The following is a 46,245-nucleotide window of genomic DNA, read 5'->3' as shown; positions in this document are numbered from 1 at the left end:
GTCCTCAGTTGCTCGCGTCCACTGCGTGGTTCCCGGGTTGCGAACAGTCGCACCGGTTGAGCCGCACTTAACTGAACAGTGTGCTTGTTCGCTGCCCTGTCCAATCCCCGCATTCGCGGGATGGGCAATAGGGTTTCGGTGGTCATTGCGTTAGGGAAACGCCCGGTTACATTCCGAACCCGGAAGCTAAGCCTTTCAGCGCCGATGGTACTGCAGGGGGGACCCTGTGGGAGAGTAGGACGCCGCCGAACAATCTTTGAGGACCCCTGGTCCCAGCGTTCATGCTGGGACCAGGGGTCCTTTTGTTTTTGCTGTAACGCGTTGGCACGTCCGATGCGCGAGAATGGCCGCAGTACCTCAAGACAGGAGTCACGTCGATGTCCACCAACTCCCCCGACGATCGTCCGGATCGGGAGCCGCGGCGCCGGGACGGCGGTGACCGGCGCGACTTCCGCGAGTCCGGGCCGCGACGTGATGGCGATCGTGGCGGGTTCCGTCGCGGACGCGACGAGCGCCCCTACCGCCCCCGGCGGGATGACGACCGCGGTGGCTTCCGCCGCGACGACAACCGCGACCGGGACCGGGACCGGGACCGTGGGGACCGTGGCGGCTTCCGCCGCGATGAGGACCGCGGTGGCTTCCGGCGTGACGACCGTCGCGACGACCGTCGCGACGACCGGCCGCGTGGTCCTCGCCGTGACGACGACCGCGGCGGACGGCCCGGCGGGTACGGACGCCGTGACGACCGGGGCGGCCGTCCAGGTGGCGGGTTCGACCGTCGTGACGACCGGCGGGACGAGCGCCGCGACGACCGGCCCTCGTACCGCCGTGACGACGACCGTGGCGGCTTCCGCCGCGACGACCGGCGCGACGAGCGCCGTGATGAGCGGCCGCGCGGGCCGCGCCGCGACGACCGCGAGGGAGGGTTCCGCCAGGGCGGATTCCGTCGGGACCGTGACGACCGGCCGGGGTTCCGCCGTGACGATGACCGTGGCGGCTTCCGGCGCGACGACGATCGCGGTGGCTTCCGGCGTGACGACCGCCGCGAGGACCGTCGTGATTACCGCAGGGATGACCAGCGCGGCGACCGGCGGGACGAGCGCCGCGACGACCGGCCCTCGTACCGCCGTGACGACGACCGTGGCGGCTTCCGCCGCGACGACCGGCGCGACGAGCGCCGTGATGAGCGGCCGCGCGGGCCGCGCCGCGACGACCGCGACCGTGGTGGGCGCGCCGGCGGCGGGTACGAGCGCCGTGACGATCGGCCCTCCTTCCGCCGTGACGACGACCGTGGCGGCTTCCGCCGCGACGACCGGCGTGATGAGCGCCGTGACGACCGCCGTGACGACCGGCCGCGCGCGCCGCGCCGGGACGACCGCGAAGGCGGTTTCCGCGGGCGGGACGACCGTGGACCGCGTCGGCCGTACGGGGGCCAGGGCCGGGGCCGCGACGAGGGTTCCGGTGGCGGTTACAAGCGCCGGGACGACCGGTCCGGCGGCTATGGGCGCCGGGACGACCGGTCCGGCGGCTACGGGCGCCGGGACGACCGCGGCCGCGACCGGGACCGTGACCGTGAGCCGGTCAAGCGGCTGCCGATCCCCGAGGACGTGACCGGGGACGAGATCGACAAGAGCGTGCGGCAGGAGCTCATGAGCCTGCCCAAGACGCTCGCCGACGACGTGGCGAAGAACCTCGTGATGGTCGCCAAGCTGCTGGACGACGAGCCCGAGCGGGCGTACGAGTACTCGCGCGTGGCGCTGCGGCTCGCCTCCCGCGTGGCGGCCGTGCGCGAGGCCGCGGGCTTCGCCTCGTACGCCGTCGCGAAGTACGCGGAGGCGCTGGCGGAGTTCCGCGCGGCGCGGCGGATGACCGGCACCGCCGACCTGTGGCCCGTGATGGCCGACTGCGAGCGCGGCATGGGTCGCCCGGAGCGGGCTCTGGCGATGGCCGGCGAGCCCGAGGTGCAGAAGCTGGACCGGGCCGGGCAGGTCGAGATGCGGCTGGTCGCGGCGGGCGCCCGGCGCGACATGGGACAGGCCGACGCCGCCGTGGTGACGCTGCAGAGCCCTGAGCTGGCCTCCCAGTCCGTACAGCCGTGGACCGCGCGGCTGCGCTACGCGTACGCCGACGCGCTGCTGGCCGTCGGCCGTGAGGACGAGGCCCGGGAGTGGTTCGCCAAGGCGCTGGAGGCGGACCAGGGCGGGACCACGGACGCGTCCGACCGGCTCGCGGAGCTGGACGGCGTGGAGTTCGTGGACGCGCTCGCCCCGGAGGAGCCGGAGGAACTCGCTGAGCCCGAGGAACTCGCGGCGTCGGAGAAGGCCACGGAGCCCGAGGAGGCACCGGTCGAGGACAAGGCCGAGGACGAGGCCGGTGACAAGGTCGGGGACGAGCCCGAGGACGACGCCGAGCCTGCCGCCGAGACTGCGGAGGGCACCGAGGCCACCGAGCCCGACCGTCCGGAGCGCGAGGCCGACGGCGGCTGACCCCGGCCGAAGAAGAGCCGAGGGCCGAGAGAGCTGAGTGAGGGCGGAACCCAAGGGTTCCGCCCTCACCGCGTTCCGCCCCCCCGCGTTTTATGTCGTCAGCCGAGCGCGAGGCTCCGCAGGACCAGGCCCGAGGCGGGCTTCGGCCCGAAGGAGGTGGACTTGTGCGGCATGGGGATCCCCTGGCGGGCCAGGTCGTGGACGACCCCTTCCCGCACCGGGTGCATCAGCACCGCCGTGCCGCCGTGCCGCTCCGCCTGCTCCACGGCCGCCGCCGCGTCATGGAGGTAGCCGATGTGGCCGGGGGTGTCCGGGACCTGCCAGATGTGCCGGAGCAGCAGGGCGTGCAGGACCGTCGCGTCGAGGGTGCGCCAGGCCTCCGGCCGGTCGGTGGGGACCGTACGCGCCAGGAGCGCGGGGTCGGGGCGGTCCAGGAGGTGGAAGCCGCCGTCCCCGGCGAGCAGGAAGGCGTTGCCGGCCCCCGGCTCGTCGGCGGCCTTCGCGAGGGTGGCCAGGGCCTGGGGGAGCGGGCCGTCGACCGCCCGTACGCGGAAGGCGGAGCCCTCCGGGGCGCCCAGGGCGGCCAGCGCGTCGGCGGGCGACAACTGGTGGAGCAGCCGGTGGATGGCCCTGACCCGCAGCGGATAGCGGGCGGTGTCGACGAGCAGGACCAGCCCGAAGTCCCAGGGGCCGGGCTCCGTCCGCTCCTCGCGCAGCCGCAGGTAGGTGGCCCAGCGGTGGTGGCCGTCGGCGATGAGGGCCTGCCGGTGGCGCAGGTCGGCGGCGATCTCGGCGAGGTCGGCCGGGTCGGTCACCCGCCACAGGTGGTGGCTGAAGCCGTCCTCGGTGGTCGTGGACAGCAACGGGCGGAGCCGGGCGGTGCGTTCGACGACGGAGGCGGCGCCGGTGACCGAGCCGTCGCTGCGGTAGGCGAGCAGCAGCGGCTCCAGGTTGGCGTCGGTGGCGCGCATCAGGGCGGCGCGGTCGTCCACGACGTGCGGCATGACCTCCTCGTGCGGGAGGACCACGCCCTCCTCGCGCGGGCTCAGCCGCAGGGCGCCGATGATCCCCCGTTGCAGCAGGTGGCCGTCGCGCTGCTCGTAGACGTAGAGCGCGGGCTCGGGGTCGGGGGCGAGTATCCCGTCGGCCTGCCAGCGGCGCAGGGTCTCGGCGGCCTGCCGGTGGCGGTCGGCGGGGGTGCCGGCCTGGGGGAGGATGAGGCGGACGATGTTGTACGGGTCCGCCGTCTCGAGCGCGCGCAGCCCGTCGGGCCGCACCACGACGTCGTAGGGCGGGGAGGTGACGGCGGCCAGGCTGCCGACCCGCTCCGCGACGTAGCGCAATCCCCGGAACGGGGCGAGCTGAAGACCTTGCCCGACAGGCCCTGGAATGCTCATCAGTGAATGCTATGCCGTCCGGCGTGATAGGCGATGATCGGGGGGCAGACGCACATACATGCGAGGAGCGTGTCCCCCATGAATCCCCCCGTCACCCAGAACGCCCGGACCCGGCCCGCGGCCAGTGAGCGGCCGCTGAGCGAGGCGTACGACACCGCCCTGCTGGACCTCGACGGGGTGGTCTACGCGGGGGGCGAGGCGATCGAGCACGCCGTGGAGTCGCTGGGCGCCGCGCGGGACGGCGGGATGCGGCTGGCGTACGTGACGAACAACGCGCTGCGGACGCCGGAGGCGGTGGCGGAGCATCTGACCCGGCTCGGGGTGCCGGCCGGGCCCGAGGACGTGATCACCTCGGCGCAGGCGGTGGCCCGGCTGATCGCCGAGCAGCTCCCGGCCGGGGCCCGGGTGCTGGTGATCGGCGGCGAGGGGCTGCGGGTGGCGCTGCGCGAGCGGGGTCTGGTGCCGGTGGAGTCGGCGGACGACGACCCGGCGGCGGTGGTCCAGGGGTACGGCGGGCCGGAGCTGCCCTGGGAGCGGCTGGCGGAGGCCGGGTACGCGGTGGCGCGCGGCCTGCCGTGGTTCGCCTCCAACGCGGACCTCACGATTCCGAGCGGCCGGGGCATCGCGCCGGGCAATGGCGCGGCGGTGGAGGTCGTACGGATCGTCACGGGCCGCTCCCCGCAGGTCGCGGGGAAGCCGCTGCCCCCGATGCACCGGGAGACGATCCTGCGGACCGGCGCGCGCCGGCCGCTGGTGGTGGGGGACCGGCTGGACACCGACATCGAGGGCGCGTACGCGGGCGGCGTCGACTCGCTGCTGGTCCTGACCGGGGTGACCTCCCCGGCGGGGCTGCTGGCCGCCGAGCCCCGGCACCGGCCGAGCTATGTGGACCGCGACCTGAGGGGCCTGCTGGCGCCCCAGCCCGAGGTGGAGCCCGCGGGGTCGGGGGCGGACGGCGGCTTCCGCTGTGGCGGCTGGCTGGCCCGGGTGCGCCAGGGCGCGCTGGTGCTGGAGGGGGAGGGCGACGACCCGATCGACGGGCTGCGGGCGCTGTGCGCGGCGGCGTGGGACGAGGCCGGGTCCGGGGCGTGTGCGGCGGACGCGGAGAAGGCGCTGGCGCGGCTGGGGCTGTGAAGCCCTGCCCCGTCCCTCGCACCCCTCTCGCAGGCCCGCCTCTCCTCTATGCCCCGGGCGGAGCCGCCGCTGATCATGTCGTGCGGATCGGTCCTGCACGGTGGGTTCCGGTCAGCAGAGCTTCGGCATGCTTACGGAAAGCGGTGACCAGACGGCTGCGGTCGTCGGTGCGCGTGGCGAGTACGACCTGGCTCGGTTCGACCCCGTGCAACGGGACGGTGGTGAGGCTGGGATGCAGGCCGGTCGCGTGGTCGAGGGGCGGCCCGATGGCCACGGCCTGCCCGGCGGCGATGAGTTCGTGTTTGTCCTCAAGGGCTTCGACCAGGGGGCCATCGGGCGCGGGCCGCCCGTCGGGCCGGGGATCGAGCCGCCAGTAGGCGTTCAGCAACGGGTCGGACTGGCGTACGTGGGGGATCGGCTCGTCGGCGATGTCGTCGAGGGTGACCGACTCCTTGCCGGCCAGACGGTGGTCCCGGGGCACGACCAGCACGCGCGGTTCGTCGTAGAGGACGGTGACGCGCAGCCGGTCGGTGGGGAACGGCAGGCGCGTCACCACCGCGTCGACGCGGTGCTCCAGCAGCGCGCCGCGCGAGTCGTTCCAGGCGAGCAGGCGGGTGTGGACCTCGGCGTCGGGGGTGCGGTCCCGCAGGGCCCGCACGGCCGCGGTGATGACCAGTCCCTTGGTGTAGCCGATGGTGATGCTGCCGGGTCGGGCCGCGGCCCGGGTGCGGGCCATCGCCTCGACCGCGGCGCGCAGCAGCCCCTGGGCCTGGGGCAGGAAAACCTCGCCGGCCTCGCTGAGCCGGGTGCCGCGCGTGGTGCGGTCGAGCAGGCGGACGCCCACCTGCTGTTCGAGGCGGCGGATCTGCCGGCTCAGCGACGGCTGGGTGGTGTGCAGCGCCTCGGCGGCACGGCCGAAGTGCTGGTGCTCGGCGACCACCGTGAAGCACTGCACCAGCCGGAGGTCGAGGTCCACGGGTGCGGGGAAGCGTTCGGACACCACCCCACCCTAGCTGGTCTTATACGCAGACTGTATTACGTGTATCGGAACAATCATTGGACTGCGCGCTCGTCGCGGCCGCACCGTGGTGACCATGACACCGGACAGCGTGACACCGTTTCGTATCGACATTCCGGACACCGCCCTGGAGGATCTGAAGGACCGGCTCCACCGGGTACGCCTGGCCGGCCGGGAGACAGCGCCGGACAGCAGCCAGGGGGTGCAGCGGGAGCGCCTTGAGGAGCTGCTGGAGTACTGGGCCACCGGGTACGACTGGCGCGATCTGGAGCGGCGGCTCACTGAGCTGGGCCAGTTCCGCACGACCATCGACGGTCTCGGCCTCCACTTCATGCACGTCCGCTCACCCCGCCCCGATGCCACCCCCCTGTTGCTGCTGCACGGATGGCCGGGCTCGTTCCTGGAGTTCCTCAAGACCGTCGGCCCGCTCACCGAGCACGGCTTCCACCTCGTCGTCCCCTCGATGCCCGGCTACGGCTTCTCCGACCAACCCGCCTCGACCGGCTGGGACCCGGACCGGATCGCCCGCACCTACGGCGTGCTCATGCGGCGCCTCGGCTATGACTCCTACCTGGCCCAGGGAGGCGACTGGGGCGGTGTCGTCGCGACCCGCATGGGGGCGCAGCGCCTGACGGGCCTGCGTGCGATCCACGTCAACTTCCCCGAGTTCCTCGCCGCACCACCGGTCGGCGACGACCCGACCCCTGAGGAGAAGGCCGCACTCGAACAGGGCAGCCTCTTCTTCGCCGTCCATTCCGGATACCACGTCGTGCAGCGCACCCGGCCGCAGACCATCGGCTACGCCCTGACCGACTCCCCGGCCGGGCAGGCCGCCTGGATCTACGAGAAGTTCCTCGACTGGGCCCGGCCCGACGCCCTCACCCCCGACGAGATCCTCGACCACATCTCCCTGTACTGGTTCACCGGCACCGCTGCCTCCTCCGCCCGCCTGTACTGGGAGTACGCCCGGCAGCCGCTCGCTCCGACCGAGCTGGACCTTCCCGTCGGGGTCAGCGTCTTCCCGGACGAACTGACGCGTACCCCGCGCATCTGGGCCGAGCGCGCTTATCACGACCTGCGCTACTTCAACGACGACATCCCCGCGGGCGGCCACTTCGCCGCCCTGGAGCAGCCTGAGCTGTTCGTCGAGGAGATCGTCAAGTTCGCGCGGACGGTGGCCGCATGAAGACGGTCGGCTTCGCGCTGACGTACCTCAGCCGTTTCCCCCGGGAGGTGCTTGCCCGATGAAGTGGGTCAGCTACCGCTCCGCCGACGGCTCCACGCGCTGCGGCGTGGTGCACGACAACAAGATCCACGCCGTGGGCACGGGCCTGTTGGAGCTGCTGCGCGCCGAAGGCGGGCTGGAGGCCGCCGCAACCAGGGAACCGACTGAGATCGTCGAGCTGGCCACGGCCGACCTGCTGGCGCCGATACCGGTGCCCCCGGCGGTCCGGGACTTCGCCGCGTTCGAACGTCACATCAGCAACGCGGGTAAGGCAGCCGTTGGCGACGGCACGGTCAGCCCGGTCTGGTACGAGTATCCGCTCTTCTTCTTCTCCAACCCGGCGGCGATCAAGGGACCGCACGACGAGGTCCCCATCGCCCCGGGCGCCCAGTTGTGGGACTACGAGGTCGAGGTCGCCGCGGTGATCGCCGGGGACTGCTCGAACCTCGACGCCGCCACGGCGGAGAATCACATCGCCGGCTACCTGGTCTACTGCGACTGGAGCGCACGCGATATCTCCGCGAGCGAGATGGGGTTCGTGTACGGCCCCTCCAAGAGCAAAGACGCCTCGACCAGCCTCGGCCCGTTCCTCGTCACCCCCGACGAACTGGAGCCCTACCGCTCGGGCAAGGGCTATGCGTTGCGGATGGACGGGTACGTCAACGACGAGCATTACGGCGGCGGCAGCTGGGACGAGATCCACTGGTCGTTCGGCGAGATGCTGGCGCACGCGTCGCGCGGCACCACGCTGCGAGCCGGTGACATCATCGCCAGCGGCCCCGTGGGCACCGGCTGCATCCAGGAGTTGTCCGGCCACCGCCCCTACCTGGCACCGGGAGACACGGTCCGGATCGAAGTGCGGGTACTCGGCGCGATCTCCGCACGGATCACCGCGCCAGAGCCGTCCTGACCTACCGGACGCACCTAAGACGATCTTGATCCTTCCACTTGCCTGGAGACCACCGCGATGCATCTCGCCGGCACCTTCGCTCGCGCTGACATGGACCTGAATGCCGTCCGCGAGGTCAGCCTCACCATCAACGCGACCCACCTGTTCGTCTACTTCATCCCCGAGGCACCGGAAGAGGCCGCCAAGCTGGGCGTGACCGAGTACGCACCGGCGTACTTCGCGTTCCGGTCAGCCCCGATGGGCGCGGTCCCGTGGCAGGTCACACTCGCGGCCTTCTACAACTTCAGCCCGCGGTCGGTGCAGGCCATGGCAGGCGTGTGGGACACAGCGACGCCAGAGGAGTGGCAGGCCGCTCGCTTCGCGGCCGTCGACCGTGCGTTGCAGCGCGTCGGCGTGAGCCTCACCGCCGATCAGATCGCCGAGGCACGATCGCTGATCGACCCGGTCGTCGCGAGCGCCGACTACGCCGGGAAGACGATGGCTGCCGCCAACGCCTCCATCCCCCTCCCAGCCGATCCGCTCGTCGCGCTATGGCAGCAGATCACGGTGGTGCGCGAGTGGCGCGGCGACGCGCATGTCACCGTGCTCGCCGCCAACGACCTCGGGCCGTGTGACTGCAACGTTCTGCAAACCGCGACAGGTCACTTCCCGGAAGCGATCGCGCGTGCCACCCGACTGTGGGACGACGAGGAGGTGGCCGCGGCAACGACACGCCTCGTCGCACGCGGCTGGCTCAACGCCGACGGCACCGCTACCGATGCCGGCATCGCGGCGCGCGAGCAGATCGAGGTCGAGACCGACGAGCACTGCGCTGCGCTGTGGAGGCCGATCGGCGACGCCGACGTCCGTCGCCTCACCTCGCTCATCATGCCGATCCACGACGCGTTCACCGCGGCCAGGACATACCCCTTCCGCGTGGAGATGTAGGAGACCCGGAGCCGCGACGGCCCCTCCCCAGGCGCGGCAAAGTAGGTTAGGTTAACCTAACCTGAGTTGTGATCGGCCCTGCTGCGAGGTGGAGTTCCGCGTGACCCTGGTCAGCCCGGTGAGAGCCGGGACCGAGACAGCGACCGCACCACCGCCCGGGCGGCGCGCCGCGCGCCGCGCTGCCGGGCTCGCGGCCTCCCTGGGGGTCCTGCTGGTGGTCGCGGCCGCCAGCGTGGCGATCGGCGCCAAGCCGATCACGCTGGGCGAGGTGTGGCACGGGCTGGCCCACTACAGCGGCAGCGACACCGATGTGGTGGTCCGGGACGTGCGGGTGCCGCGTACCGTGCTCGGGCTGCTGGTGGGTGCCGCGCTCGGGCTCGCGGGAGCGGTGATCCAGGCGCTCACCCGCAATCCGCTCGCCGACCCGGGGCTGCTCGGCCTGAACGCGGGCGCGTCCGCCGCCGTCGTCTCCGCCATCAGCTTTCTCGGCGTCACCTCCCTGACCGGCTATGTGTGGTTCGCCTTCCTGGGCACCGCCGTCGCGTCCGTGCTCGTCTACGCGCTCGGCGGCAGCCGGGGGGCCACGCCGGTGCGGCTGGCGCTCGCCGGAACGGCCGTGTACGCCGCGCTCTACGGCTATGTCAACGCCGTTGAGCTGCTGGACACGGCCGCCCTGGACAAGATGCGCTTCTGGACGGTCGGTTCGCTCGCCTCCGCGAACATGACGGTCGTCAAGCAGGTCGCCCCGTTCCTCGTCGTGGGCGCGGTGCTCGCCCTGGCGCTCGGCCGGTCGCTGAACGCCGTGGCGCTCGGGGACGACACGGCGCGCGCCCTGGGCACCCGGCTGGGCCGCACCCGGCTGCTCGCCATGGCCGCCGTCACCCTGCTGTGCGGGGCCGCGACCGCCGCCTGCGGGCCGATCGCCTTCGTCGGCCTGATGGTGCCGCATGTCGTACGGGCGCTCACCGGGCCCGATCTGCGCTGGACCCTGCCGTACGCCGCGGTGCTCTCGCCGGTGCTGCTGCTGGCGGCCGATGTGATCGGCCGGGTGGTGTCCCGGCCCTCGGAGCTTCAGGCCGGCGTGGTCACCACGCTCATCGGCGGACCCGTCTTCATCTACCTCGTCCGGCGCCGGAGGATGGCCCAGCTGTGAACGCGAGCGTGCACGAGAGCAAGAGCGGTACGGCGCCCCTGGCCCCGGTGCGGGGGGCCACCCTGCGGACCCGCGGCGGGCTGTCGCTCCGGGTGGACGTCCGGGCGGCGCTGGTGGGGCTGGCGCTGGCCGTCGTGGCGCTGGGCATGAGCGTGGTGCTGATCGGCACCGGCGACTTCTCGATGGCGCCCGGCGACGTCGTACGCACCCTCTTCGGGGGCGGCACCACGATCCAGGACTACATCGTCAACGAGCTGCGGCTGCCGCGCGTCCTGGTCGGGCTGCTCGTGGGTGCCTCCCTCGGCCTGGCGGGAGCGCTCTTCCAGAGCGTGTCCCGCAACCCGCTGGGCAGCCCGGACGTGGTCGGCTTCGGGCAGGGGTCGGCGGCCGGGGCGCTCACGGTCATCGTGCTGTTCCAGGGCGGCCCGAACGAGGTCGCGGCCGGGGCCGTGGCGGGCGGGCTGCTGACCGGGCTCGGCGTCTACGCGCTGGCCTGGCGGAAGGGCGTGCACGGCTACCGGCTGGTGCTCGTGGGCATCGGCGCGTCCGCGATGCTGAGCGCCGTCAACGGCTATCTGCTGACCAAGGCCGACCTGGTGGACGCCTCGCGCGCCATGGTGTGGCTGACCGGTTCGCTGGGCGGGCGGGACTGGGGGCAGGTGGTGCCCCTGGCCTGCGTGTGCGCGGTGGTGCTGCCGCTGGTGCTCGGCCACGCCAGGGAGCTGCGGATGCTGGAGATGGGCGACGACAGCGCGTACGCCCTGGGGGTGCGGGTCGAGCGGACCCGGCTGGTGATGGTCCTGGGCGCCGTCGTGCTGACCGCGGCCGCCACGTCCGCCGCCGGGCCCGTCGCCTTCGTCGCGCTGGTCGCGCCGCAGCTGGCCCGCAGGCTCACCCGCGCCACCGGGCCGAACCTGCTGCCCGCCGCCCTGATGGGCGCGGCCCTGCTGATCACCGCCGACTGGGCCGCGCAGCGGCTCTTCGGGGCGGACCAGCTCCCGGTGGGCGTGGTGACCGGCGTGCTGGGCGGCTGCTACCTGCTGGGCCTGCTGCTCACCGAGCGCCGGGCGGGGCGCATATGACGAGGCACCCAAGGGACGGCAGAAACGGCAGGAACGGCGGGGACGGCGAGGACGGCAAGAACGGCATGGGCGACACAGAGGGCACAGGGGGCACCGTGGGCACGGAAGGTACGGACGGTACGGACGGTACGGACGGCATGCGCAAGGACACCCGACAGCGGCTCACCGCCGAAGGACTCACCCTCGCCTACGACCGGCGCACCGTGGCCGAAGACCTGTCCGTGGCCATCCCCGACCACTCCTTCACCGTGATCGTCGGGCCCAACGCCTGCGGCAAGTCCACGCTGCTGCGCGCCCTGTCCCGGATGCTCAGGCCGGCCACCGGCTCGGTGCTGCTCGACGGGCAGGCGATCGGCTCGCTGCCCGCCAAGAAGGTCGCCCGCACCCTCGGGCTGCTGCCGCAGTCCTCGATCGCGCCGGACGGGATCACCGTCGCGGACCTGGTGGCACGCGGCCGCTATCCGCACCAGGGGCTGCTGCGGCAGTGGTCGGAGACGGACGAGCGGATCGTCGGCGAGTCGATGGCGGCGACCGGCGTCGCCGAGCTGGCGGACCGCTATGTCGACGAACTGTCCGGCGGCCAGCGGCAGCGGGTGTGGATCGCCATGGCCATCGCCCAGCAGACCCCGCTGCTGCTCCTCGACGAGCCGACGACCTACCTGGACATCCAGCACCAGATCGACGTCCTCGACCTGTGCGCCCAGCTCCACGAGGAGCAGGGCCGCACCCTCGTCGCCGTCCTCCACGACCTCAACCACGCCGCCCGCTACGCCACCCACCTGATCGCGATGCGCGGCGGGGAGGTGGTCGCCGAGGGCCCGCCCGGCGAGGTGGTGACCGCCGAGCTGGTGGAGCGGGTCTTCGGGCTGCGCTGCCAGGTCATCGACGACCCCGAGACCGGCACCCCGCTGGTGGTGCCCGCCGCCCGGAGGTCCCGTACGGCGGGGGCCGGGACCGGCACCGGGACCGGCACCGGGACTGGGGCCGTGGCCGGGGGAGCGGCCGCGAGGGCGATGGCCGGGGCTACAGCAGCTTCCGCAGCCGCAGCAGATCGCGGAACCCGGCCTCCAGCTTGACCCGGCCGCTGCCCCAGGCGCGCGCGAAGTGCAGCTCGCCGCCGACCAGGGCCACCAGGTCGTCGCCGGACATCGTCAGCCGGATCTCGGCGCGCTCGGAGGGCAGGCCCGGCACGGCCGTCACGTCCTCTATGCGGCCGTCGGTGAGACGTCCGAGGAAGGTGACGTCGAGGTCGGTGATACGGCAGCTCACCGAGCGGTCGAGCGCGGCGGCGCTGCGGAGGTCCCCGTCCGCGCCCGCCAGGTTCTCCGCCAGCTTCTCGAGTGCGCTGCGGCACTCCTCCATGGTCGCCATCGCGACAGACGGTACCCCAGGTCCCGTACGTCGGAGGATGAGCGATTCACGGTAGCGTCGGGACCATGAGTGAGCCGATGGAGGGCGCGCGGCCCGAGCCGGCGCCGGAGCCCGTGCCGGGGCCGTCCGCCGACGCCGAGGCGGCGCGCCCGGCGGATCCCGCGCCGCTCGGGGTCACCCGCACACCCACCGGGGTCGCCGACATCGACGCCTGGCTGGACCGGCTGGCCGACGCCGACCACCTCGCCGCGAGCGGCCATCTGGAGGTGTACGAGGATGTCCACCGGGGTCTGCGCGACGCGCTGACCGCCCTGGACCGCCGGCCCGGCCCGCCGGCCCCCGCACCGCCCGCCGCCCCCTGAGCGGCCGCCCCACCGGCCGCCGCACCAGATGACCCGCAGCAGACGACAGGAGCTGAACCACCCGTGGCAGTGACCCGCCCACGACGCGTACGACTCGACGCGGAGCTGGTGCGCCGCAAGCTGGCCCGCTCGCGCGAGCACGCGAGCCAGCTGATCGCCGCGGGCCGGGTGACCGTCGCCGGGCGGACCGCGACCAAACCCGCCACCCAGGTGGAGACCAGCGTGGCGCTCGTGGTCAGCAAGGACGACAGCGACCCGGACTACGTGTCGCGCGGCGGCCACAAGCTCGCGGGCGCGCTGCTCGCCTTCAGCGAGGAGTACCGCGAAAGGACCGGCGCGCCCGCCCCCGGGGACGGCTCGGGAGGCGGCGGCCTGAAGGTCGCCGGCCGGCGCGCCCTGGACGCCGGGGCGTCCACCGGGGGCTTCACCGATGTGCTGCTGCGCGCCGGCGCCGCCCATGTCGTCGCCGTCGACGTCGGATACGGACAACTCGCGTGGTCCCTGCAGAGCGATGAACGGGTCACCGTCAAGGACCGTACGAACGTACGTGAATTGACGCTCGAGCAGATCGGCGGTGACCCCGTGGACCTGGTCGTCGGTGACCTGTCCTTCATCCCGCTGGGGCTGGTGCTGCCCGCCCTGGTGCGCTGCGCCGCGCCCGGCGCCGACCTGGTGCTGATGGTCAAGCCCCAGTTCGAGGTCGGCAAGGAGCGGCTGGGCAGCGGCGGGGTGGTGCGCAGCGCCCGGCTGCGCGCCGAGACCGTCCGTACGGTCGCTGAGCAGGCGGCGGGGCTGGGGCTGGGCGTCCTGGGGGTCACCGCGAGCCCGTTGCCCGGCCCGTCGGGCAACGTCGAGTACTTTCTGTGGATGCGCGCCGGGGCGCCGGCACTCGACCCGGCCGATGTCGACCGTGCAGTGGCGGAGGGGCCCAGTTGACCACTTCAGGAGCTTCACAAGCAGCTTCGGCAGCAGCCGAGCGCACCGTGTTCCTGCTCGCGCACACCGGCCGCCCCGCGGCCATCCGCAGCGCCGAGCTCGTCGTCCAGGGCCTGCTGCGCTGCGGCATCGGGGTGCGGGTGCTGGCCGAGGAGGCCGCGGACCTGCCGCTGCCGGCCGAGGTCGAGCTGGTCGAGGCCGGTCCGGACGTGCTGGACGGCTGCGAGCTGCTGGTGGTCCTCGGCGGCGACGGCACGCTGCTGCGCGGAGCGGAGTTCTCACGTATCTCCGGGGTGCCGATGCTCGGGGTCAACCTGGGCCGGGTCGGCTTCCTCGCCGAGGCCGAGCGGGACGACCTCGACAAGGTCGTGGACCGGGTCGTGACCCGGTCCTACGAGGTCGAGGAGCGGATGACCCTCGATGTGCTGGTCCGCACCGACGGGCAGATCGTGCACACCGACTGGGCGCTGAACGAGGCGTCGGTCGAGAAGGCCGCGCGCGAGCGCCTGCTGGAGGTCGTCACCGAGGTCGACGGCCGCCCCGTCTCCCGCTTCGGCGGCGACGGCGTGGTCTGCGCGACCCCCACCGGCTCGACCGCCTACGCCTTCTCGGCCGGCGGCCCGGTGGTGTGGCCCGAGGTCGAGGCGCTGCTGATGGTCCCCATCAGCGCGCACGCCCTCTTCGCCAAGCCCTTGGTCACCTCGCCGCGCTCGGTGCTCGCCGTCGAAGTGCAGCCGCAGACCCCGCACGGGGTGCTGTGGTGCGACGGGCGGCGCACCGTCGAACTGCCCGCGGGCGCGCGGGTCGAGGTGCGGCGGGGCGCGGTGCCGGTGCGGCTGGCCCGGCTGCACCACGCGTCCTTCACCGACCGGCTGGTGGCGAAGTTCGCCCTCCCGGTCGCCGGCTGGCGCGGCGCGCCGCACTAGACGGCACGGGGGCACGGCGTCACGTACGGGCACGGCGTCACGTACGGGCAACGGCGTCACCTACGGGCAACGGCGTCACGTACCGGGCACAAGGCGTCCCGAAGGAGGGAGCCCCGTCGCATCGGGCCCGCGAAACCTCGTATGGTCGTGGGCGTGCTGGAGGAGATGCGGATACGTGCCCTGGGCGTCATCGATGACGCCGTCGTCGAACTGTCACCCGGTTTCACCGCGGTGACCGGTGAGACCGGCGCGGGCAAGACCATGGTCGTCACCAGCCTCGGCCTGCTGCTGGGCGGGCGGGCCGACGCCGCCCTGGTGCGGATCGGGGCGAAGGCGGCGGTCGTCGAGGGCCGGATCACGGTGGACGGGCGGTCGTCGGCCGCCGTCCGGGCCGAGGAGGCGGGCGCCGAACTGGACGACGGCGCGCTGCTGATCAGCCGCACGATCTCCGCCGAGGGCCGCTCGCGCGCCCATGTGGGCGGCCGCTCGGTGCCCGTGGGACTGCTGGCCGAGCTGGCGGACGACCTGGTGGCCGTGCACGGCCAGACCGACCAGCAGGGCCTGCTGCGCCCGGCCCGGCAGCGCCAGGCGCTCGACCGGTACGCGGGGGACGCGGTCGCGGGGCCGCTGGAGAAGTACGCGGCCGCCTACCGGCGGCTGCGCGCGGTCAGCGCCGAGCTGGACGAGCTGACCACCCGGGCGCGGGAGCGGGCGCAGGAGGCGGATCTGCTGCGCTTCGGCCTCGAGGAGATCGCCGCGGCCGAGCCGCTGCCGGGAGAGGACGCCGAGCTGGCCGCGGAGGCGGAGCGCCTCGGCCACGCCGAGGCCCTGGCCTCCGCCGCCACCGCCGCGCACACCGCCCTGGCCGGGCACCCGGAGGACCCCGAGGGGGTGGACGCGGGGGCCCTGGTCGCGGGCGCGCACCGGGCGCTGGAGGGCGTCCGCTCCCACGACCCGGCGCTCGCCGCGCTCGCCGACCGGATCGCCGAGGTCGGCATCCTGCTGTCCGATGTGGCCGGGGAGCTGGCGGGCTACGCGGACGACCTGGACGCCGACCCGCTGCGGCTGGCGGCCGTCGAGGAGCGCCGGGCCGCGCTGTCCCACCTGACCCGGAAGTACGGCCAGGACATCGCCGACGTGCTGGCCTGGGCCGAGCGGAGCGCCGCCCGGCTGGCCGAGCTGGACGGCGACGACGACCGCATCGGCGAGCTGACCGCCGAGCGCGACGCGCTCCGCGCCGAACTGGGCGAACTCGCGCAGACGCTCACCGACGCCCGTACGGAGGCGGCGGCGCGCTTCGCCGACGCGGTGACCGCGGAGCTGGCGTCCCTCGCGATGCCGCACGCCCGGGTCAGCTTCGCGATCAGCCAGACCGAGGCCGCCGAGGAGTCGGCGGGCATCGAGGTGGGCGGCCGCGCGGTGCAGTTCGGGCCGCACGGGGCCGACGAGGTCGAGCTGCTCCTCGCCCCCCACCCGGGCGCCCCGCCCCGCCCGATCGCCAAGGGCGCCTCGGGCGGTGAGCTGTCCCGGGTGATGCTCGCGGTGGAGGTGGTCTTCGCGGGTGCCGACCCCGTGCCGACCTATCTGTTCGACGAGGTCGACCAGGGCGTCGGCGGCAAGGCGGCGGTCGAGGTCGGTCGGCGCCTGGCCAAGCTGGCCCGGACCGCGCAGGTCGTGGTCGTCACCCATCTGCCCCAGGTCGCGGCCTTCGCCGACCGGCACCTGGTGGTGGAGAAGACCAACGACGGGGCGGTCACGCGCAGCGGTGTGAAGGCGATGGAGGGCGAGGACCGCGTGCGGGAGCTGTCGCGCATGCTCGCGGGCCAGGAGGACTCGGAGCTGGCGCGGGCCCACGCGGAGGAGCTTCTGGCCACCGCCCGCGCGGGCCGCTGACCGCGCGCCCCGGGGCGCCGCCCCGGGGCCACCAGCGGCGCCCCGGGGCCACCAGCGGCGCCCCGGGGCCACCAGCGGCGCCCCGGGGCCGCCGGCGCCGCCCCCCCCGTACGGGTGAACTCCTGGACGTACGGGCGAGCCAACGGCGGGGGTGCGGCGGGGCCGTGGCGCCGGGGGCGGCCCGCGGGCTGGCATCCTGGGCGGAGCGCACCCGCACCGCCGCGCGCCCACGCCCCACGCCCGATCGCCGTCCCCTCAGGAGCCCGTCCCGCGTGAGCAGCACCGTGAGCAGCACCCCGGCCCCGCCGCACGGGAATCCGCACGGGCAGCCGCCCCTGCACCTCCTCCAGGTGCTCGGCGGCGGCAGCTCCGGCAGCGGCGTGCACGTCCGGTCGCTGACGGCCGGGTTGGTGGCGCGCGGGCTGCGGGTGACCGTGTGCGGTCCGCGGCGGGCGGAGCGGGAGTACGGGTTCACGGAGGCGGGCGCGCGGTTCGAGGGGCTGGACGCCCGTACGGACGCGGGGGCCGTCGCGGCGCTGCGGGCGGCCGGGGCGGACGCGGGGCTGGTGCACGCGCACGGCCTGCGGCCCGGGCTGCTGGCCGCGCTGGCGCTGCGCGGCCGGGGCGTGCCGCTGCTCGTCACCTGGCACACCAAGCCGTATGCCGAGGGCGCGCGGGCGCGTGCCGTGGGCCTCATGGAGCGCAGGGTGGCGCGCCGGGCCGCGATCGTGCTCGGCGCGTCGTCGGACCTGGTGGACCGGGCCCGGGCGCGGGGGGCGCGCGATGCCCGGCTCGCGCCGGTCGCGGTGCCCGCGCCGGGCCGTACGCCCCCCAGGGAGGACGGGTGGCGGCAGAAGGCGCGGGCCGAACTCGGCTCTGTGGAGCGGCCGTTGCTGCTGGCGGTGGGCCGACTGGTGACGGACCGGGGCTTTTGGCCGCTGCTGGACGCGGCCCGGGTGTGGCGGGCGCTGGACCCCCAGCCGCTGCTGGTGATCGCGGGGGAGGGGGCGGGCCGGGCGGCGCTGCAGCGCCGGATCGACGCCGAGGAACTGCCGGTGCGGCTGCTGGGCCGCCGGGAGGATGTGCCCGCGCTGCTGGCGGCCGCCGATGTCGCGGTGCTCTCCAGCCGGTGGGAGGCGCGGTCGCTGCTGGCCCAGGAGGCGCTGCACGCGGGCGTGCCGCTGGTGGCCACGGCGGTCGGCGGGGTGCCGGAGCTGGTGGGGGAGGCGGCGGAGCTGGTGCCGTACGGGGAGCCGGAGGCCCTGGCGGGCGCGGTGATCCGGCTGCTGGGGGACCCGGTGCGCCGGGCGGAGCTGGCGGCGGCGGGGCGGGCGCGGACGGCGGGCTGGCCCACGGAGGACGACACGGTCGCCCATGTCCTCAGCGTCTACGACGAGTTGGCACCCGAGTGACAGGTTCGCGATTGGTTCAGACCTGAGTCGGCGAAGTGCTTGACGCCCGGGGTGGGTGATGGGCAGGGTGCTGCGCAAGGAGCGAGAGAGCGCTCTCACGGCGATCTCTCCCGCTGCCCCCCACCCTGTCCCGGCACACCCCCACGACGCCGAGGAGCACATGTCATGAGCACGATGAGCAGTGGAACGTTCAGCCGCAGGAGGCTGCTCGGCGGGCTCGCCGCCGCCGCTGCCGCCGGTTCCGGCCTCACCCTCGCGGGCGGCCGCGCCGGCGCGGCCGACCTCGCCGCCGGCCGTCCCCACGCGCCGGAGCGCGCCGCCACGCTGCCGCTCACGGTCGTCAACCGCACGGGCCAGTTCGGCAACGCGTCGATATGGGTCTATATCGTCGGCAACGAGGGCGGCCGGCAGGTCCGGGTCACCCCGGACGGCAAGGTCGCCCCCATCGCGCTGTCCGACAACGGATCCGACGGCTGGACCGACTACGCCATCCCGCTCGCCGCGAGCGGGGACACCCGGCTGACCCTGCCCCCGATGTCCGGCCGGATCTATGTCGCGCTCGGCTCCAAGCTCAAGTTCAAGGCGGTCACCGACGGCGCGGGCAACCCGGCCCTGCAGTACCCGGCGGGCTGGGTGGCGAGCGACCCCAACTACCGCGTGCTGCACGACTGCGCGGAGTTCACCTTCAACTCCGCCGGGATGTTCTGCAACACCACCATGGTCGACATGTTCAGCGTCCCGATGTCCATCCGCCTCACCGGGGCGAAGGACCAGACCACCGGCACGCTCAGGAACGGCGCCCGCGCCAAGGTCTTCGCCGACCTCTCCGCCGTCGAGGCCTTCGCGCCCCTGGTGGTCGGCGACGGCCTGCGGGTCATCGCCCCCGGACACGGCCTGGACGCGGGGCTGTTCGCCAAGGACTACCTCGCCGGCTACATCGACCAGGTGTGGGCCGCCTACGCCGCGAAGGACCTCAGGGTCACCACCAACGCGGGCACCTTCACCGGCCGGGTGAGCGGCGGGAGGCTGTCCTTCACCGGCCCCGCCTCCGTGTCCTTCGCCAAGCCCTCCACCCGGGACGTGCTCTTCTGCGACGGCGCGCTGGCCGCCCCCAACGACGGCACCACGGGCCCGGTCGCGGCCGTCCTCGGCGCGGGTTTCAACCGCACCACCCTGCACAGCACGGCCGCCCAGCCGACCACCGACCCGGCCGCCTTCTACACCTCACCGGTCACCAACCACTACGCCAAGGCCATGCACGCGGCGGCCGCCGACGGCAAGGCGTACGGCTTCGCCTTCGACGACGTCGCCGACTTCGCCTCGTACATCCAGGACACCGCCCCGACGGCCGCCACGCTCACCCTGACCCCCTTCTGAGGCCTTCCGAGGCGGAAACCCCCCGGTCGGGTGAACGGGTCCGGTGAGCGCGCCGCTCAGCGCACATGGCGGCGGGCCTGGAGGGCCAGGCTCAGCGCGAGCACCGTCTGGGGGTCCTCCAGGTCGCTGCCCAGCAGCCGGCCGATCCGCGCCAGCCGGTCGTACAGCGTCTGGCGGTTGAGGTGCAGCGCGCGGGCCGTCTCCGCCTTGCGGCCCGCGTGCCGCAGATACGCCTCCAGCGTCGGGACCAGCGGCGGCCTGGCCGCGCGGTCGTGGGCGAGCAGCGGGCCGATCACCCGGTCGACAAAGGCCGCCAGGTCGCCGTGCTCGCGCAGTCGCCACAGCAACAGGTCGACATCCAGGCTCCGTACGTCGTGCCAGGGGCGGTCGGTCAGCCCGCGCGCCGCGCTCGCCGCCTGCGCGGCGTGGCGCAGCTCGGCGCCGACCGCGTCCCAGCCGCCCGGGAGCCCGGCGACCACCACCGGCGGGCGCGCCCCGGCCCGCTCCGGCCAGGCCCGCTCCACCCCGGCGCGCAGGGCCGCCGCGACCCGCTCGGCCACCGCGCCGCGCTCCGCCGCGTCCCGCAGCCCCACCAGCAGCGGGACCCGCCGCTCCGGGAGCCGTACGCCCAGCAGCACCGGCGCCCCCACCCCCGCAAGCTCGTCCCGCAGCGCGTGGGCCAGCGCCGCCCAGCCCTCCCGCGCGCCCGGGCCCTGCCCCGGCTCCAGGGGGCCGAGCCCCGGCGGGTCCGCCAGGTCCGTCAGCCGCATCACCACCGGAAGCAGCGGCCCGTCGCCCGGCCGGAAGCCCAGCACCCTGGCCTGGGCGGGGGCGTCGGCGGGCGCGATCCGGCCCTCGGCGAGATCGGCGAGGAAGTCCCCGCGCCCGCGCGCGGTCAGCTCCTCCTCCTGGCGGGCGCGCAGCAACACCACCGCCAGCAGGTCGGCGGTCCGCTCCGCGGCCAGCCGGTGCACCGGGGCCAGCGGCCCGGCGACCGGCAGCACGGTCAGCTGCGCCCGTACGGTGCCCGGCCCCGGCCCGCCGCCCGGGACGTCCGCCACCACGCTGCCCGCCGGCGGCTCGGGGCGCCGGTCGGCGCGCCGCGCCCGGAGCCCCTCCCACACCTGCAGCGGATCGGTGCCCGCCGGCCGGGGATCGCCCGGGCCCGGCCCCGCCGCGTACCACAGCTGCCCCTCGGGGGACTCCAGGAAGACCGGATTGCCCGCGAACCGGGCGAACAGCCGCAGGATCTCGGGCACCCCGCCGCCGCGCAGCAGCACCTCGGTGCACTCGCGGTGCACCACCTCGGCCCGGCGCAGCACCGCGTAGTGCTCATTGACGATCTCGGTGTGGATCTCCTCGGTGACCGCGACGAACGGCACTTCGCGGTGGAGCTGTACCAGCGGCAGCCCGTGAGAGCGCGCCGTGTCGACCACCGCGGCCGGCAGCGTGGTGAACCGGGACCCCAGCTCCACCACCAGCGCCGCGATCCCGCGCTCGGCGAGCCTGCGGACGAAGGCCCGCTGCTCGGCCGCGCGCGGGCCGACGCCCAGCCCCTGGGTGAGCAGCAGCTCGCCGCCCTTGAGCAGGGAGGCGATGTTGGGGGCCTCGCCCGCGTGGACCCAGCGCACCGGCCGGTCGAGGCCGTCCTCGGCGGCCACGACCTCGGGCAGCCCGCGGCGCAGGGCGGGGAGCTCCAGGGCCCGCGCCACGGTGATCGTCCCCTGCGGCCCGGACCCCGGCGGCTCGGCCCCCTGCGGTCCGGACCCCCGCGGCCCGGGCCCGTGCGGTGCCATGGGCGGGTACGTGACCTGGCCTACCCTCCGTACGCCCCGGACGCGGTCAGCCGCAGCGCCGTGTCGATCAGCGGCACATGGCTGAAGGCCTGCGGGAAGTTGCCCACCTGCCGCTGCAGCCGCGGGTCCCACTCCTCGGCCAGCAGCCCCAGGTCGTTGCGGAGCGAGAGCAGCTTCTCGAAGAGCTTGCGTGCCTCGTCGACCCGCCCGATCATCGCCAGGTCGTCGGCGAGCCAGAACGAGCAGGCCAGGAAGGCCCCCTCGTCGCCCTCCAGGCCGTCCACGCCCGCGTCCTCGCCGGCCGTCGGGTAGCGCAGGACGAAGCCGTCGGGGGTCGACAGCTCCCGCTGGATGGCCTCGATGGTCCCGATGACCCGCTTGTCGTCCGGCGGCAGGAAGCCCATCTGCGGGATCAGCAGCAGCGAGGCGTCCAGCTCCCGGGAGCCGTAGGACTGGGTGAAGGTGTTGCGCTCGGCGTCGTAGCCCTTCTCGCACACATCGCGGTGGATCTCGTCGCGCAGTTCCCGCCAGCGGTCCAACGGCCCGTCCACGTCGCCCGATTCGATGAGCTTGACGGTGCGGTCCACCGCGACCCAGGCCATCACCTTGGAGTGCACGAAGTGCCGGCGCGGCCCGCGCACCTCCCAGATGCCCTCGTCCGGCTCGTCCCAGTGCTCCTCGAGGTAGCGGATCAGCTTCAGCTGCAGCACGCTCGCGTAGTCGTTGCGGGCCAGGCCGGTCATGTGCGCCAGGTGCAGCGCCTCGGTGACCTCGCCGTACACGTCCAGCTGGAGCTGTCCGGCCGCGCCGTTGCCCACCCGGACGGGCTGGGAGCCCTCGTAGCCGGGCAGCCAGGGCAGCTCGGCCTCGCCCAGCTCGCGCTCGCCCGCGATGCCGTACATGATCTGGAGGTTCTCCGGGTCGCCCGCGACCGCGCGCAGCAGCCACTCGCGCCAGGCGCGCGCCTCCTCGCGGTAGCCGGTGCGCAGCAGGGACGACAGGGTGATCGCCGCGTCCCGCAGCCAGGTGTAGCGGTAGTCCCAGTTGCGGACGCCGCCGATCTCCTCGGGCAGCGAGGTGGTGGGCGCGGCGACGATGCCGCCGGTGGGGGCGTAGGTGAGCGCCTTGAGGGTGATCAGCGAGCGGACCACCGCGTCCCGGTAGGGGCCGTGGTACGTACAGTGCTCGACCCACTCGCGCCAGAAGACCTCGGTCGCCTCCAGGGCGCCCTCCGGGTCCGGCAGCGCGGGCGCCTCGCGGTGCGAGGGCTGCCAGCTGATGGTGAAGGCGATCCGGTCGCCGGGGGCGACCGTGAAGTCCGAGTAGGTGGTCAGGTCCTTGCCGTAGGTGTCGACCTCGGTGTCCAGCCACACCGAGTCGGGCCCGGCGACCGCGACCGTCCGCGCGTCGATCTTGTGCACCCACGGCACGACCCAGCCGTACGAGAAGCGCATCCGCAGCGCCGAGCGCATCGGCACCCGGCCGCTGACGCCCTCGACGATCCGCACCAGCTGCGGGGCCCCGTCGCGCGGCGGCATGAAGTCGATCACGCGGACCGTGCCGCGCGGGGTGTCCCACTCCGACTCGAGGACCAGCGAGTCCCCCCGGTAGCGGCGGCGGTCGGCGGCCGGGGGCGTGGCGCCCGCGGCCTGGGCGGGCCCCAGGCGCCAGAAGCCGTGCTCCTCGGTGCCCAGCAGCCCGGCGAAGACGGCATGCGAATCGAAGCGCGGCAGACAAAGCCAGTCGACCGTGCCGTCTCTGCAGACCAGGGCGGCGGTCTGCATATCACCGATCAGTGCGTAGTCCTCGATACGCCCGGCCACGTACTATCCCCATTCGAACGGCCGCGGTGCCCTGAAAGGCATTTTTCCACGGTCTCGGAAGTTCTCGACGAGCGCTTGGTTCCGGGGGCGTGCTGGTGGTGCCTAGCCGGCCGGCTCGCAGCATTGCGTCCGAGCAGGATACGACGGAGAACAGTGATCCGCTCGAGCCGTCCCACATCGTGGCTCGGATCCCGACGGCCGATCGGGTGGCCAGGTCACGCATGGTGTTCGCCCCGTCGCGCAGCCGCACCCCCAGCGGCCCCCAGGGCGCACTGATACCCTGGTAGCCCGTGGAGCGGTGGGCGCAAACCCCCCGAACCTCACCGACGGCGCCCCCGGAAAACCGGGGCGGCTGCCGCACCCCGCCCCTCACCTCGCGACCACGGGAGCCCCCTCTTGGCCATTGCCGCTAAGCCAACGACGACCAAGCACATCTTCGTCACCGGGGGTGTCGCTTCCTCACTCGGCAAGGGCCTGACCGCCTCCAGCCTGGGTGCCCTCCTCAAGGCGCGCGGTCTGCGCGTGACCATGCAGAAGCTCGACCCGTACCTGAACGTCGACCCGGGCACCATGAACCCGTTCCAGCACGGCGAGGTCTTCGTCACCAACGACGGCGCCGAGACCGACCTGGACATCGGCCACTACGAGCGGTTCCTGGACGTGGACCTCGACGGCTCGGCCAACGTGACCACCGGCCAGGTCTACTCCACCGTGATCGCCAAGGAGCGGCGCGGCGAGTACCTCGGCGACACCGTGCAGGTCATCCCGCACATCACCAACGAGATCAAGCACCGCATCCGGCGGATGGCGACGGACGACGTGGACGTCGTGATCACCGAGGTCGGCGGGACCGTCGGCGACATCGAGTCGCTGCCCTTCCTGGAGGCCGTGCGCCAGGTCCGGCACGAGGTCGGCCGGGACAACGTCTTCGTGGTGCACATCTCCCTGCTGCCCTACATCGGCCCCTCCGGCGAGCTCAAGACCAAGCCCACCCAGCACTCGGTCGCCGCCCTGCGCAACATCGGCATCCAGCCCGACGCGATCGTGCTGCGCGCCGACCGTGAGGTCCCGACCTCCATCAAGCGCAAGATCTCGCTGATGTGCGACGTCGACGAGGCCGCCGTGGTCGCCGCGATCGACGCCAAGTCGATCTACGACATCCCCAAGGTGCTCCACTCCGAGGGTCTGGACGCCTATGTGGTGCGCCGCCTCGACCTGCCCTTCCGCGATGTCGAGTGGACCCAGTGGGACGACCTGCTCAAGCGGGTCCACCAGCCCGACCACGAGGTCACCGTCGCGCTGGTCGGCAAGTACATCGACCTGCCCGACGCCTATCTGTCGGTGACCGAGGCGCTGCGCGCCGGCGGCTTCGCCAACAACGCCCGCGTCAAGATCAAGTGGGTGACCTCCGACGACTGCCGCACGCCCGCCGGCGCCCGGCAGCAGCTGGCCGACGTCGACGCGATCTGCGTCCCCGGCGGCTTCGGCGACCGCGGGGTGAACGGCAAGGTCGGCGCGATCACCTACGCCCGCGAGAACAAGATCCCGCTGCTGGGGCTGTGCCTGGGCCTGCAGTGCATCGTCATCGAGGCCGCGCGGAACCTGGCGGGCATCGAGGGCGCCAACTCCACCGAGTTCGAGCCCGCCACCAGCGACCCGGTGATCTCCACCATGGCCGAGCAGCTCGACATCGTCGCGGGCGAGGGCGACATGGGCGGCACCATGCGGCTGGGCATGTACCCGGCCAAGCTCGCCGAGGGCTCGATCGTCCGCGAGGTCTACGGCGACCAGCCGTACGTCGAGGAGCGCCACCGCCACCGCTACGAGGTCAACAACTCCTACCGCGGTGAGCTGGAGAAGAAGGCCGGCCTGCTGTTCTCCGGCACCTCGCCCGACAACAAGCTGGTCGAGTACGTGGAGTACCCGCGCGAGGTGCACCCGTACCTGGTCGGCACCCAGGCCCACCCGGAGCTGCGCTCCCGGCCGACCCGCCCGCACCCGCTCTTCGCGGGCCTGGTGAAGGCCGCCGTGGCCCGGCAGTCGGCCGAGGCCGGACAGCGCGCGGGGTCCTGAGGACTACGGTGGGCCCGGGCGGAAGCGGCCCCCGCCGCCCCCGCCCGGGCCCACCCGCCGGCTCGGTTCGCTTGCGAGCCGAGCCACAAGTGTTGCTGAGAGGAAACATGCGCATCACGGACACCCCCGAGGAGTGGCGGGTCACCGCCACCGAGACGCCGTTCACCGGCCACAAGACCGGTGTGCGCACCGACGAGGTGGTCATGCCGGACGGCTCCCGGTCGTCCCGCGACTACCAGACCCACCCCGGGTCGGTGGCCGTCCTCGCCCTCGACGGCGAGGGCCGTGTGGTCGTGGTGCGCCAGTACCGCCACCCGGTGCGGCAGCGGCTGTGGGAGATCCCGGCCGGCCTGCTCGACGTACCCGGCGAGAACCCGCTGCACGCCGCCCAGCGGGAGCTGTACGAGGAGGCCCACGTCAAGGCCGACGACTGGCGGGTGCTGACCGACGTCTACCCCTCGCCGGGCGGCAGTGACGAGGCCGTGCGGATCTTCCTGGCCCGGGGGATCTCCGAGGCCGAGGGCGAGCGGTACGAGGGGGACCACGAGGAGGCGGACATGGAGCTGGCCCGCGTCCCCCTCGACGATCTGGTCGCCGGCGTCCTGGCGGGCGAACTGCACAACACCTGCCTGGCGGTCGGCGCCCTGGCGGCCCTCGCCGCGCGGACGGGCGCCGGCTTCGAGGCCCTCCGCCCGGCGAACGCCCCCTGGCCGGCCCGTCCCTTCGAGGCGTAGCCCCACCCCCCGGCCCGGCCACGGCCGCGCTCCTGGGGGAAAGACGGGAAAGACCACCCCAATCCGAACATCGGCGCATCCGATCAGGTGATTTTCTCTCCGCCGCATCGGCCGGGAGTGCCGGAGTGCTGACGCGCGGTGAACTACGCTCGGAGGGATCCCGACCGCACCCGCGGCGGGTTCGTACGCGCAGGTGGACGGGAGTGGGGCCCGTGGCGGAGCAGGCGGTCGACACCGATGGGGCGCCGACCCCCCAAAGGCGGCAGCCGCCGCCTGCCGCCGGACCCCAGCCCCGCCCCGCGCCCCGCCGCGCCACCCCGTCGCCCCGGGCCGCCGACCGCCCCGCGACCGGGCGCGCCGAACCCCCCGCCGGGCAGGCTCCGGCCCCCGCCGGGCGCGCCGAGCCTCCCCTCGACCGGCAGGCGTCCGAACGCGACGCGGGCGGCCTGTGGAGCGGCGCGACGCGCGCCGTGCTGTTCGCGGCGGCGGCCTCCGTGGGCTCGGGCTTCGCGGGGCGGCGGCGCGAGCTGCTGGCGCTGCGCGCCGACATCGAGCGGGCCGGCCTGGACACCCTCGCCGGCCGCAAGGCGCCCCGCAGCCGGGTGCTGCTGATCGCGGGCCGTCCCGGCTCTGGCCGCACCGCGCTGGCCGAGGAGCTGGTGCGGCGGCTGGCCGACGACTACCCCGACGGGGTGCTGCGCGCGCGGCTGGCCACCTCGGCGGGCGATCCGGTGCCCCTGGAGCGGACCGCCCGCGACCTGCTGGCCGTGCTCGGGGTGAAGGTCGTGGCCGGGGCGGACGAGGACGAGCTGTGCGAGGCGCTGCGCGAGGCGCTGGCGGGCAGGCGCGCCCTGCTGCTGTTCGACGACGCGGTCGGCGCCGAGCAGGTGGACGCGCTGCTGCCGGACGCGCCGGACAGCCTGGTCGTCGCCGTCTCGCGGGGCCCGTTGACCGGGGTGCCCGATGTGCGGCCGTGCACGCTCGGCGGGCTCGATGTGAGCGCGGCCATCGGGCTGCTCGCGCAGTACGCCGGGACGACCCGCATCACCGTCGACCCGACGGCCGCGCAGTCGCTCGTCGAGGAGTGCGGCGGCCAGCCCGCCGCGCTGGTCCTGGTGGGCGGCTGGCTGGCCGCCCGCTCCCAGACGTCCGTCGCCGACGCGGTGAAGCGGCTGCGGGAGCTGCCGCCGACCGTCGGCGACCAGGACCGCGGCGCGCGCCCGCTGGCCCGCGCCTTCCGGCTGGCGTACGAGGCGCTGCCGCCCGCCGCCGCCCGGCTGCTGCGGCTGCTGGTGCTCGCGCCCGGCGGCTGGGCCGACCCGCACCTGGCGTCCGCGCTGGCCGGCTGCTCGGTGCCGGACGCCGAGGCCGCGCTGGAGGGCTTCGTCGCCCACGGTCTGCTGCGTCCGCTGGGGCAGCGCCAGTACCTGGTGCCCGGCTGTCTGGTGCCGATGCTGCGGGCGGCGCTGCGCGCCCAGGAGCGCCCGGCCGAGGTGGAGCTGGCGGGGGCCCGGATGCTGGAGCGGACCGTGCGGCAGCTCCACGCCTGCCGCCTGGCCGCCGAGCCGCCCGGCTCGGCCGCCCGCAGGAAGCTGGCGGGGATGCCGCGGCCGCTGCGGTTCCCCTCGTCGGCGGCCGCCGCCGAGTGGCTGGAGTCGCGGCTGCCGGTGCTGCTGGAGGCCGCCCGGCTGGCCGTCGAGGACGGCGGGCTCGACACGCTGGCGCGCCGCCTGGTGGGCGCGCTGACGCACGCGCTGGGCGCCCACCGGAGCGCCGAGGAGGCCGCCCCCGAGCTGTACGGGCTGCACCGGCTGGTGCTCGACGTGGCCCGCCGCCGCGACCTGCCGGTCGAGGAGGCCGCGGCGCTGCTCAACCTGGGCGACCTGGACGCGCGGGCGGGCCGGGTGGAGGAGTCGCTGGTCCGCTACAAGCACGCCCTGGAGGCGGCCCGGGAGGCGGGCGACCCGTACACCACCGGGCGCTCGCTGGAGTCCATCGGCGGCACCTACGAGGACCTGGGGGACTGGCACCGGGCGGCCGACTGGTACGGGCGCGCGCTCGAGCTGCGGCTCTCCCGCGGCGACCGGATCGGCGAGGCCAGGCTGTACGAGCGGCTGGGCGCGGTCCACTCCCGCACCGGCCAGTGGGGCGAGGCGCTGCGCTCCTGGCGGGCGGCCGGGGCCGCCTTCCGCCGGGCGGGCAATCCGCAGGGCGCGCTGCGGGCCGCGGACGCCCTGGACCGGCTCGGCGACCCGGGTGCGGCGGAGGCGCATCGGCGCGCCGCGCGGCGACTGGCGGCCCGACAGCGGTCGACGGCCTACGAAACCAGTGGTGGATCAGCGGAAGATTGATGCAATGCAAGGCTAGACAGTGCGGCATCCTTCATTAGACTGGGTGTACCGCGATTGTTGCGGTCGTCTCCGGCATGCGGACGCATTCCGGTTTGTCTGCGTAAAACCCGGATATCCCCCCCCAGATTCAAGGACCGTGATCGACGTGAAGGTCGGCATTCCCCGCGAGGTCAAGAACAACGAGTTCCGCGTGGCCATCACCCCCGCCGGGGTGCATGAGCTGGTCCGCGGCGGCCATGAGGTCTTCGTGGAGCGGGGCGCCGGCCTCGGCTCCTCCATCACGGACGAGGAGTACACGGCCGCCGGCGCGGGCATCCTCGGCTCCGCGGACGACGTCTGGGCCACCGCCGACCTGCTGCTGAAGGTCAAGGAGCCCATCGCGGAGGAGTACCACCGGCTGCGCAAGGACCAGACCCTCTTCACCTACCTCCACCTGGCCGCCTCCCGGGCCTGCACGGACGCGCTGCTGGAGTCCGGCACCACCGCCATCGCCTACGAGACGGTCGAGACCGCGGGCCGCGCGCTGCCGCTGCTCGCCCCGATGTCCGAGGTCGCGGGCCGGATCGCGCCCCAGGTCGGCGCGTACCACCTGATGCGGTCGGCCGGCGGGCGCGGGGTGCTGCCCGGCGGGGTCCCGGGCGTGGCGGCGGGCCGGGCCGTGGTCATCGGCGGCGGCGTCTCCGGCTGGAACGCCGTGCAGATCGCCCTCGGCATGGGCTTCCACGTCACCCTGCTCGACAAGGACATCAACAAGCTGCGCGAGGCCGACAAGATCTTCGGCAACCGGGTGCAGACCATCTCCTCCAACGCCTACGAGCTGGAGAAGGCCGTGCTCGCCGCCGACCTCGTCATCGGCGCGGTGCTCATCCCCGGCGCCAAGGCGCCCAAGCTGGTCACCAACGAGATGGTCTCCCGGATGAAGCCCGGAAGTGTACTTGTCGACATCGCGATCGACCAGGGCGGCTGCTTCGAGGACTCCCGGCCCACCACCCACGCCGAGCCGACCTTCACGGTCCACGAGTCGGTCTTCTACTGCGTGGCCAACATGCCGGGCGCGGTGCCCAACACCTCCACCCACGCGCTCACCAACGCCACGTTGCCGTACATCGTGGAGCTGGCCAACCGCGGCTGGCGGGAGGCGCTGCGCCGGGACGCGGCGCTGGCCAAGGGGCTCAACGTCCATGAGGGCGAGGTCGTTTACGGGCCGGTCGCCGAGGCGCACGGTATGACGTCCGTCGAACTGAGCTCCCTGCTCGGCTGAAACCGGCCGGGCGGTCAACTCCGACCGTCAACAACAGGTCAATAACGGGCATCCGGCCGGGTCTTGCCGAAGGGCGGGACCCGGCCGTTGATGTGTCCGATACGACCCGTAACGCGGGTGACAGGCCTCTCTGTCAACTCGCCCTAAAAGTAACCATTCAGGCGCTTTGCCGGTCGAGGAATCCTCGCTTCGCGCCCCATACGCCCTTGACAGCGCGGTGTTCGATTGCCGACACATCCTGCCGTCTCCGGTGGATTGTGTTGCTGCGAACCGCCGACACGCCATAGAGTCGCCAACCGTCGGCATGGTGTCACGCTGACCTATCTAGAAATTTCCTGGTCACCAAGGAGGTAGGACGACTTGTGAATGAGTCGACATTTTCTCCCGGGGGTGGTCAACCAGGATCGGCTGCGCGGGGCCAGGGTCCCACGGGGCTCGAGGCTGTCGGCTCTGTCGCTGTCCACACCTTCGCCACGCACCAGAACATGACGACAGCCCACCAGAGTCAGAGCATGGACGGCCATCACGTGAACGCCATGGCCGGCGACCAGGGGGGCATGGATCCCGCCCGCTTCGCCGACTACGACGACCTCCCCGACGGGCACTTCTACGACCCGGACGCCGAGTACGAGCCGGACCCCGAGTACGCGGCCACACTCGCGCCCGACGCGGCCCGCCAGCGACGCGAGCGCATCGGCCCCACCGGGCGGCCGCTGCCCTACTTCCCGATCCCCGGACCGCTGACCGACCACGGCCCCGCGAAGATCATCGCGATGTGCAACCAAAAGGGCGGCGTCGGCAAGACCACCTCCACCATCAACCTGGGCGCGGCCCTCGCCGAATACGGACGCCGGGTGCTGCTCGTCGACTTCGACCCGCAGGGCGCCCTGTCGGTCGGCCTCGGCGTCAACCCGATGGAGCTGGACCTCACGGTCTACAACCTGCTCATGGAGCGGGGCATGTCGGCCGACGAGGTGCTGCTCAAGACGGCCGTGCCCAACATGGACCTGCTGCCCAGCAATATCGACTTGTCGGCCGCCGAGGTGCAGCTGGTCAGCGAGGTCGCCCGGGAGTCCACCCTCCAGCGCGCGCTCAAGCCGCTGATGGCGGACTACGACTACATCGTCATCGACTGCCAGCCCTCGCTCGGCCTGCTCACCGTGAACGCGCTCACCGCGGCGCACAAGGTGATCGTGCCGCTCGAGTGCGAGTTCTTCGCCCTGCGCGGTGTGGCGTTGCTCACCGAGACGATCGAGAAGGTCCAGGAGCGGCTCAACCCCGACCTCGAACTCGACGGCATCCTCGCCACGATGTACGACTCGCGCACCGTGCACAGCCGTGAGGTCCTGGCGCGGGTGGTCGAGGCGTTCGACGACCACGTCTACCACACGGTCATCGGCCGCACGGTCCGCTTCCCCGAGACCACGGTCGCGGGTGAGCCGATCACCACGTACGCGTCCAACTCCGTCGGTGCCGCCGCCTACCGCCAGCTCGCCAGGGAGGTGCTCGCCCGGTGTCACGCCGAGTGAGTCTGCCGGGAGCCGACGAACTGTTCCGCACCACCGGAGGCACGGCGCTCCAGTCGTCCTCTCCCGCGTCCTCCCGCCGCCAGACGGGCGGCGAGGCCCGGGTCCCCGCCCCGGCGGCCGACCCCGACACAGCCCCCGACGGGGCCGAGGGCGGCCCGGGGGAGCGGCGGGCCACGGAGGGCGCGGAGCAGCCCGGGACGGCTGAGCACAGCGGCCGGGAGGCCGGCACCCGCCCGGACCCCGTCGGCGACCGCCGCCCGGCCGGCGGCGGGGAGCGGCGCGGCACCCGCCAGCCGCAGGACGGCCCGGCCGCGCCCGCCCAGGCGGGCCCGGCCCGCCGCCGCGGCCGCGCGGCCAACCGCCGCCCCAGCGGCCGCGAGCGCCACGACGAGAAGATCACGGTCTATGTCTCCGCCGAGGAGCTGATGGACCTCGAGCACGCGCGGCTGGTGCTGCGCGGCGAACACGGTCTCGCCGTCGACCGCGGGCGGATCGTCCGCGAGGCGGTCGCGGTCGTCCTCGCCGACCTGGAGTCGCGCGGCGACGCGAGCATCCTGGTGCGCCGCCTGCGCGGTCGCTGACGGGGTCGGGCGATAGCCTGCCCGCTCAACCGGGCTGCCGCGCCGCCCGACCCCCGCTCCCTGGACCGCGATGCCCACGAACCCCACCCCCGCCCAGCCCCCTCGCCCACCCCGCCGCACCCTCGGCCGGGGCCCCGGCACGGGGCCGCGCGCGACGGGCACGCCGGGCGAACGGCCCCCGGGCCCCACGCCCCCCGACCACGAGACGGCCGACCGCGAGGTGGCCCACGAGGCGGCCGACCGCGAGACGGCCGACCACGAGGCGGCCCACGCGGCGGCCGACCGCGAGGTGGCCCACGAGGTGGCCGACCGCGCCGAGCCCGAGCCCGAGCCCGCTCCCGCGCCGGCCCCGGCCGTGGAGCCGAGGGACACCGGGCCGGAGCCCGCTCCCGCGCCGGCCCCGGACGCCGGGCCGGAGTCCAAGGGGGAAGGGGGCGGAGAGACCCCGGAGGGCCAGGGCACGTTCACCGTCCGGCTGGCGAACTTCGAGGGCCCCTTCGACCTGCTGCTTCAGCTGATCTCCAAGCACAAGCTCGACGTCACCGAGGTCGCCCTCTCCAAGGTCACCGACGAGTTCATGGCGCACATCCGGGCCATGGGGCCGGACTGGGACCTCGACCAGACCACCGAGTTCCTGGTCGTCGCCGCGACCCTGCTCGATCTCAAGGCCGCGCGGCTGCTGCCCGCCGCCGAGGTCGAGGACGAGGCCGACCTGGCCCTGCTGGAGGCCCGCGACCTGCTCTTCGCGCGGCTTCTGCAGTACCGCGCGTTCAAACGCGTCGCCGACATCCTCAATGACCGGCTGATCGCCGAGTCCCGCCGCTACCCCCGTACGGTGGGCCTGGAGCCGCACCACGCGGACCTCCTGCCCGAGGTCGTCATCAGCATCGGCGCGGAGGGGTTCGCGAAGCTGGCCGTGAAGGCGATGCAGCCCAAGCCGAAGCCGCAGGTGTACGTCGACCACATCCACGCCCCGCTGGTCAGCGTGCGCGAGCAGGCGGAGGTCGTGGTGGCGCGGCTGCGCGAGCTGGGGGAGGCGAGCTTCACCACGCTGACCGAGGACGCCCCCGACGTGCTGACCGTCGTCGCGCGGTTCCTGGCCCTGCTGGAGCTCTACCGGGAGCGCGCGGTGCGGCTGGACCAGGAGGAGGCGCTGGGTTCCCTCATGGTGCGCTGGACGGGCGCGGAGGACCGGCAGCCCCGGGTCACCGACGAGTTCGACCAGGAAGAGCAGCAGGACGGGCGGGAACGGAAGCCGCGGCCCCACACGGAGGAGAAGGAGGAGGCAGAGACGTGAGCGAGCAGCAGCCATCCCGCACCGCCGAGGCCCCGGCCGGGACCGCGGACCTCGCCGAGCTGGACCTCAAGCCCGCCCTGGAGGCGGTCCTCATGGTCGTCGACGAGCCGGCCACCGAGGATCACCTGGCCAAGATCCTGGACCGGCCGCGCCGGGCCGTCCGGAGCGCGCTGCGCGAGCTGGCGGACGAGTACGAAGCGCAGGGCCGCGGTTTCGAGCTGCGGCTGGTCGCGGGCGGCTGGCGCTTCTACACCAGCCCCGCCTACGCCGCGGCCGTCGAGCGCTTCGTCCTGGACGGCCAGCAGGCCCGGCTCACCCAGGCCGCTTTGGAAACCCTCGCCGTGGTCGCGTACCGTCAGCCGGTCAGCCGTTCCCGTGTCTCGGCCGTACGCGGCGTGAACTGCGACGGCGTGATGCGGACCCTCCTGCAGCGCGGTCTGGTGGAGGAGGCGGGAACGGAACCCGAGACAGGTGCGATCCTGTACAGGACGACGAATTACTTCCTGGAACGGATGGGCCTGCGCGACCTGGACGAGCTTCCCGAGCTCGCCCCGTTCCTCCCGGAGGCGGACGCGGTCGAGGGCGAGTCCCAGGAAGGGCTGCCGTCCTTCGACCCGGACGCACCGGACCCGGACGACGACGGCAACGCAGGCACCGACAGCAACGACGACAGCGACGACAACGGCCGCGACAACGGCCACTCTCAGACGGAAACTTGATGCGAAGCAGCGGCAGGAACAGCAGGGGCACCGGCGGTCGGCAGAACTACCGGGGCGCGGGCAACGGGCGCGACGACAAGCAGAAGCGCGCGGGCCGTCCCCGCCCCGAGGAGCGCCGCTACGACGTGGGCGGCGGCCAGCCCGGCGGCCCGAAGAGGGGTGGCCAGGGGAGCGGCGGGCCGAAGTCCGGCGCCAAGGGCGGCGGCGGCCGCAAGCCCGCCGCACCGGCCCGCCCGCGCGAGTACGAGGCCCAGATCGAGGAGCGCAACCGCGCCCGGCACGACAAGCCGCGGGTCAAGCTGCCCAAGACGTTCCCCGGGGCCGAGCAGGAGGGCGAGCGGCTGCAGAAGGTCCTCGCCCGCGCCGGCCTGGGCTCGCGCCGCGCCTGCGAGGAGCTCATCGACCAGGCCCGCGTCGAGGTCAACGGCAGGATCGTCACGGAGCAGGGGCTGCGCGTCGACCCGGAGAAGGACGAGATCAAGGTGGACGGGCTGACCGTCGCCACCCAGTCGTACCTCTTCTTCGCGCTGAACAAGCCGGCGGGCGTCGTCTCCACCATGGAGGACCCGGACGGCCGCCAGTGCCTGGGCGACTACGTCACCAACCGCGAGACCCGGCTCTTCCACGTCGGCCGCCTCGACACCGAGACCGAGGGCATCATCCTGCTCACCAACCACGGCGAGCTGGCCCACCGCCTCACCCACCCCCGCTACGGCGTCACCAAGACCTACCTCGCCGCGATCCAGGGCCCCCTCCCGCGCGACCTCGGCAAGCGGCTCAAGGACGGCATCCCGCTCGAGGACGGCTACGCCCGCGCCGACCACTTCCGGGTCGTGCAGAACACCGGCAAGAACTACCTGGTCGAGGTGAGCCTGCACGAGGGCCGCAAGCACATCGTGCGGCGCATGCTCGCCGAGGCCGGCTTCCCGGTCGACAAGCTGGTGCGCACGGCCTTCGGCCCGATCGCGCTGGGCGACCAGAAGTCCGGCTGGCTGCGGCGGCTGACCAACACGGAGGTCGGCATGCTGATGCGCGAGGTCGATCTCTGACCGCGACGGACGACGGCGGGTCGGGACGCTCAGGACGGCTCGGTAAGGCTCGGGACGGCTCGGTGAGGCTCGGGACGGATGACGGCGGAGGACGGCGGTTGTCCGCAGGGTGGTCGCGGCCGCGGTCCGGCCGCCCGCCCTCGATAGGCTGACGGGGGACGACGGGGGCCGGGCCCCCGGCCCTGGACGAAGCCGGAGGGAGAGGGACGTGGCGGTACGAGCGGTCCGCGGGGCCGTCCAGCTGGAGCGGGACGAGCCGCGCCACATGCACGAGCAGGTCTCCGCGCTGCTCACCGCCATCCTGGAGCGCAACAGCCTGACCCCGGACGACCTGATCAGCGTCTGGTTCACGGCCACCCCCGACCTGCACAGCGACTTCCCCGCCGTCGCGGCCCGCAAGCTCGGCATCACCGACGTGCCGCTGATCTGCGCGCAGGAGCTCGACATCGCCGGGGCCATGCCGAGGGTGGTGCGCATCCTGGCGCACGTCGAGACCGACCTGGCCAAGTCCGACGTCGCCCACGTCTACCTCGGCGCCGCCGCGGCCCTCCGTAAGGACATCGCCCAGTGAGAACCGCCCTCGTCATCGGCACCGGCCTGATCGGCACCTCCGTGGCGCTCGCCCTGGCGGGCCGCGGGGTGCGGGTGCACCTCAGCGACCACGACCCGGACCGGGCCCGTACGGCGGCGGCCCTCGGCGCCGGGTCGGTACAGGAGCCGGAGGGGCCGGTCGACCTGGCGGTGGTGGCCGTGCCGCCCGCCCATGTGGCCCGGACCGTCGCCGAGGCGATCGCGCGCGGCGCCGCGCGCGGCTTCCTGGACGTCGCCAGCGTCAAGGGCGGCCCGCGCCGCGAGCTGGAGGCCCTCGGCTGCGACCTGACCCGCTACATCGGCACCCACCCCATGGCGGGCGCCGAGCGCTCGGGGCCGCTGGCCGGGACGGCGGACCTGTTCGAGGGGCGGCCGTGGGTGCTCACGCCGACCAGTGCCGCCGGCGCCGCCACCGACACCGAGGTGCTCAACCTGGCGCTGGAGCTGGTCGCGCTGTGCCGGGCGGTGCCCGTGGTGATGGACGCGGACGCCCACGACCGGGCCGTCGCGCTGGTCTCGCACACCCCGCAGCTGCTCTCCAGCATGGTCGCGGCGCGGCTGGAGGACGCGGACGAGGCGGCGGTGCGGCTGTGCGGGCAGGGCATCCGCGATGTGACCCGGATCGCCGCCTCCGACCCCGGCATGTGGGTCGACATCCTCTCCGCCAACCCGGGCCCGGTGGCCGACATCCTCGCCGCGGTGGCCGCCGACCTCGACGAGACGGTGCGGTCGCTGCGCGCGCTGCAGTCGGCCGACGAGGACAAGCGTGGCGACGGCGCCCAGGGCATCGAGGACGTGCTGCGGCGCGGCAACGCGGGCCGCGAGCGGGTCCCGGGCAAGCACGGCGCGGCCCCGGCCGCGTACGAGACGGTGGCGGTGCTCATCGGCGACCAGCCCGGCGAGCTGGCCCGCATCTTCGCCGACGCCGGCCGTGCCGGGGTCAACATCGAGGACGTGCGGATCGAGCACGCGACCGGTCAGCAGTCCGGCCTGATCCAGCTCTTCGTCGAACCCCAGGCCGCGCCCGGCCTGACGGCCGCCCTCAGAGAAAAAGGTTGGTCGATCCGGCAGTAACCTTGTGCGAGGCTCTCGAAGGGGGGCCCGCGAAAATAGCCCGTGTACCAGAAAGGTGTCTGTCACCGTGGAAACCGCCGCCCGGACCGCCCCGGCAGCAGTGATTGTCGCGATCGACGGCCCCGCAGGCACGGGCAAGTCCAGCACCTCCAAGGCCGTCGCGGCCAAGCTCGGCCTCGGCTACCTCGACACCGGCGCGCAGTACCGGGCGATCACCTGGTGGATGGTGAACAACGGCATCGACGTCGAGGACGCCACGGCCGTGGCCGACGCCGCGGGCAAGCCCGGCATCGTCTCCGGCACCGACCCGGCGAACCCCACCATCACCGTGGACGGCGTGGACGTCTCCGGCCCGATCCGCACCCAGGAGGTCACCTCCAAGGTCAGCGCGGTCAGCGCGGTCCCCGAGGTGCGGGCGCGGATCACCGAGCTGCAGCGGACCATCGCGACCGAGGCGCCGCGCGGCATCGTCGTGGAGGGCCGGGACATCGGCACCACCGTGCTGCCGGACGCCGACGTCAAGATCTTCCTGACCGCCTCGGCCGAGGCGCGGGCGGCCCGCCGCAGCGGGGAGCTGAGGGGCAAGGACGCCGCGGACCTGGCCGCCACGCAGGCCGCGCTGGCCAAGCGGGACGCCGCCGACTCGGGTCGCAAGACCTCGCCGCTCGCCAAGGCGGACGACGCGATCGAGGTGGACACCACCGAGCTGACCCTGGAGCAGGTCATCGAGTGCGTGGTCACCCTCGTCGAGGAGAAGCGGTCCGCGTGACCTTGAGCACCAACGAGACCACCAAGGCCGGCGCGACCACCAAGGCCCCCGACGCGCTGCCCAGCGCGGGCGGCGCCGCGGTCGGCCGCCGGATCGGCATCGGCCTGATGTACGGGCTGTGGCGGCCGCGGGTGCTGGGCGCCTGGCGGATTCCGGCCTCCGGGCCCGTCATCCTCGCCGGGAACCACTCCCACAACCTCGACGGCCCGATGCTGATCGGCACCTCGCCGCGGCCGGTGCACTTCCTGGTCAAGAAGGAGGCGTTCGTCGGTCCGCTGGACCCGTTCCTGCGCGGGATCGGGCAGTTGAAGGTGGACCGGGCGAGCGCCGACCGGGCGGCGATCACGGACGCCCTGGGCGTGCTGGAGCGCGGCGGGGTGCTGGGGATCTTCCCCGAGGGCACCCGCGGCGAGGGCGACTTCGCCTCGCTGCGCGCCGGGCTCGCCTACTTCGCCGTACGGTCGGGCGCCCCGATCGTGCCCGTCGCGGTGCTGGGCACCGCCGCCGCGCCGAAGGGGCGCGACCCTGTCGAAAGGGAGAGCGCGCGGAGGCCGCGAGGTACGAGTGGCCGAGGCTCCGATCAATATGCGGCTACCGCCGCGTGGTCGACCGTCGACAGGGGCTATGGCGCCCCGGAGGCAGGCGCAGCCGAAAAGAAGCGGCGGCGCGGCCGGCTGGTGCCGGGGCTGCCGCCGCTGCGCAGCCGGATCGACGTGGTCTTCGGCGACCCCTTCGAGGCGGGCGACGGCAGCGGCCGGCGGACCCGCGCGGCCCTGGACGAGGCGACCGTGCGCATCCAGAAGCGGCTGGGGGCGCATCTGGCGGACGCCAGGCGGCTCACCGGCCGCCACGGCCACCCATAGACGTGACACCCGAGGGCCGTACGGGCCCTCGGCAGCCGCGAGCAGCGGCGACGGACGACGAGGAATGACTTCATGAACGACCAGATCCACACCGGCGGCGACCAGCACGGTGAGCTTGGCGACGCCGAGTACGCGGAGTTCATGGAGCTCGCCGCGCAAGAGGGCTTCGACCTGGAGCAGGTCGAGGGCGACCTGGCCGCGGCGGGGCACGGCCCGCTCCCCGTCCTCGCCGTCGTGGGCCGCCCGAATGTCGGCAAGTCGACTCTGGTGAACCGGATCATCGGCCGCCGGGAGGCGGTCGTCGAGGACCGCCCCGGCGTCACCCGCGACCGGGTGACCTATGAGGCCGAGTGGTCCGGCCGCCGCTTCAAGGTGGTCGACACCGGCGGCTGGGAGCAGGACGTGCTCGGCATCGACGCGTCCGTGGCCGCGCAGGCCGAGTTCGCCATCGAGGCCGCCGACGCGGTGGTGTTCGTGGTGGACGCCACGGTCGGCGCCACCGACACCGACGAGGCCGTGGTCAAGCTGCTGCGCCGGGCCGGGAAGCCCGTGGTGCTGTGCGCCAACAAGGTCGACGGCCCCAGCGCCGAGGCCGACGCGGCCATGCTGTGGTCGCTGGGCCTCGGCGAGCCGTACCCGGTCTCCGCGCTGCACGGCCGCGGCACCGGCGACATGCTGGACGCCGTGCTGGAGGCGCTGCCCGAGGCCCCGGCCCAGACCTTCGGGACCACCGTCGGCGGCCCGCGCCGTATCGCGCTCATCGGCCGCCCGAACGTGGGCAAGTCGTCCCTGCTCAACAAGGTGGCGGGCGAGGAGCGGGTGGTCGTCAACGAGATGGCGGGCACCACCCGCGACCCGGTCGACGAGATGATCGAACTCGGCGGGAAGACCTGGAAGTTCGTGGACACGGCCGGTATCCGCCGCCGGGTGCACCTCCAGGAGGGCGCGGACTACTACGCCTCGCTGCGCACCGCGGCCGCCGTGGAGAAGGCCGAGGTCGCGGTCGTCCTGATCGACGCCAGCGAGTCCATCAGCGTCCAGGACCAGCGGATCGTCTCGATGGCGGTCGAGGCGGGGCGGGCGATCGTGGTCGCGTACAACAAGTGGGACACGCTCGACGAGGAGCGCCGCTACTACCTCGAGCGCGAGGTCGAGACCGAGCTGGGCCAGATCCAATGGGCGCCGCGGGTCAATGTCTCGGCGCGTACGGGCCGGCACATGGAGAAGCTGGTCCCCGCGATCGAGACGGCGCTCGACGGGTGGGAGACCCGGGTGCCGACCGGGCGGCTCAACGCCTTCCTCGGTGAGATCGTCGCCTCCCATCCGCACCCGGTCCGCGGCGGCAAGCAGCCCCGCATCCTCTTCGGGACCCAGGCCGGGACCAGGCCGCCGCGCTTCGTGCTGTTCGCCTCCGGCTTCCTGGAGGCGGGCTACCGCCGGTTCATCGAGCGGCGGCTGCGCGAGGAGTTCGGCTTCGAGGGGACTCCGCTGCAGATCTCGGTGCGCGTGCGCGAGAAGCGCGGCCGCAAGAAGTAGCCCGATGGCACGGGCGGGGACCCGGGCGGGGACACGGAGTCAGTATCCGTGGCCCCGCCCGTCGCGCTGTCCGGGCGGCAGCGCGGGCAGATAGGCGCGGTGGTGCCGCCCGGCGGGCTCCCAGCCCCCGGTGTGGCCGCCCGGGTAGCCGTGACCTCCCGGGTAGCCGTGACCCCCGGGGTGGCCGTGGGCCGCCGCGTGGCCGGGGTAGCCGCCCGTGTGGCCCTGGCCGCCGCTGGTCAGCCCGCGGGGCTGGCCGGGCTGTCCGATGGCGCTGAACGCCGTGAACCCCAGGTCCTCCTCGTCCGAGCGGTCGCCGGGCAGGGCCCGGAACAGCCTCCGGTACTCCGCGTACAGCGCGTCGTAGATCGGCGTGGCGGACGGCCGCCGGTGCTCGCCGAGGGTCTCCTGTGCCGGGCGCATCGCCGGGATGTGGGCGTGGTACCGGGACCGGGCGGGAGGGTCGTACAGGGCTCGGGAGGGCGGGGCGGAAGAGGCTCGGGAGGGCGGGTCGTATGCGTGCACGTATGTGCCAACGACCCGGCCGCCCGTCGGATGCGGGATCGGCGGGGAATGTGCCGCGTGGACCAGGCCGGCGCGGTGGGGCGCGGGGGCGGTCATGGGATCAGGTGCCCGCGAGTGGCATGGCGGCGCCGACCAGGGCGCCGCGCGCGGCGGCCCGCTCCAGGGCGGCGCGCAGCTGGTCCTCGCGCGGCTGGGTGCCGATCGTGCCGGCCGCCGCCGCGTAGACCAGGACCTGCCGGGACCTGCCGACGGCGGACCGCCAGCCGTCGCTCACCGGCATCGGGCGGTGGGCCTGCCACCACGCCACGGGCGCGCCGCCGCCCGGGGTCGGCATCAGCACGGCGTGCAGCTGCCCGGCGGCCAGCAGCACGGACCAGCCGGGGATGGGCGCCGGCGGCCGGCCGAGGTCGTACACCGGCAGAAAGCCGTGCTCGGTCAGCAGCGGCAGGAAGTCGTCGCCGCCCGCGCCGAGGGCACCGGCGCGGGCGATCGGCTCGGTCGGTTCGACCACGAGGGCGGGCCGGGCCTCACCGCCCACCAGGACGACCCCGCTGGTGACGCCGAGTACCGCCTGCTGGGTGTCGGCGGCGGGCCGCGGATCGGGGACGGGCGGCGCGTGGTCCTCGGCGGTGATGGACCGCACGGCGCCCTGCAACTGCTCCTCGGAGACCGGGACGACCTGGGAGGGGACGCAGGTCGCGTGCGCGAAGGCGAGCACCGCCGTCTCCTGGCCCACGAACAGCACGGTGCTGGTGCGCTCCTGGTCGGTGTTCCCCGGGGTGCGGCAGGAGGTGCAGTCGTAGCTGCCCGGGGCGTTCTCGCCGGCCAGCAGCCGGTCGGCTTCTTCGTCGCCGATCTCGGCGCGTACGTCGTCGCTGACGTCGAGCATGCGCGGCACGGGTGGCTCCTCGGTATCGGTCCGCGGCCGGGCGGTCTCCCGGCTCCATGTAGTCAACGGACCATGCGCGGCGGGGTCACTGCGCTCAAGGGTCTGATGAGCTGAATCCCGTAAAAGTTCCGCATGTTGGCTACCGATTTGACATACGTTCAAGAACAAGACGGTGATGATGACCAACCATCAAGGTCATTCGCCGGTCTGACCCAGTGATAGGCGGACGAGATCGGCTGTCCGCGGGGAAACGGTGGGAAATGGCTGGATACCGGGACGGATGCATATCTCATTCCTGATTCACAACGCGTACGGGATCGGCGGGACGATCCGGACCACGTACAACCTCGCCCGCACCCTGGGCGAACAACACGACGTGGAGATCGTCTCGGTGTTCCGCCATCGTGAAGCGCCGGTTTTCGACCCGGGGCCGAACGTACGGCTCAGTCACTTGGTGGACCTCCGCAAGAAGAGCCCGACCTACGAGGGGGCGGACCCTGACCACGCCCGCCCCGCACGGGTCTTCCCGCGCAGCGAGGGCCGGTACAAGCAGTACAGCCGGCTCACCGACCGGCGGATAGCCGAGCACCTCAGGCGCCTGGACGCCGATGTCGTGGTGGGCACCCGCCCCGGCCTGAACGTGCACATCGCCCGCGAGGCCCGGCGCGGGCCCGTGCGTGTCGGCCAGGAGCACCTGACGCTCGGCACCCACTCCAAGGCGCTCAAGCGGGCGCTGCGCGGCGCCTACCCCCGGCTCGACGCGGTCACCACCGTCACCCGGGCGGACGCCGAGACCTACCGCGGCCAGATGCGGCTGCCGGGCGTACGGCTGGAGGCGGTGCCCAACAGCGTGCCCGAGCCGTGCCTGGAGCCCGCCGACGGCACCGGCAAGTGGGTCGTCGCGGCCGGCAGGCTCGCCCCGGTGAAACGCTACGACCTGCTGATACGGGCCTTCGAGAAGGTCATCGCGGTCCGCCCCGACTGGCGGCTGCGGATCTACGGCGGCGGCGCCCAGCACGCCAAGCTGCGCGACCTCATAGACCACCTGGGCCTGTACAACCACATCTACCTCATGGGCCCCGCCAACCCGCTGGACCCGGAGTGGGCCAAGGGCTCGATCGCGGCCGTGACCTCCAGCATGGAGTCCTTCGGGATGACCATCGTCGAGGCGATGCGCTGCGGACTCCCGGTGGTCGCCACCGACTGCCCGCACGGGCCCGCCGAGATCATCGACAACGGCGTGGACGGCCGGCTGGTCCCCAACGGGGACGTGGACGGGATCGCCGCGGCTCTCCTGGACCTCATCAACGACGACGAACTGCGGCAGCGGATGGGCCAGGAGGCGCTGAAACGCTCCGCCCGCTTCGACCCCTCCCGCGTGGCCGGGCGCTACGAGTCGCTCTTCACCGACCTCCTCGCGCGCGGCAAGGTGCGCGGCAGCGTGCACCGCGCCCGCGGCGCCCTCCTGAGCGGCGCGTTCGCGACGAAGGACGTGGGCCGGACGATGCTGGGAAGGATGCGCGCAGCGTGAATGAAATGGATATACCCGACACGGCCGCCGCTCCGCCGCGCGCCCACTGCGTGGCGGACTCCGCGGGCGGGCTGACCTTCCAGGTCTCCGACTGGGTCCGCCCCGGGCCCGCGGCGGCTCCCGGCGAGGCCGGGCCGGTCGACGCGCTGGTGCTGGTGCGCCGGGGCGCGGACCCCGGCGCCGAGGACGAGGTGCGGCTGCCGCTGGCTCCCGCCGAGGACGGCAGGCCGCAGGCCGCGCTGCCCAGCACCGTGCCGCTGCCCGAGGGGCGCTGGGACGTGCACGTGGCGCACGGCGACGCCGAGCCGCGGCGGGTCGCGCCGGGCCTGAACGACCTGCGTTCGCTCGTGGACCGCCGGCCGGGCCCCAGCACCTCGCCGCTGTCCGTCCGCATCCCCTACCCGACCAAGCACGGCAACCTCTCGCTGCGCAGCTGGCGGCGCGCCCCGCACGCCGAGGCGGGGGAGATCCGCGCCGAGGGTGGCGAGCTGGCGGTGCGCGGCCGGCTGTACCGGGTGGGGAGCCCGGCCGAGTGGCTGGCCGGGGCGGTCGTGGAGGCCCGCTGCCGGCGCGACGCGTCCCGGGTGTGGACGGGGAAGCCGGTGCTGGAGGACGACACCGAGTTCTCCTTCACACTGCCGCTCGCGGAGTTGGCGGAGGGCTGGAAGGGCGGCGAGGAGGCGTGGGACCTGTGGCTGCGCCCGGCCGGCCCGGACGCGGCCCCGGCGCGGCTGGCGCGGATCCTGGACGACGTGCCGGACAAGAAGGAGATCTTCAGCTATCCGGCGCAGCCGGTCGCCGCGCCGCACGGCCCCGCCAAGGCCGGTCCGTACTACACCACCAACAACGATCTGGCGGTGCGTGTGGAGGACGCCTAGCGAGTGCGGAGAAGATGGGGAGATCCTTTACGGCGAACCCGTATTAGCCTGGATATAGGGGGCACTCGCACCCGTGGAGGTGTGAAAGATGATTCCTGTCATTCTGGTGCTGCTCCTCGCCGTGGTCCTGTTCGGGGTCGGATTCGCCGTCAAGGCGCTGTGGTGGCTCGCGCTCGCGGTCCTGGTGGTCTGGCTGCTCGGGTTCCTGTTCCACCGCACCGGGACGGGCGGCCGCCGGACCCACTGGTACCGCTGGTGACGAGGACATCGCGCCGCAGACAGCCGCCGAGGACAGACGCTGTCCTCGGCGGCTGGCACACTCGGCGCCATGTTGGAGACCTCCGCCCGTCTGCTCCGTCTGCTCTCGCTCCTCCAGGCCCACCGTGAATGGTCCGGCGCCGAGCTGGCCGACCGGCTGAAGGTGACCACGCGCACCGTGCGCCGGGACGTCGACCGGCTGCGTGAGCTGGGCTATCCCGTGCACTCCGCCCCGGGGACGGCGGGCGGCTACCAGCTCGGCCCGGGCGCCCAGCTTCCGCCGCTGCTGCTCGACGACGACGAGGCGGTGGCGGTCGCGGTGGGGCTGCGGCAGGCGGCGGGCGGTGGGGTGGAGGGCATCGAGGAGACGTCGGTGCGCGCCCTCGCCAAGCTGGAGCAGGTGCTGCCGGACCGGCTGCGCCGCCGGGTGGGGGCGCTGAGCTCCTTCACCGTGCCCATGGTGGGGGCGTTCCGCGGCCCCACCGTCGATCCCGAGGTGCTGACCGAGCTGGCGAACGCCTGCCGGGACAGCCACCGGCTGCGCTTCGAGTACCGCGACCACCAGGGCGCGGTCAGCCGCCGCACGGCCGAGCCGCACCGGCTGGTGGCCGCGCAGCGCCGCTGGTACCTGGTCGCGTGGGACGTGGACCGGGAGGACTGGCGTACCTTCCGGGCTGACCGCATCACCCCGACCCCGCCGCACGGCCCGCGCTTCGCGCCGCGCCGTCCGCCCGCGGAGGACCTGGCCGCCTATGTCCGCGAGGGGGTGTCCACCCGCGCGTACGCCGAGAAGGCCACGGTGCTGCTGCGGGTGTCCGCCGAGGAGGCCGCCGAGCGGCTCTCGCCCGCGGCCGGGACCCTGGAGCCGGTGGACGAGCACAGCTGTCTGCTGCACACCGGGGCCGGGAGCCTGGACATCATGACGGTTCACATCGCCATGCTCGGCGTGGATTTCGAGGTGCGCGAGCCGCCCGAGCTGCACGACCACATCAGGACGCTCCGGGATCGCCTGGCTCGCTCCCTGGGCTGACCGAGCCCTTGGGCTTGAGCTGCTGGTCCTTCTCCTCGGCCTGGGACACCGCCGGATGGTGCAGGTCGAAGGCGGGGGACTCGGAGCGGATGCGCGGCAGGGCGGCGAAGTTGTGCCGGGGCGGCGGGCAGGAGGTCGCCCACTCCAGGGAGCGGCCGTACCCCCAGGGGTCGTCGGCCTCGACCCTCGTGCCGTGCCGGGCCGTCTTCCAGACGTTGTAGAGGAACGGCAGGGTGGACAGGCCCAGCAGGAAGGAGCCGAGGGAGGAGACGGTGTTGAGCGCGGTGAAGCCGTCGGCCGCCAGATAGTCGGCGTAGCGGCGCGGCATGCCCTGGGCGCCCAGCCAGTGGTGCACCAGGAAGGTGGCGTGGAAGCCGACGAACAGCGTCCAGAAGTGGATCCGCCCGAGCCGGTCGTCGAGCAGCTTGCCGGTGAACTTGGGCCACCAGAAGTAGAACCCCGCGAACATCGCGAAGACCACCGTCCCGAAGACGACGTAGTGGAAGTGGCCCACCACGAAATAGGTGTCGGTGACGTGGAAGTCCAGCGGGGGCGACGCCAGGATCACCCCGGTCAGCCCGCCGAAGAGAAAGCTGACCAGGAAGCCGACCGCCCACAGCATCGGCGCCTCGAAGGACACCGAGCCGCCGAACATGGTGCCGATCCAGTTGAAGAACTTCACCCCGGTCGGCACGGCGATCAGGAAGGACAGCAGGGAGAAGAACGGCAGCAGCACCGCGCCGGTGGCGAACATGTGGTGGGCCCACACCATCATCGACAGCGAGGTGATGGCGATGGTCGCGCCGATCAGGGTCAGATAGCCGAAGACCGGCTTGCGGGAGAAGACCGGGATGATCTCGGTGATGATGCCGAAGAACGGCAGCGCGATGATGTACACCTCGGGGTGGCCGAAGAACCAGAACAGGTGCTGCCACAGCAGCGTGCCGCCGAACCGGGCGTCGAAGACCAGCGCCCCGAACCGCCGGTCCGCCTCCAGGCACAGCAGCGCCGCCGCCAGCACCGGGAAGGCCATCAGGACCATGATCGAGGTGAAGAGGATGTTCCAGGTGAAGATCGGCATCCGGAACATCGTCATCCCGGGGGCACGCAGCGTGAGGATGGTCGTCAGGAAGTTCACCGCGCCGAGGATCGTGCCGAACCCCGCCAGCGCCAGCCCCATGATCCACATGTCGGCGCCCACGCCCGGATTGCGCACCGAGCTGTTGAGCGGGGCGTACGCGGTCCAGCCGTAGTCCGGGCCGCCCCCGGGCACGGCCAGGCCGCACACCACGGTCACCCCGCCGAACAGGAACAGCCAGTACGAGAACATGTTCAGGCGCGGGAAGGCCACATCGGGCGCGCCGATCTGCAGCGGCATGATCTCGTTGGCGAAGCCGGCGAAGGCCGGCGTCGCGAACAGCAGCAGCATGATCGTGCCGTGCATGGTGAACGCCTGGTCGTACGCCTCGCATCAGCTGG

General features: G+C 73.6%; 39 protein-coding genes, 1 rRNA gene and 1 pseudogene. 33 read left to right on the top strand and 8 right to left on the bottom strand.

Going from position 1 to position 46,245, the window contains the following annotated elements; all coding sequences use genetic code 11:
• The first annotated feature begins 134 nt into the window (after positions 1-134).
• Positions 135-251, top strand: a 5S ribosomal RNA gene (rrf, locus tag BBH68_RS00980).
• A 1,383-nt stretch (positions 252-1,634) separates the two neighbouring features.
• Positions 1,635-2,486 (top strand): tetratricopeptide repeat protein, encoded by an 852-nt coding sequence (locus BBH68_RS42700; RefSeq protein ID WP_211301823.1) that lies wholly within the window; start codon positions 1,635-1,637, stop codon positions 2,484-2,486.
• Between the two features lie 98 nt (positions 2,487-2,584).
• Here the strand turns inward: BBH68_RS42700 and BBH68_RS00965 are convergent, their stop codons facing one another.
• The gene (locus BBH68_RS00965) at positions 2,585-3,883 is read right to left on the bottom strand and encodes a DUF1015 domain-containing protein (protein ID WP_065958203.1); all 1,299 of its coding nucleotides are present in this window, start codon (positions 3,881-3,883) and stop codon (positions 2,585-2,587) included.
• Positions 3,884-3,961: 78 nt separating this feature from the next.
• Here BBH68_RS00965 and BBH68_RS00960 point away from each other — a divergent pair, with 78 nt between their 5' ends.
• Complete coding sequence (locus BBH68_RS00960) at positions 3,962-5,017, top strand: HAD-IIA family hydrolase (protein WP_065958200.1); 1,056 nt, start codon at positions 3,962-3,964, stop codon at positions 5,015-5,017.
• 73 nt (positions 5,018-5,090) lie between these two features.
• Here BBH68_RS00960 and BBH68_RS00955 read toward each other — a convergent pair whose 3' ends face one another.
• Positions 5,091-6,017 carry a LysR family transcriptional regulator gene (locus BBH68_RS00955; RefSeq protein WP_065958199.1) on the bottom strand — a complete coding sequence of 309 codons (927 nt, stop codon included), beginning with the start codon at positions 6,015-6,017 and terminating at the stop codon, positions 5,091-5,093.
• A 94-nt stretch (positions 6,018-6,111) separates the two neighbouring features.
• Between BBH68_RS00955 and BBH68_RS00950 the strand changes: the two genes are divergently transcribed.
• The 6 genes from BBH68_RS00950 to BBH68_RS00925 all read left to right on the top strand — a co-directional run bounded on the left by BBH68_RS00950 (position 6,112) and on the right by BBH68_RS00925 (position 12,408).
• Positions 6,112-7,221 (top strand): epoxide hydrolase family protein, encoded by a 1,110-nt coding sequence (locus BBH68_RS00950; RefSeq protein ID WP_245737840.1) that lies wholly within the window; start codon positions 6,112-6,114, stop codon positions 7,219-7,221.
• A gap of 58 nt (positions 7,222-7,279) precedes the next feature.
• Positions 7,280-8,170 (top strand): fumarylacetoacetate hydrolase family protein, encoded by an 891-nt coding sequence (locus tag BBH68_RS00945; RefSeq protein ID WP_065958196.1) that lies wholly within the window; start codon positions 7,280-7,282, stop codon positions 8,168-8,170.
• Between the two features lie 90 nt (positions 8,171-8,260).
• Positions 8,261-9,097: an SCO6745 family protein gene (locus BBH68_RS00940; RefSeq protein ID WP_425428751.1), complete on the top strand. Its 837-nt coding sequence runs from the start codon at positions 8,261-8,263 to the stop codon at positions 9,095-9,097.
• Positions 9,098-9,197: 100 nt separating this feature from the next.
• Positions 9,198-10,250, top strand: coding sequence for a FecCD family ABC transporter permease (locus BBH68_RS00935; protein WP_065958215.1), 1,053 nt, complete (start codon positions 9,198-9,200; stop codon positions 10,248-10,250).
• A 38-nt stretch (positions 10,251-10,288) separates the two neighbouring features.
• Positions 10,289-11,332 (top strand): FecCD family ABC transporter permease, encoded by a 1,044-nt coding sequence (locus BBH68_RS00930; RefSeq protein WP_425428749.1) that lies wholly within the window; start codon positions 10,289-10,291, stop codon positions 11,330-11,332.
• Positions 11,333-11,469: 137 nt separating this feature from the next.
• Positions 11,470-12,408 carry an ABC transporter ATP-binding protein gene (locus BBH68_RS00925; RefSeq protein ID WP_065958212.1) on the top strand — a complete coding sequence of 313 codons (939 nt, stop codon included), beginning with the start codon at positions 11,470-11,472 and terminating at the stop codon, positions 12,406-12,408.
• Here BBH68_RS00925 and BBH68_RS00920 read toward each other — a convergent pair.
• Entirely contained in the window at positions 12,356-12,703 is a 348-nt protein-coding gene (locus BBH68_RS00920; RefSeq protein WP_065958194.1) for a sterol-binding protein, read from the bottom strand. The genes BBH68_RS00925 and BBH68_RS00920 overlap by 53 nt on opposite strands.
• A gap of 65 nt (positions 12,704-12,768) precedes the next feature.
• Between BBH68_RS00920 and BBH68_RS00915 the strand changes: the two genes are divergently transcribed.
• From BBH68_RS00915 to BBH68_RS00890, 6 genes are all read left to right on the top strand, one after another.
• On the top strand, positions 12,769-13,065 hold the full coding sequence (locus BBH68_RS00915; RefSeq protein WP_245737839.1) for a hypothetical protein: 297 nt from the start codon (positions 12,769-12,771) through the stop codon (positions 13,063-13,065).
• 69 nt (positions 13,066-13,134) lie between these two features.
• Positions 13,135-14,001: a TlyA family RNA methyltransferase gene (locus tag BBH68_RS00910; protein WP_065958191.1), complete on the top strand. Its 867-nt coding sequence runs from the start codon at positions 13,135-13,137 to the stop codon at positions 13,999-14,001.
• The gene (locus tag BBH68_RS00905; RefSeq protein ID WP_245737838.1) at positions 13,998-14,927 is read left to right on the top strand and encodes an NAD kinase; all 930 of its coding nucleotides are present in this window, start codon (positions 13,998-14,000) and stop codon (positions 14,925-14,927) included. Before BBH68_RS00910 ends, BBH68_RS00905 begins: the two co-directional genes overlap by 4 nt.
• Before the next feature lie 141 nt (positions 14,928-15,068).
• A complete protein-coding gene (gene recN, locus BBH68_RS00900) occupies positions 15,069-16,820 on the top strand; it encodes a DNA repair protein RecN (protein ID WP_065958189.1) in 1,752 nt (583 codons plus the stop codon).
• Positions 16,821-17,092: 272 nt separating this feature from the next.
• Positions 17,093-18,232 carry a glycosyltransferase family 4 protein gene (locus BBH68_RS00895; protein WP_079150720.1) on the top strand — a complete coding sequence of 380 codons (1,140 nt, stop codon included), beginning with the start codon at positions 17,093-17,095 and terminating at the stop codon, positions 18,230-18,232.
• A 165-nt stretch (positions 18,233-18,397) separates the two neighbouring features.
• Positions 18,398-19,609 carry a glycoside hydrolase family 64 protein gene (locus tag BBH68_RS00890; RefSeq protein WP_065958188.1) on the top strand — a complete coding sequence of 404 codons (1,212 nt, stop codon included), beginning with the start codon at positions 18,398-18,400 and terminating at the stop codon, positions 19,607-19,609.
• 56 nt (positions 19,610-19,665) lie between these two features.
• On the opposite strand, the gene BBH68_RS00885 is transcribed toward BBH68_RS00890, so the two are convergent.
• Together BBH68_RS00885 and BBH68_RS00880 are read right to left on the bottom strand one after the other, a co-directional pair.
• Positions 19,666-21,405, bottom strand: a complete 1,740-nt coding sequence (locus tag BBH68_RS00885; protein ID WP_079150719.1) for a PucR family transcriptional regulator — start codon at positions 21,403-21,405, stop codon at positions 19,666-19,668.
• A 20-nt stretch (positions 21,406-21,425) separates the two neighbouring features.
• Positions 21,426-23,228, bottom strand: a complete 1,803-nt coding sequence (locus tag BBH68_RS00880; RefSeq protein WP_065958186.1) for a glycoside hydrolase family 15 protein — start codon at positions 23,226-23,228, stop codon at positions 21,426-21,428.
• A gap of 396 nt (positions 23,229-23,624) precedes the next feature.
• On the opposite strand from BBH68_RS00880, the gene BBH68_RS00875 reads away from it, so the two are divergent.
• From BBH68_RS00875 to der, 14 genes are all read left to right on the top strand, one after another.
• Complete coding sequence (locus tag BBH68_RS00875) at positions 23,625-25,301, top strand: CTP synthase (protein ID WP_065958183.1); 1,677 nt, start codon at positions 23,625-23,627, stop codon at positions 25,299-25,301.
• A 107-nt stretch (positions 25,302-25,408) separates the two neighbouring features.
• Positions 25,409-26,035: an NUDIX domain-containing protein gene (locus BBH68_RS00870; RefSeq protein ID WP_065958181.1), complete on the top strand. Its 627-nt coding sequence runs from the start codon at positions 25,409-25,411 to the stop codon at positions 26,033-26,035.
• A gap of 212 nt (positions 26,036-26,247) precedes the next feature.
• Positions 26,248-28,386, top strand: a complete 2,139-nt coding sequence (locus tag BBH68_RS00865) for a tetratricopeptide repeat protein (RefSeq protein ID WP_065958179.1) — start codon at positions 26,248-26,250, stop codon at positions 28,384-28,386.
• A gap of 145 nt (positions 28,387-28,531) precedes the next feature.
• Positions 28,532-29,647, top strand: coding sequence for an alanine dehydrogenase (gene ald / locus BBH68_RS00860; protein WP_065958207.1), 1,116 nt, complete (start codon positions 28,532-28,534; stop codon positions 29,645-29,647).
• 512 nt (positions 29,648-30,159) lie between these two features.
• Entirely contained in the window at positions 30,160-31,176 is a 1,017-nt protein-coding gene (locus BBH68_RS00855; protein ID WP_065958178.1) for a ParA family protein, read from the top strand.
• Entirely contained in the window at positions 31,161-31,757 is a 597-nt protein-coding gene (locus tag BBH68_RS00850) for a hypothetical protein (protein ID WP_079150718.1), read from the top strand. The genes BBH68_RS00855 and BBH68_RS00850 overlap by 16 nt, the downstream gene beginning before the upstream one ends.
• Positions 31,758-31,827: 70 nt before the next feature.
• Complete coding sequence (locus tag BBH68_RS00845; protein WP_065958173.1) at positions 31,828-33,054, top strand: segregation and condensation protein A; 1,227 nt, start codon at positions 31,828-31,830, stop codon at positions 33,052-33,054.
• Positions 33,051-33,773 (top strand): SMC-Scp complex subunit ScpB, encoded by a 723-nt coding sequence (scpB, locus tag BBH68_RS00840; RefSeq protein WP_065958170.1) that lies wholly within the window; start codon positions 33,051-33,053, stop codon positions 33,771-33,773. Before BBH68_RS00845 ends, scpB begins: the two co-directional genes overlap by 4 nt.
• Positions 33,773-34,822, top strand: coding sequence for a pseudouridine synthase (locus tag BBH68_RS00835; RefSeq protein ID WP_065958168.1), 1,050 nt, complete (start codon positions 33,773-33,775; stop codon positions 34,820-34,822). Before scpB ends, BBH68_RS00835 begins: the two co-directional genes overlap by 1 nt.
• Positions 34,823-35,030: 208 nt before the next feature.
• Entirely contained in the window at positions 35,031-35,393 is a 363-nt protein-coding gene (gene aroH, locus BBH68_RS00830) for a chorismate mutase (protein WP_065958165.1), read from the top strand.
• Complete coding sequence (locus tag BBH68_RS00825; protein WP_065958164.1) at positions 35,390-36,487, top strand: prephenate dehydrogenase; 1,098 nt, start codon at positions 35,390-35,392, stop codon at positions 36,485-36,487. Before aroH ends, BBH68_RS00825 begins: the two co-directional genes overlap by 4 nt.
• Positions 36,488-36,554: 67 nt before the next feature.
• Positions 36,555-37,256 carry a (d)CMP kinase gene (gene cmk, locus BBH68_RS00820; RefSeq protein ID WP_076971081.1) on the top strand — a complete coding sequence of 234 codons (702 nt, stop codon included), beginning with the start codon at positions 36,555-36,557 and terminating at the stop codon, positions 37,254-37,256.
• Positions 37,253-38,119 carry a lysophospholipid acyltransferase family protein gene (locus tag BBH68_RS38875; RefSeq protein ID WP_425428748.1) on the top strand — a complete coding sequence of 289 codons (867 nt, stop codon included), beginning with the start codon at positions 37,253-37,255 and terminating at the stop codon, positions 38,117-38,119. The genes cmk and BBH68_RS38875 overlap by 4 nt, the downstream gene beginning before the upstream one ends.
• Positions 38,120-38,191: 72 nt before the next feature.
• Entirely contained in the window at positions 38,192-39,655 is a 1,464-nt protein-coding gene (gene der, locus BBH68_RS00810) for a ribosome biogenesis GTPase Der (RefSeq protein WP_065958161.1), read from the top strand.
• 39 nt (positions 39,656-39,694) lie between these two features.
• On the opposite strand, the gene BBH68_RS00805 is transcribed toward der, so the two are convergent.
• Positions 39,695-40,078, bottom strand: coding sequence for a hypothetical protein (locus BBH68_RS00805; RefSeq protein WP_065958160.1), 384 nt, complete (start codon positions 40,076-40,078; stop codon positions 39,695-39,697).
• 202 nt (positions 40,079-40,280) lie between these two features.
• On the bottom strand, positions 40,281-41,078 hold the full coding sequence (locus BBH68_RS00800) for a hypothetical protein (RefSeq protein ID WP_065958159.1): 798 nt from the start codon (positions 41,076-41,078) through the stop codon (positions 40,281-40,283).
• Between the two features lie 271 nt (positions 41,079-41,349).
• Between BBH68_RS00800 and BBH68_RS00795 the strand changes: the two genes are divergently transcribed.
• The 4 genes from BBH68_RS00795 (at position 41,350) to BBH68_RS00780 (ending at position 44,766) form a co-directional block, all read left to right on the top strand.
• On the top strand, positions 41,350-42,600 hold the full coding sequence (locus tag BBH68_RS00795) for a glycosyltransferase family 4 protein (RefSeq protein WP_065958156.1): 1,251 nt from the start codon (positions 41,350-41,352) through the stop codon (positions 42,598-42,600).
• A 5-nt stretch (positions 42,601-42,605) separates the two neighbouring features.
• Positions 42,606-43,478 (top strand): hypothetical protein, encoded by an 873-nt coding sequence (locus BBH68_RS00790; protein ID WP_065958154.1) that lies wholly within the window; start codon positions 42,606-42,608, stop codon positions 43,476-43,478.
• A gap of 88 nt (positions 43,479-43,566) precedes the next feature.
• Positions 43,567-43,737, top strand: coding sequence for a hydrophobic protein (locus tag BBH68_RS00785; protein ID WP_065958151.1), 171 nt, complete (start codon positions 43,567-43,569; stop codon positions 43,735-43,737).
• Positions 43,738-43,806: 69 nt separating this feature from the next.
• Positions 43,807-44,766 carry a helix-turn-helix transcriptional regulator gene (locus BBH68_RS00780; protein WP_065958149.1) on the top strand — a complete coding sequence of 320 codons (960 nt, stop codon included), beginning with the start codon at positions 43,807-43,809 and terminating at the stop codon, positions 44,764-44,766.
• Here the strand turns inward: BBH68_RS00780 and ctaD are convergent.
• A pseudogene (gene ctaD / locus BBH68_RS00775) lies at positions 44,726-46,234 on the bottom strand (aa3-type cytochrome oxidase subunit I); the annotation flags it as partial. The gene BBH68_RS00780 and the pseudogene ctaD overlap by 41 nt on opposite strands.
• Positions 46,235-46,245: the final 11 nt, after the last annotated feature.

The organism is Streptomyces sparsogenes (genome assembly GCF_001704635.1).
GTDB lineage: Bacteria > Actinomycetota > Actinomycetes > Streptomycetales > Streptomycetaceae > Streptomyces > Streptomyces sparsogenes.
Note: the sequence above shows the minus strand (reverse complement) of the source record. Positions and strands in the feature narration are given on the sequence as shown.

What these genes read in the sequence shown, in the direction of transcription:
- recN (WP_065958189.1), top strand. Translation starts at nt 15,069, where the DNA reads ATGGTCGTGGGCGTGCTGGAGGAGATGCGGATACGTGCCCTGGGCGTC.
- BBH68_RS00870 (WP_065958181.1), top strand. Translation starts at nt 25,409, where the DNA reads ATGCGCATCACGGACACCCCCGAGGAGTGGCGGGTCACCGCCACCGAG.
- BBH68_RS00945 (WP_065958196.1), top strand. Translation starts at nt 7,280, where the DNA reads ATGAAGTGGGTCAGCTACCGCTCCGCCGACGGCTCCACGCGCTGCGGC.
- BBH68_RS00925 (WP_065958212.1), top strand. Translation starts at nt 11,470, where the DNA reads ATGCGCAAGGACACCCGACAGCGGCTCACCGCCGAAGGACTCACCCTC.
- BBH68_RS00855 (WP_065958178.1), top strand. Translation starts at nt 30,160, where the DNA reads ATGGACGGCCATCACGTGAACGCCATGGCCGGCGACCAGGGGGGCATG.
- BBH68_RS00920 (WP_065958194.1), bottom strand. Translation starts at nt 12,703, where the DNA reads ATGGCGACCATGGAGGAGTGCCGCAGCGCACTCGAGAAGCTGGCGGAG.
- BBH68_RS00890 (WP_065958188.1), top strand. Translation starts at nt 18,398, where the DNA reads ATGAGCACGATGAGCAGTGGAACGTTCAGCCGCAGGAGGCTGCTCGGC.
- der (WP_065958161.1), top strand. Translation starts at nt 38,192, where the DNA reads ATGAACGACCAGATCCACACCGGCGGCGACCAGCACGGTGAGCTTGGC.
- BBH68_RS00965 (WP_065958203.1), bottom strand. Translation starts at nt 3,883, where the DNA reads ATGAGCATTCCAGGGCCTGTCGGGCAAGGTCTTCAGCTCGCCCCGTTC.
- BBH68_RS00915 (WP_245737839.1), top strand. Translation starts at nt 12,769, where the DNA reads ATGAGTGAGCCGATGGAGGGCGCGCGGCCCGAGCCGGCGCCGGAGCCC.
- BBH68_RS00785 (WP_065958151.1), top strand. Translation starts at nt 43,567, where the DNA reads ATGATTCCTGTCATTCTGGTGCTGCTCCTCGCCGTGGTCCTGTTCGGG.
- BBH68_RS00780 (WP_065958149.1), top strand. Translation starts at nt 43,807, where the DNA reads ATGTTGGAGACCTCCGCCCGTCTGCTCCGTCTGCTCTCGCTCCTCCAG.
- BBH68_RS00950 (WP_245737840.1), top strand. Translation starts at nt 6,112, where the DNA reads ATGACACCGGACAGCGTGACACCGTTTCGTATCGACATTCCGGACACC.
- BBH68_RS00835 (WP_065958168.1), top strand. Translation starts at nt 33,773, where the DNA reads ATGCGAAGCAGCGGCAGGAACAGCAGGGGCACCGGCGGTCGGCAGAAC.
- BBH68_RS00790 (WP_065958154.1), top strand. Translation starts at nt 42,606, where the DNA reads ATGGATATACCCGACACGGCCGCCGCTCCGCCGCGCGCCCACTGCGTG.
- BBH68_RS00960 (WP_065958200.1), top strand. Translation starts at nt 3,962, where the DNA reads ATGAATCCCCCCGTCACCCAGAACGCCCGGACCCGGCCCGCGGCCAGT.
- BBH68_RS00845 (WP_065958173.1), top strand. Translation starts at nt 31,828, where the DNA reads ATGCCCACGAACCCCACCCCCGCCCAGCCCCCTCGCCCACCCCGCCGC.
- BBH68_RS00885 (WP_079150719.1), bottom strand. Translation starts at nt 21,405, where the DNA reads ATGGCACCGCACGGGCCCGGGCCGCGGGGGTCCGGACCGCAGGGGGCC.
- BBH68_RS00805 (WP_065958160.1), bottom strand. Translation starts at nt 40,078, where the DNA reads ATGCGCCCGGCACAGGAGACCCTCGGCGAGCACCGGCGGCCGTCCGCC.
- BBH68_RS00940 (WP_425428751.1), top strand. Translation starts at nt 8,261, where the DNA reads ATGGACCTGAATGCCGTCCGCGAGGTCAGCCTCACCATCAACGCGACC.
- BBH68_RS00795 (WP_065958156.1), top strand. Translation starts at nt 41,350, where the DNA reads ATGCATATCTCATTCCTGATTCACAACGCGTACGGGATCGGCGGGACG.